The 57,671-nt window shown below is 54.0% G+C and carries 47 protein-coding genes and 1 pseudogene (2 of these 48 cut by a window edge); 19 read left to right on the forward strand and 29 right to left on the reverse strand.

The window, feature by feature from the left end; translation table 11 throughout:
* A protein-coding gene (pckA, locus tag ACLJPE_RS15435; RefSeq protein WP_001265685.1) for a phosphoenolpyruvate carboxykinase (ATP) crosses the window boundary here: on the forward strand, nucleotides 1-1,334 show its 3' portion. Its footprint begins 286 nt before the window's first position; the window shows 1,334 of its 1,620 coding nt (coding positions 287-1,620); its start codon lies off the left edge, out of view; it ends in the stop codon at nucleotides 1,332-1,334.
* Nucleotides 1,335-1,408: 74 nt separating this feature from the next.
* Here pckA and envZ read toward each other — a convergent pair whose 3' ends face one another.
* The gene (gene envZ, locus ACLJPE_RS15440; protein ID WP_001253818.1) at nucleotides 1,409-2,761 is read right to left on the reverse strand and encodes a two-component system sensor histidine kinase EnvZ; all 1,353 of its coding nucleotides are present in this window, start codon (nucleotides 2,759-2,761) and stop codon (nucleotides 1,409-1,411) included.
* A complete protein-coding gene (ompR, locus tag ACLJPE_RS15445) occupies nucleotides 2,758-3,477 on the reverse strand; it encodes a two-component system response regulator OmpR (RefSeq protein ID WP_001157751.1) in 720 nt (239 codons plus the stop codon). Before ompR ends, envZ begins: the two co-directional genes overlap by 4 nt.
* 225 nt (nucleotides 3,478-3,702) lie before the next feature.
* On the opposite strand from ompR, the gene greB reads away from it, so the two are divergent.
* The 6 genes from greB to ACLJPE_RS15475 all read left to right on the forward strand — a co-directional run bounded on the left by greB (nucleotide 3,703) and on the right by ACLJPE_RS15475 (nucleotide 11,016).
* Nucleotides 3,703-4,176 (forward strand): transcription elongation factor GreB, encoded by a 474-nt coding sequence (greB, locus tag ACLJPE_RS15450; protein ID WP_000856695.1) that lies wholly within the window; start codon nucleotides 3,703-3,705, stop codon nucleotides 4,174-4,176.
* A 98-nt stretch (nucleotides 4,177-4,274) separates the two neighbouring features.
* The gene (locus tag ACLJPE_RS15455) at nucleotides 4,275-6,605 is read left to right on the forward strand and encodes a Tex family protein (protein WP_000980654.1); all 2,331 of its coding nucleotides are present in this window, start codon (nucleotides 4,275-4,277) and stop codon (nucleotides 6,603-6,605) included.
* Between the two features lie 436 nt (nucleotides 6,606-7,041).
* Nucleotides 7,042-7,269 carry a ferrous iron transporter A gene (gene feoA, locus ACLJPE_RS15460; protein WP_001160955.1) on the forward strand — a complete coding sequence of 76 codons (228 nt, stop codon included), beginning with the start codon at nucleotides 7,042-7,044 and terminating at the stop codon, nucleotides 7,267-7,269.
* A gap of 18 nt (nucleotides 7,270-7,287) precedes the next feature.
* A complete protein-coding gene (feoB, locus tag ACLJPE_RS15465) occupies nucleotides 7,288-9,606 on the forward strand; it encodes a Fe(2+) transporter permease subunit FeoB (protein WP_052893982.1) in 2,319 nt (772 codons plus the stop codon).
* Between the two features lie 12 nt (nucleotides 9,607-9,618).
* Complete coding sequence (gene feoC, locus ACLJPE_RS15470) at nucleotides 9,619-9,855, forward strand: [Fe-S]-dependent transcriptional repressor FeoC (protein ID WP_000157589.1); 237 nt, start codon at nucleotides 9,619-9,621, stop codon at nucleotides 9,853-9,855.
* A gap of 234 nt (nucleotides 9,856-10,089) precedes the next feature.
* On the forward strand, nucleotides 10,090-11,016 hold the full coding sequence (locus ACLJPE_RS15475; RefSeq protein WP_023212575.1) for an Rpn family recombination-promoting nuclease/putative transposase: 927 nt from the start codon (nucleotides 10,090-10,092) through the stop codon (nucleotides 11,014-11,016).
* Between the two features lie 35 nt (nucleotides 11,017-11,051).
* On the opposite strand, the gene bioH is transcribed toward ACLJPE_RS15475, so the two are convergent.
* On the reverse strand, nucleotides 11,052-11,822 hold the full coding sequence (gene bioH / locus ACLJPE_RS15480; RefSeq protein WP_000998138.1) for a pimeloyl-ACP methyl ester esterase BioH: 771 nt from the start codon (nucleotides 11,820-11,822) through the stop codon (nucleotides 11,052-11,054).
* Between the two features lie 37 nt (nucleotides 11,823-11,859).
* Between bioH and gntX the strand changes: the two genes are divergently transcribed.
* The 3 genes from gntX to gntT all read left to right on the forward strand — a co-directional run bounded on the left by gntX (nucleotide 11,860) and on the right by gntT (nucleotide 14,870).
* Complete coding sequence (gene gntX, locus ACLJPE_RS15485; RefSeq protein WP_000958733.1) at nucleotides 11,860-12,543, forward strand: DNA utilization protein GntX; 684 nt, start codon at nucleotides 11,860-11,862, stop codon at nucleotides 12,541-12,543.
* Between the two features lie 58 nt (nucleotides 12,544-12,601).
* On the forward strand, nucleotides 12,602-13,177 hold the full coding sequence (nfuA, locus tag ACLJPE_RS15490; RefSeq protein WP_000619387.1) for a Fe-S biogenesis protein NfuA: 576 nt from the start codon (nucleotides 12,602-12,604) through the stop codon (nucleotides 13,175-13,177).
* 376 nt (nucleotides 13,178-13,553) lie between these two features.
* A complete protein-coding gene (gene gntT, locus ACLJPE_RS15495; protein ID WP_001131741.1) occupies nucleotides 13,554-14,870 on the forward strand; it encodes a gluconate transporter in 1,317 nt (438 codons plus the stop codon).
* A 118-nt stretch (nucleotides 14,871-14,988) separates the two neighbouring features.
* Here the strand turns inward: gntT and malQ are convergent, their stop codons facing one another.
* Together malQ and malP are read right to left on the reverse strand one after the other, a co-directional pair.
* Complete coding sequence (malQ, locus tag ACLJPE_RS15500; protein WP_000428707.1) at nucleotides 14,989-17,067, reverse strand: 4-alpha-glucanotransferase; 2,079 nt, start codon at nucleotides 17,065-17,067, stop codon at nucleotides 14,989-14,991.
* A gap of 9 nt (nucleotides 17,068-17,076) precedes the next feature.
* Nucleotides 17,077-19,470, reverse strand: a complete 2,394-nt coding sequence (malP, locus tag ACLJPE_RS15505; RefSeq protein ID WP_039513564.1) for a maltodextrin phosphorylase — start codon at nucleotides 19,468-19,470, stop codon at nucleotides 17,077-17,079.
* A 593-nt stretch (nucleotides 19,471-20,063) separates the two neighbouring features.
* Here malP and malT point away from each other — a divergent pair.
* Nucleotides 20,064-22,769 carry an HTH-type transcriptional regulator MalT gene (gene malT, locus ACLJPE_RS15510; protein ID WP_000907030.1) on the forward strand — a complete coding sequence of 902 codons (2,706 nt, stop codon included), beginning with the start codon at nucleotides 20,064-20,066 and terminating at the stop codon, nucleotides 22,767-22,769.
* Nucleotides 22,770-22,835: 66 nt separating this feature from the next.
* On the opposite strand, the gene ACLJPE_RS15515 is transcribed toward malT, so the two are convergent.
* The 3 genes from ACLJPE_RS15515 to glpE form a co-directional block, all read right to left on the reverse strand.
* Nucleotides 22,836-23,594: a DeoR/GlpR family transcriptional regulator gene (locus tag ACLJPE_RS15515; RefSeq protein ID WP_000815084.1), complete on the reverse strand. Its 759-nt coding sequence runs from the start codon at nucleotides 23,592-23,594 to the stop codon at nucleotides 22,836-22,838.
* A gap of 93 nt (nucleotides 23,595-23,687) precedes the next feature.
* On the reverse strand, nucleotides 23,688-24,518 hold the full coding sequence (gene glpG / locus ACLJPE_RS15520; RefSeq protein WP_000928702.1) for a rhomboid family intramembrane serine protease GlpG: 831 nt from the start codon (nucleotides 24,516-24,518) through the stop codon (nucleotides 23,688-23,690).
* 75 nt (nucleotides 24,519-24,593) lie between these two features.
* Nucleotides 24,594-24,920: a thiosulfate sulfurtransferase GlpE gene (gene glpE, locus ACLJPE_RS15525; protein ID WP_000434523.1), complete on the reverse strand. Its 327-nt coding sequence runs from the start codon at nucleotides 24,918-24,920 to the stop codon at nucleotides 24,594-24,596.
* 198 nt (nucleotides 24,921-25,118) lie between these two features.
* Between glpE and glpD the strand changes: the two genes are divergently transcribed.
* On the forward strand, nucleotides 25,119-26,627 hold the full coding sequence (gene glpD / locus ACLJPE_RS15530) for a glycerol-3-phosphate dehydrogenase (protein ID WP_000448178.1): 1,509 nt from the start codon (nucleotides 25,119-25,121) through the stop codon (nucleotides 26,625-26,627).
* A 91-nt stretch (nucleotides 26,628-26,718) separates the two neighbouring features.
* Here glpD and glgP read toward each other — a convergent pair whose 3' ends face one another.
* The 6 genes from glgP to asd form a co-directional block, all read right to left on the reverse strand.
* Nucleotides 26,719-29,166: a glycogen phosphorylase gene (gene glgP, locus ACLJPE_RS15535; protein WP_000993424.1), complete on the reverse strand. Its 2,448-nt coding sequence runs from the start codon at nucleotides 29,164-29,166 to the stop codon at nucleotides 26,719-26,721.
* A 19-nt stretch (nucleotides 29,167-29,185) separates the two neighbouring features.
* Nucleotides 29,186-30,619, reverse strand: a complete 1,434-nt coding sequence (gene glgA, locus ACLJPE_RS15540; RefSeq protein ID WP_080213747.1) for a glycogen synthase GlgA — start codon at nucleotides 30,617-30,619, stop codon at nucleotides 29,186-29,188.
* A complete protein-coding gene (glgC, locus tag ACLJPE_RS15545; RefSeq protein WP_000253995.1) occupies nucleotides 30,619-31,914 on the reverse strand; it encodes a glucose-1-phosphate adenylyltransferase in 1,296 nt (431 codons plus the stop codon). Before glgC ends, glgA begins: the two co-directional genes overlap by 1 nt.
* Before the next feature lie 14 nt (nucleotides 31,915-31,928).
* Complete coding sequence (glgX, locus tag ACLJPE_RS15550) at nucleotides 31,929-33,905, reverse strand: glycogen debranching protein GlgX (RefSeq protein WP_017441607.1); 1,977 nt, start codon at nucleotides 33,903-33,905, stop codon at nucleotides 31,929-31,931.
* Entirely contained in the window at nucleotides 33,902-36,088 is a 2,187-nt protein-coding gene (gene glgB / locus ACLJPE_RS15555; protein WP_000098558.1) for a 1,4-alpha-glucan branching enzyme, read from the reverse strand. Before glgB ends, glgX begins: the two co-directional genes overlap by 4 nt.
* Before the next feature lie 376 nt (nucleotides 36,089-36,464).
* Nucleotides 36,465-37,571: an aspartate-semialdehyde dehydrogenase gene (gene asd, locus ACLJPE_RS15560; RefSeq protein WP_000799940.1), complete on the reverse strand. Its 1,107-nt coding sequence runs from the start codon at nucleotides 37,569-37,571 to the stop codon at nucleotides 36,465-36,467.
* A gap of 126 nt (nucleotides 37,572-37,697) precedes the next feature.
* Here asd and ACLJPE_RS15565 point away from each other — a divergent pair.
* Nucleotides 37,698-38,072: pseudogene (locus ACLJPE_RS15565) on the forward strand (MarC family protein); the annotation flags it as partial.
* Here the strand turns inward: ACLJPE_RS15565 and gntU are convergent.
* From gntU to ACLJPE_RS15590, 5 genes are all read right to left on the reverse strand, one after another.
* Nucleotides 37,995-39,335: a gluconate transporter gene (gntU, locus tag ACLJPE_RS15570; RefSeq protein ID WP_000105950.1), complete on the reverse strand. Its 1,341-nt coding sequence runs from the start codon at nucleotides 39,333-39,335 to the stop codon at nucleotides 37,995-37,997. The pseudogene ACLJPE_RS15565 and the gene gntU overlap by 78 nt on opposite strands.
* Nucleotides 39,332-39,865: a gluconokinase gene (gene gntK / locus ACLJPE_RS15575; RefSeq protein ID WP_000108342.1), complete on the reverse strand. Its 534-nt coding sequence runs from the start codon at nucleotides 39,863-39,865 to the stop codon at nucleotides 39,332-39,334. The genes gntU and gntK overlap by 4 nt, the downstream gene beginning before the upstream one ends.
* Nucleotides 39,866-40,003: 138 nt before the next feature.
* Entirely contained in the window at nucleotides 40,004-40,999 is a 996-nt protein-coding gene (gene gntR, locus ACLJPE_RS15580) for a gluconate operon transcriptional repressor GntR (protein WP_000730239.1), read from the reverse strand.
* Between the two features lie 370 nt (nucleotides 41,000-41,369).
* Complete coding sequence (locus ACLJPE_RS15585) at nucleotides 41,370-42,065, reverse strand: pirin family protein (protein ID WP_000639789.1); 696 nt, start codon at nucleotides 42,063-42,065, stop codon at nucleotides 41,370-41,372.
* Nucleotides 42,066-42,188: 123 nt separating this feature from the next.
* Nucleotides 42,189-43,226, reverse strand: a complete 1,038-nt coding sequence (locus tag ACLJPE_RS15590; protein WP_023233355.1) for an oxidoreductase — start codon at nucleotides 43,224-43,226, stop codon at nucleotides 42,189-42,191.
* 466 nt (nucleotides 43,227-43,692) lie between these two features.
* Here ACLJPE_RS15590 and yhhY point away from each other — a divergent pair, with 466 nt between their 5' ends.
* The 5 genes from yhhY to ACLJPE_RS15615 all read left to right on the forward strand — a co-directional run bounded on the left by yhhY (nucleotide 43,693) and on the right by ACLJPE_RS15615 (nucleotide 48,492).
* Complete coding sequence (gene yhhY, locus ACLJPE_RS15595) at nucleotides 43,693-44,181, forward strand: N-acetyltransferase (protein ID WP_001290279.1); 489 nt, start codon at nucleotides 43,693-43,695, stop codon at nucleotides 44,179-44,181.
* A 263-nt stretch (nucleotides 44,182-44,444) separates the two neighbouring features.
* Nucleotides 44,445-45,659, forward strand: coding sequence for a PfkB family carbohydrate kinase (locus ACLJPE_RS15600; RefSeq protein WP_000667447.1), 1,215 nt, complete (start codon nucleotides 44,445-44,447; stop codon nucleotides 45,657-45,659).
* A 15-nt stretch (nucleotides 45,660-45,674) separates the two neighbouring features.
* Nucleotides 45,675-46,436, forward strand: a complete 762-nt coding sequence (locus ACLJPE_RS15605; RefSeq protein ID WP_039513560.1) for a glutamine amidotransferase — start codon at nucleotides 45,675-45,677, stop codon at nucleotides 46,434-46,436.
* Between the two features lie 53 nt (nucleotides 46,437-46,489).
* Nucleotides 46,490-47,461 carry a DMT family transporter gene (locus ACLJPE_RS15610; RefSeq protein WP_001038948.1) on the forward strand — a complete coding sequence of 324 codons (972 nt, stop codon included), beginning with the start codon at nucleotides 46,490-46,492 and terminating at the stop codon, nucleotides 47,459-47,461.
* Entirely contained in the window at nucleotides 47,458-48,492 is a 1,035-nt protein-coding gene (locus tag ACLJPE_RS15615; protein ID WP_000675710.1) for a phosphotriesterase, read from the forward strand. The genes ACLJPE_RS15610 and ACLJPE_RS15615 overlap by 4 nt, the downstream gene beginning before the upstream one ends.
* Before the next feature lie 44 nt (nucleotides 48,493-48,536).
* Here ACLJPE_RS15615 and ggt read toward each other — a convergent pair whose 3' ends face one another.
* Nucleotides 48,537-50,279 (reverse strand): gamma-glutamyltransferase, encoded by a 1,743-nt coding sequence (ggt, locus tag ACLJPE_RS15620; protein ID WP_023215171.1) that lies wholly within the window; start codon nucleotides 50,277-50,279, stop codon nucleotides 48,537-48,539.
* Nucleotides 50,280-50,404: 125 nt separating this feature from the next.
* Between ggt and ACLJPE_RS15625 the strand changes: the two genes are divergently transcribed.
* Nucleotides 50,405-50,821 (forward strand): DUF2756 family protein, encoded by a 417-nt coding sequence (locus ACLJPE_RS15625; protein ID WP_000826042.1) that lies wholly within the window; start codon nucleotides 50,405-50,407, stop codon nucleotides 50,819-50,821.
* 12 nt (nucleotides 50,822-50,833) lie between these two features.
* On the opposite strand, the gene ugpQ is transcribed toward ACLJPE_RS15625, so the two are convergent.
* The 9 genes from ugpQ to livG all read right to left on the reverse strand — a co-directional run.
* Nucleotides 50,834-51,574, reverse strand: coding sequence for a glycerophosphodiester phosphodiesterase (gene ugpQ / locus ACLJPE_RS15630; RefSeq protein ID WP_000073548.1), 741 nt, complete (start codon nucleotides 51,572-51,574; stop codon nucleotides 50,834-50,836).
* Complete coding sequence (locus tag ACLJPE_RS15635; protein WP_000907842.1) at nucleotides 51,571-52,641, reverse strand: sn-glycerol-3-phosphate import ATP-binding protein UgpC; 1,071 nt, start codon at nucleotides 52,639-52,641, stop codon at nucleotides 51,571-51,573. The genes ugpQ and ACLJPE_RS15635 overlap by 4 nt, the downstream gene beginning before the upstream one ends.
* 2 nt (nucleotides 52,642-52,643) lie before the next feature.
* Nucleotides 52,644-53,489, reverse strand: a complete 846-nt coding sequence (gene ugpE / locus ACLJPE_RS15640) for a sn-glycerol-3-phosphate ABC transporter permease UgpE (RefSeq protein ID WP_000572196.1) — start codon at nucleotides 53,487-53,489, stop codon at nucleotides 52,644-52,646.
* Nucleotides 53,486-54,373, reverse strand: a complete 888-nt coding sequence (gene ugpA / locus ACLJPE_RS15645) for a sn-glycerol-3-phosphate ABC transporter permease UgpA (RefSeq protein ID WP_000099303.1) — start codon at nucleotides 54,371-54,373, stop codon at nucleotides 53,486-53,488. Before ugpA ends, ugpE begins: the two co-directional genes overlap by 4 nt.
* A gap of 104 nt (nucleotides 54,374-54,477) precedes the next feature.
* A complete protein-coding gene (ugpB, locus tag ACLJPE_RS15650; protein ID WP_000624747.1) occupies nucleotides 54,478-55,794 on the reverse strand; it encodes a sn-glycerol-3-phosphate ABC transporter substrate-binding protein UgpB in 1,317 nt (438 codons plus the stop codon).
* A gap of 258 nt (nucleotides 55,795-56,052) precedes the next feature.
* Nucleotides 56,053-56,421: a type II toxin-antitoxin system death-on-curing family toxin gene (locus ACLJPE_RS15655; protein ID WP_000174963.1), complete on the reverse strand. Its 369-nt coding sequence runs from the start codon at nucleotides 56,419-56,421 to the stop codon at nucleotides 56,053-56,055.
* A complete protein-coding gene (locus ACLJPE_RS15660) occupies nucleotides 56,418-56,639 on the reverse strand; it encodes a type II toxin-antitoxin system Phd/YefM family antitoxin (RefSeq protein ID WP_001635839.1) in 222 nt (73 codons plus the stop codon). The genes ACLJPE_RS15655 and ACLJPE_RS15660 overlap by 4 nt, the downstream gene beginning before the upstream one ends.
* A gap of 129 nt (nucleotides 56,640-56,768) precedes the next feature.
* A complete protein-coding gene (gene livF, locus ACLJPE_RS15665) occupies nucleotides 56,769-57,482 on the reverse strand; it encodes a high-affinity branched-chain amino acid ABC transporter ATP-binding protein LivF (RefSeq protein WP_000416114.1) in 714 nt (237 codons plus the stop codon).
* Between the two features lies 1 nt (nucleotide 57,483).
* Nucleotides 57,484-57,671: the 3' end of a high-affinity branched-chain amino acid ABC transporter ATP-binding protein LivG gene (gene livG / locus ACLJPE_RS15670; RefSeq protein WP_000082083.1), read on the reverse strand. Its footprint extends 580 nt past the window's final position; 188 of the gene's 768 nt are visible here — the last part of the coding sequence; its start codon lies beyond the right edge, outside the window — the gene reads right to left on this strand; the stop codon is at nucleotides 57,484-57,486.

The raw sequence follows: 57,671 nt of genomic DNA on the forward strand, positions 1-57,671 counted from the left end.
TTTCCCAAGAAACCTGGCAACACCTGAAAGATCTGGTGACGCATCAGCTTTCCGGTAAACGCTTATTCATTGTTGATGCATTCTGCGGCGCAAATGCCGATACGCGCCTTTCCGTGCGCTTTATTACGGAAGTCGCCTGGCAGGCCCACTTCGTTAAAAATATGTTCATTCGCCCAACGGACGAAGAGCTGGTAGGCTTCAAACCTGACTTTATTGTCATGAACGGCGCGAAGTGCACCAACCCGCAGTGGAAAGAGCAAGGGCTGAACTCGGAAAACTTCGTGGCGTTCAACCTGACTGAGCGTATTCAGCTTATTGGCGGCACCTGGTACGGCGGCGAAATGAAAAAAGGGATGTTCTCGGTAATGAACTACCTGCTGCCGCTCAAAGGTATCGCCTCAATGCACTGTTCCGCCAACGTGGGTGAAAAAGGCGATGTCGCGGTCTTCTTCGGCCTTTCCGGTACCGGAAAAACCACTCTGTCCACCGACCCGAAACGTCGTCTGATTGGCGATGATGAGCACGGTTGGGATGACGACGGCGTGTTCAACTTTGAAGGCGGCTGCTACGCCAAAACCATCAAACTGTCGAAAGAAGCGGAGCCAGAAATTTATCATGCGATTCGCCGTGATGCGCTGCTGGAAAACGTCACCGTGCGCGAAGACGGCACCGTTGATTTCGACGATGGTTCCAAAACCGAAAACACCCGTGTCTCTTACCCGATCTATCATATCGATAACATCGTTAAGCCTGTGTCCAAAGCAGGTCACGCCACGAAGGTTATCTTCCTGACGGCGGATGCTTTCGGCGTGTTGCCGCCGGTTTCCCGTTTAACCGCTAACCAGACGCAGTACCACTTCCTGTCGGGTTTCACCGCTAAACTGGCCGGCACCGAACGCGGCGTCACCGAACCGACCCCCACCTTCTCCGCCTGCTTCGGCGCCGCGTTCCTGACGCTGCACCCGACGCAGTATGCTGAGGTGCTGGTGAAACGTATGCAGGCAGCAGGCGCGCAGGCTTATCTGGTTAACACCGGCTGGAATGGCACCGGCAAACGTATCTCCATCAAAGATACGCGCGCGATTATCGACGCCATTCTGAACGGTTCTCTTGATAACGCGGAAACCTTCCGTCTGCCGCTGTTCGATCTGGCGATCCCGACTGAACTGCCAGGCGTGGATACCCACATTCTCGACCCGCGTAACACCTACGCGTCGCCGGAACAATGGCAGGAAAAAGCCACCGCGCTGGCGAAACTGTTCATTGAGAACTTCGAGAAGTATACGGATACCCCGGCAGGCGAAGCGCTGGTTAGCGCCGGACCGAAGCTGTAAGGAACAGGCCGGATGGCGGCTTTGAACTGCGTCATCCAGCGTTAAGAAGAAAGGGAGGGTAATACCTCCCTTTCTTATGCCTCTTTTGTCGTCCCCTGGACGCGAGCCACAGGAACCGGTAGCCAGGCGCGAATCGACAATCCGCCACGCTCGCTGGTGCCAATCTCCAGCATCCCGTTATGGTTATCGATAATGCGCTGCACAATCGCCAGCCCCAGCCCTGTGCCGCTGGTGCTACGGGCGCTGTCGCCACGCACAAAAGGCTGGAACAGATGTTTACGCTGCTCCGGCTTAATGCCCGGCCCGTCATCTTCTACCTGGAACCAGGCGCGATGCGACTCAGTGCCGCTGCTGACCTTAATCCAACCGTTGCCATAACGGGCAGCATTGACCACCATATTCGCCACCGCGCGCTTAATCGAGAGCGGGTGCATTTTCACCTGGATACTGCCTGCCTGAAGCGCAGTGTTAATCTCACGCTCATAGCCGCTTTCCGCCGCAATCACCTCGCCCAGTACGGAATTGAGATCCGCCATCTCCATTGGCATTTCCTGACCGGTACGCAGATAGTCAATAAACTGTTCGATAATGGCGTTACACTCTTCGATGTCTTTATTGATCGACTCCGCGAGATAACCGTCTTCCTCGCCCATCATCTCCGTCGCCAGACGAATACGAGTCAGCGGCGTGCGCAAGTCGTGGCTGACGCCCGCCATCAATAGCGTACGGTCATCAGCCAATTGTTTCACGCCGGCTGCCATATGGTTAAACGCCCGAGTCACAGAGCGCACCTCAGAGGCGCCATATTCACGCAGCGGCGGCGGAATAATTCCCTTCCCTACCTGCAGGGCGGCATGTTCAAGATCCACTAACGGTCGGTTCTGTATACGAATAAATAGCCACGCGCCGCCTATCGCCAGGAGCATGATCGCCAGCGTGTAACGGAAAAGCGGAGAAAAATCGCCCTGATGAATTTCAGTCAGCGGCACGCGCACCCAGATATTGGGCGACAGCCAGGTTTTGAGCCACACGACAGGCGAGCTTTTGTTGACCTCAACGCGCACTTCCGTCGGGCCGCCTAATTGCTGCGCCATCTGGTGGCTTAAGAATTCGTAGTGTTGCGCCCAACGCAGCCCGGCCTCTTCAGCGGCTTCGTTGGTGTAGAGAGAGATCCCCAGCTCGCGATAGATTTCCCGACGAAACGCAGGCGGCACGACTAACTGCGTGCCGTCCTCCAGTTGCAGCTTATCGGTCATCAGCATACGGACTTCGTAAGCCAGAACCTTATTAAACTGCTGGAGGCTCGGCAAAATCGCGAAGTTCAGCACCACCAGGTAGGTCGTCACCAGGCTGACGAACAGCAAGGTGACGATGAGCAACAGCGTGCGGGCAAATGAACTTCGCGGCGAGAAGCGCATTCGCCTCATGCTTTAGAACCGTCCGGTACAAAGACGTAGCCCAGGCCCCATACGGTTTGAATATAACGCGGATGCGCCGGATCTTCTTCCACCATACGGCGCAGGCGGGAGATCTGGACGTCGATGGAGCGTTCCATCGCGGAATACTCGCGGCCACGGGCCAGATTCATCAGCTTATCGCGAGAGAGCGGCTCGCGCGGGTGGCTTACCAGCGCTTTCAGTACCGCAAACTCCCCGCTGGTCAGCGGCATCGGTTCATCTTCACGGAACATCTCGCGCGTACCGAGGTTCAGTTTAAACTTACCGAACGCGATAACGGCCTCTTCCTGCGACGGCGCGCCGGGCAGTTCGTTTGCCTGACGACGTAGCACGGCGCGGATACGCGCCAACAGCTCGCGCGGGTTAAACGGTTTAGGAATGTAGTCATCGGCGCCGATTTCCAGCCCGACGATACGGTCAACCTCTTCACCCTTCGCCGTGACCATAATGATCGGCATTGGATTACTTTGACTACGCAGGCGACGACAAATCGACAGACCATCTTCACCTGGCAGCATTAAATCCAGTACCATGAGATGGAAAGATTCACGGGTCAGCAGACGATCCATCTGCTCGGCGTTAGCGACGCTTCGAACCTGGAAGCCCTGCTCGGTCAGATAACGTTCCAGTAGCGCCCGCAGACGCATATCGTCATCAACCACCAGAATCTTATAATTCTCTTGCATTGTCTGTACTCCCAAAGGTTCGCAACAAATGTAAGTGTGTATTCTTAAAAAAGCTCACGTGAGTCACCAGCAAATTCTGGTATGAATTTCAGGCTAAATTGTTACAAAGCATATTTAACAGCAGCTTAAATATACAATTAATCGGCAACCCCATTATTTATTCTGTCGGGACGATCACGTTATACCCCGTGTGCGCAATATCGACAGCAAAGGTAAATCAACGAGATGAAAACGCCCCTGATCACCCGCGAAGGGTACGAAACACTCAAACAAGAGCTCAATTATCTCTGGCGTGAAGAGCGCCCGGAGGTCACCAAAAAAGTGACCTGGGCTGCGAGTCTGGGCGACCGCAGCGAGAATGCCGACTATCAGTATAATAAAAAGCGCCTGCGTGAGATCGACAGACGCGTCAGATATCTGACCAAATGCATGGAAAATCTCAAAATCGTGGATTATTCCCCGCAGCAGGAGGGCAAAGTCTTCTTCGGCGCCTGGGTGGAAATTGAAAATGATGACGGCGATACGCTGAAGTTCCGCATTGTCGGCTACGATGAAATTTTCGGACGTAAGGATTACATCTCTATCGACTCGCCGATGGCGCGGGCGCTACTGAAAAAAGAAGTGGGCGATCTGGCGGTGGTCAACACCCCTGTCGGCGAAGCAAACTGGTACGTCAATGCGATCGAATACGTCAAATAAGACAAGAAGAATCCTAAGCCCCCGCTGATGGCTGGCATTTTTGCCAGCCAATCCGTATAACTATCCCCTGATTTTTATCCTGAAGACGAAGCTAACCCATGATGAATGATTCTTTCTGCCGCATTATTGCGGGTGAAATCCAGGCAAATGCCGGGCAGGTTGAAGCTGCCGTTCGCCTGCTTGACGAAGGGAACACCGTGCCGTTTATCGCACGTTATCGTAAAGAAATCACCGGCGGTCTGGATGACACGCAGTTGCGTAACCTGGAAACGCGTCTGGGCTATCTGCGTGAGCTGGAAGACAGGCGTCAGGCCATCCTCAAGTCCATTTCCGAACAAGGCAAACTGACCGATGAGCTGGCTGGCGCCATCAACGCTACGTTAAGTAAGACCGAGCTCGAAGACCTCTACCTGCCCTATAAACCTAAACGCCGCACCCGTGGACAAATCGCCATTGAAGCCGGCCTTGAGCCGCTGGCCGATCTGCTCTGGAACGAACCGTCCCACGATCCTGACGTGGAAGCGGCAAAGTACATTGATGGCGACAAAGGCGTGGCGGACACGAAAGCCGCGCTCGACGGCGCACGCTACATTCTGATGGAGCGCTTTGCCGAAGACGCCGCATTGCTGGCGAAAGTGCGTGATTACCTGTGGAAGAACGCCCATCTGGTCGCCACGGTCGTGAGCGACAAAGAGGAAGAAGGGGCAAAATTCCGCGACTATTTCGACCATCATGAGCCCATTGCTAACGTCCCGTCTCACCGTGCGCTGGCCATGTTCCGTGGTCGTAACGAAGGCATTCTGCAACTTTCGCTCAATGCCGACCCACAGTTTGATGAGCCGCCGAAAGAAAGCTACTGCGAGCAAATCATCATGGACCATCTCGGCCTGCGGCTAAATAACGCCCCGGCGGATAGCTGGCGCAAAGGCGTAGTGAGCTGGACGTGGCGTATCAAAGTCTTAATGCACCTCGAAACCGAACTGATGGGCACCGTGCGCGAACGTGCGGAAGATGAAGCGATTAACGTGTTTGCCCGTAACCTGCACGACCTGCTGATGGCAGCCCCCGCAGGCCTGCGCGCCACGATGGGCCTTGATCCTGGCCTGCGTACCGGCGTAAAAGTCGCTGTCGTTGACGGCACCGGCAAGCTGGTGGCGACGGATACCATTTATCCGCATACCGGTCAGGCGGCCAAAGCGGCTACCGTGATCGCCGCGCTGTGCGAAAAATACCACGTCGAACTGGTCGCGATTGGCAACGGTACGGCCTCGCGTGAAACCGAACGCTTCTATCTCGACGTACAGAAACAGTTCCCGAACGTGACGGCGCAGAAAGTGATCGTCAGCGAAGCGGGGGCGTCCGTGTATTCCGCTTCTGAGCTGGCGGCGCAGGAGTTTCCGGATCTCGACGTCTCCCTGCGCGGCGCGGTCTCTATCGCGCGTCGCCTGCAGGATCCGCTGGCGGAACTGGTGAAAATCGATCCGAAATCGATCGGCGTCGGCCAATATCAACACGATGTCAGCCAGACGCAGCTGGCGCGTAAGCTGGATGCGGTGGTCGAAGACTGCGTAAACGCCGTCGGCGTCGATTTGAATACCGCCTCCGTACCGCTGCTGACCCGCGTCGCGGGCTTAACGCGCATGATGGCGCAAAACATCGTCGCCTGGCGCGATGAGAACGGTCAGTTTCAGAACCGCCAGCAACTGTTGAAGGTGAGCCGTCTGGGGCCGAAAGCGTTTGAGCAGTGCGCGGGCTTCCTGCGTATTAACCACGGCGATAACCCGCTGGATGCCTCCACCGTCCACCCGGAAGCCTATCCGGTTGTCGAACGCATTCTGGCGGCGACGCAGCAAGCGCTAAAAGATCTGATGGGCAACAGCAACGAATTGCGTCACCTCAAGGCCGCTGATTTTACCGACGATAAATTCGGCGTGCCGACCGTGAGCGATATCATCAAAGAGCTGGAAAAACCGGGCCGCGACCCGCGTCCTGAATTTAAAACCGCGCAATTCGCCGATGGCGTCGAAACCATGAACGACCTGCTGCCGGGGATGATTCTGGAAGGGGCGGTCACTAACGTCACTAACTTCGGCGCGTTTGTCGATATCGGCGTTCATCAGGATGGCCTGGTGCATATCTCCTCGCTCTCGAATAAGTTCGTTGAAGATCCGCACACCGTGGTGAAAGCGGGCGACATCGTGAAGGTGAAAGTGCTGGAAGTGGATCTGCAACGTAAGCGTATTGCGCTGACGATGCGTCTGGACGAACAGCCCGGCGAAACCGCCGCTCGCCGCGGCGGCGGCGCCGATCGCGCTCAGGGCAACCGCCCGGCATCTAAAGCGGCGAAACCGCGCGGTCGTGACGCCCAGCCAGCTGGTAACAGCGCCATGATGGACGCGCTGGCAGCCGCAATGGGAAAAAAACGCTAATCGGGTAATACGCAGGCTGGGTTACTTCTTATCCGGCCTGCGATTTTGCAATACGTCCAACCCTTTCTTTTTTAATTAACAATTAAATCTTACCCATTAGAACCTGTTAATTAATTTTCTTCTGCTATCCGCACTATTAATTATCACTTTATTAACAGATGAAACCTTAATTAAACATTAAAAACGGTGAATATTTGCACATTAGGGGTATTTGCAAAAAGACAAATAAATGTTGAGCCATATCAACATCGGCGCAAATTATCGCTTATTTGTACATTCCGTCACATTTTAATCGTTGAAGATAGAAACCATTCTCATTATCATTGTGTTGTTGATTATTTACTCTTTCCTTCGTTGGCTAAACATCGGGTCTCCTGCCGCCCCCCTGAGCGCCGCATGAGGTATACATCCAGTTAGTAAGAAACAAGTAGGTCGTATGCAATTCACTCCTGACACTGCGTGGAAAATCACCGGCTTTGCGCGTGAAATCAGCCCGGCGTATCGTCAAAAACTGCTTTCGCTCGGCATGTTGCCCGGCTCTTCATTTAATGTCGTCCGCGTCGCGCCCTTAGGCGATCCGATCCATATCGAAACACGACGCGTGAGTCTGGTTTTGCGTAAAAAGGATTTGGCGTTAATAGAAGTGGAAGCGGTTTCCTGTTAATACAGTGAGTCTATAAAAATGAAAAAATTAACCATTGGTTTAATTGGTAATCCTAATTCCGGCAAGACCACCTTATTTAACCAACTCACCGGCGCGCGTCAGCGCGTGGGGAACTGGGCGGGCGTCACCGTCGAGCGTAAAGAGGGCCAGTTCGCGACAACTGACCACCAGGTCACGCTGGTAGATTTACCCGGCACCTATTCTCTGACGACCATCTCGTCACAAACCTCTCTCGACGAACAGATCGCCTGCCACTACATCCTGAGCGGCGACGCCGATCTGTTGATAAACGTTGTAGACGCCTCCAATCTGGAGCGCAACCTCTATTTGACGCTGCAGCTGCTGGAGCTGGGTATCCCCTGTATTGTCGCGCTCAATATGCTGGATATCGCTGAAAAACAGCAGGTTCGTATTGATGTCGACGCTCTGTCCACGCGTCTGGGTTGTCCTGTCGTACCGCTGGTATCGACTCGCGGTCGCGGTATCGAGGCGCTGAAACTGGCCATTGACCGTCACAACGCTAACGACAACGTCGAACTGGTGCATTATGCCCAGCCGCTGCTGCGCGAAGCGGATTTCCTGGCCGACGCGATGGCCCAGGAGATGCCTTTACAACAGCGCCGCTGGCTGGGTCTGCAAATGCTGGAGGGCGATATCTACAGCCGGGCTTACGCAGGCGAGGCGGCGCAAAACCTGGACACCTCCCTGGCCCGTCTGAAGGACGAAATGGACGACCCGGCGCTGCATATCGCCGACGCCCGTTATCAGTGTATCGCCGCTATTTGCGACGTGGTCAGCAATACCCTGACAGCCGAACCCAGCCGCTTCACCAGGGCGGTCGATAAAATTATCCTGAACCGCTTCCTCGGCTTACCGATTTTTTTGTTCGTGATGTACCTGATGTTCCTGCTCGCCATTAACATCGGCGGCGCGTTGCAACCCCTGTTTGATGCCGGTTCCGTCGCCATCTTTATTCATGGCATTCAATGGATTGGCTACACGCTGCACTTCCCGGATTGGTTAACCATCTTCCTGGCGCAAGGTCTTGGCGGCGGGATCAATACCGTCCTGCCGCTGGTGCCGCAAATCGGGATGATGTACCTGTTCCTCTCCTTCCTTGAAGACTCCGGTTATATGGCGCGCGCGGCCTTCGTCATGGATCGCCTGATGCAGGCGCTGGGACTACCGGGTAAATCCTTCGTGCCGCTGATTGTCGGCTTCGGCTGTAACGTACCTTCCGTGATGGGTGCCCGCACGCTTGACGCTCCGCGCGAACGCCTGATGACCATCATGATGGCGCCGTTTATGTCCTGTGGCGCGCGCCTGGCGATTTTCGCCGTCTTTGCCGCCGCCTTCTTCGGGCAAAACGGCGCGCTGGCGGTCTTCTCGCTATACGTGCTGGGTATTGTCATGGCGGTATTAACCGGCCTGATTCTGAAGCATACCATTATGCGCGGCGAAGCCTCTCCGTTTGTGATGGAGCTGCCGGTTTACCACGTCCCGCATATCAAGAGCCTGATCATCCAGACCTGGCAACGCCTGAAAGGTTTTGTACTACGCGCCGGTAAAGTCATTATCATCGTGAGTATTTTCCTGAGCGCGTTTAACAGTTTCTCGCTGAGCGGCAAAATCGTCGATAACATTAATGACTCCGCCCTCGCCTCCGTAAGCCGCATCATCACGCCAGTCTTTAAACCGATCGGCGTCCATGAGGATAACTGGCAAGCGACCGTGGGTCTGTTTACGGGCGCCATGGCGAAAGAGGTTGTCGTCGGTACGCTGAACACGCTCTACACCGCCGAAAATATTCAGGACGAAGCGTTTAATCCTGCCGACTTCCACCTCGGCGATGAACTGCTGGGCGCGGTTGACGATACCTGGCAAAGCCTGAAAGACACCTTTAGCCTGAGCGTACTGGCTAACCCGATCGAAGCGAGTAAAGGTGACGGCGAAATGGCGACCGGCGCGATGGGCGTGATGGATCAAAAATTCGGCAGCGCCGCAGCGGCGTACAGTTACCTGATTTTCGTCCTGCTTTACGTACCGTGTATCTCGGTAATGGGCGCTATCGCCCGCGAGTCCAGCCGCGGCTGGATGGGCTTCTCCATCCTGTGGGGGCTGAATATCGCCTATTCGCTCGCCACGCTGTTCTACCAGGTTACCAGCTTCAGTCAACACCCGACATACAGCCTGATCTGTATTCTGGCAGTGATCGTCTTTAACGTTGTGGTGTTAAGCCTGTTGCGCCGCGCCCGCAGCCGTGTAGACATTGAACTGCTGGCAACCCGCAAAAACGTCAGTTCCTGTTGTTCGGGCACTGCGGGCAATTGTCACTAAGGGATGTAAAAAATGGCTTCATTGATACAGGTTCGCGATCTACTGGCGCTACGGGGGCGTATGGAGGCAACGCAAATCAGCCATACGCTGCACGCTCCGCAGCCCATGATCGACGCCATGCTGAATCAACTGGAGATCATGGGTAAAGCGGTACGTATCCCGGAAGAACCGGACGGCTGCCTTTCAGGCAGCTGTAAAAGTTGTCCGGAAGGTAAAGCCTGCCTGCGCGAATGGTGGGCCTTGCGTTAGCCTTCGCCGGGTAGCGACGTAACGCGTCTTATCCGGCCTTTATCCCGCGTTATGTTGCCCGGTACGCGTCACGCTGCCGGGCAATTTTGCGTCATGCCTTCCACAAAGATGAAAGCGTTACCGCCGTGCGCATTTATCTCCCCATGCGTCTCGCAAGCGCACTAATCCTCTACTGCAATCAGCCCGGTCTGCGCGTAGTGTCACGCCATTGTACTTCACCGATGACGGATCGATATGGCGACCTCAACAACATCCACGCCGCATGATGCGGTATTCAAACAGTTTTTATGCCACCCCGATACTGCACGGGATTTTTTGGAAATTCATCTCCCGTCGACATTACGTCAAATCTGTAATCTGAATACGTTACGGCTGGAGTCCGGTAGCTTTATTGAAGAGGATTTACGCCCCCATTATTCCGATATTCTTTGGTCGCTGGAAACAAGTGAAGGTGAAGGTTACATTTACGTGGTTATTGAACATCAGAGTACGCCGGACGCGCATATGGCATTTCGGCTGATGCGTTACGCGATGGCTGCAATGCAACGGCACCTGGAGGCCGGGCATAAGACGTTGCCGTTAGTGGTGCCAATGCTGTTTTACCACGGAAACCGAAGCCCGTATCCGTTCTCATTATGCTGGCTGGATGAATTTGCCGACCCGGTGATGGCGCGTAAGCTATACGCCACCGCCTTTCCTCTGGTCGATATTACGGTCGTGCCGGACGACGAGATTATGCGGCACCGACGGGTCGCGCTGCTGGAACTCATACAAAAACACATCCGCCAGCGTGATCTAATGGGGCTTGTCGAACAGCTGGTCGCCCTGCTGGTTAAGGGATACGCTAATGACACCCAGCTTCAAAGTTTGTTTAATTACATGATGCACACTGGCGACGCCGCGCGCTTCAATACGTTTATCCGCCAGGTGGCTATGCGTATCCCACAGCATAAGGAGAAGATCATGACTATCGCAGAAAGATTACGTCAGGAAGGGCATCGTAACGGGTTACAGAAAGGGCTACAGCAAGGCAAACAGGAAGGCCAACGGCTCGCCGCATTGCGCATTGCCCGCTCCATGCTAAACGATGGTTTCGATCGCGATACCGTGCTTAGGGTTACCGGGCTGGCGCCTGCCGATCTGGCATCTGAAAACCATTAATCTGGCAGAATGGTCCGGGCCCGGCAACGCCCTGGTTACAGCGATGATTTTAGCGTCATCAGCGCCTGACAAAACGCCGCCGGATGCGAGATAAACGGCGCATGGGCCGCCTTCGCCATTATCTGTGATGTACTGTGCGGCCATAACGTATCGAGCAAAGGCACAATTTTACGCGGCACCAGACCGTCCAGATAACCATACAAACGCAAAAACGGCATGTTCACATTTTTAAGCGCTTCTCGTAGATCGACCGTTTTTAAGATTTCCAGTCCGCCATTGAGCACGTCTACATCCGGCATAGGCTGCGCCAGCACCACGCTTTTTAAGGTGCGGGCATCCTGACGCGCCGTCTCCGTCCCTAACGTTTGCAGCGCCAGAAAACGCTCCACCGTGCGCTGAAAATCGTCGCTAAGCTGCTGCTGGAATCCACCGAGGATTTCCGGTTTTATTCCCGGCCACCCCTCACGCGCACTAAAGCATGGCGAAGAGGCGACTGTCACCAGCGCCTGAACGCGTTCAGGGTGTGTGAGCGCCATCTGACTCGCCACCAGGCCACCCAGGCTCCAGCCAAGCCAGATAGCCTGGTCCGGCGCGTTCTTCGCTACCTGCGCCGTCATCTCTTCAAACGTCATAGCGCCAAACCCCGAACTACGGCCATAGCCCGGCAAATCGACCAGATGCAGCGTAAAATGCGAGCCGAGTTCCTCGCGAATGCAATGCCATACCTCCGCGTTCAATCCCCATCCGTGCAGCAGCACAAGATGACAATTTCCCTCGCCGTAGGTCTGCCACCAGATGTCATTCATCAGTTACTGTTCTCTTTTGTCTAACAAGGATGCACCTATGCTAACAGTACCGGGATTATGCTGGCTATGCCGAATGCCGCTGGCGTTAAGCCACTGGGGGATTTGTTCCGTATGCGCGCGCGCCGTTCGTCAGCGCGTCAGCCTGTGTCCGCAATGCGGATTACCTGCCGCGCATCCTTCGCTCCCCTGCGGTCGCTGCCTGCAAAAACCACCGCCCTGGCAGCGTCTGGTGAGCGTCAGTGACTATACGCCGCCCTTGAGTTTACTGGTGCATCAGCTTAAATTTACCCGCCGCAGCGAAATTGCCGCCGCTCTGGCGCGTCTACTGTTGCAGGAAGTCCTCATGGCGCGCCGCAGCACTGGCTTGCAGCTTCCCGACAGAATCGTCAGCGTTCCGCTCTGGTCGCGCCGACACTGGCGGCGGGGATTTAACCAAAGCGATCTGTTATGTCAACCGTTAGCGCGCTGGCTTGGCTGCGCGTGGGACAGCCAAACCATCACGCGGGTACGGGCGACCGCAACACAACATCATCTCAGCGCCAGGTTACGTAAGCGCAATTTGAAAAACGCGTTTCGCCTTGAATTGCCGGTACAGGGTCTCCATATGGTTATTGTGGATGATGTCGTCACTACCGGAAGTACCGTCGCGGAAATCGCGCAACTGCTTTTGCGCAACGGCGCAGCGACTGTCCAGGTATGGTGCCTGTGTCGAACCTTGTAGAGCCTCGATGATGGGCGTATTATAACCAACTAAAATAGTCAACTATTAGGCCATTACTATGATCCGTATTTCCGATGCTGCACAAGCGCACTTTGCCAAACTGCTGGCAAATCAGGAAGAAGGGACGCAAATCCGCGTATTTGTCATTAATCCCGGCACTCCTAACGCAGAGTGCGGTGTTTCTTATTGTCCGCCCGACGCCGTAGAAGCCACCGATACTGCACTGAAATTTGACCTGTTGACCGCTTATGTCGACGAGCTGAGCGCGCCCTATCTGGAAGACGCGGAAATTGATTTCGTGACCGACCAGCTAGGTTCTCAACTTACATTGAAAGCGCCAAACGCGAAGATGCGCAAAGTGGCCGATGACGCGCCGCTGATGGAGCGCGTGGAATATGCTCTGCAATCGCAGATTAACCCGCAGTTGGCGGGCCACGGCGGTCGCGTCTCGCTGATGGAAATTACCGATGAAGGCTATGCAATTCTGCAGTTTGGCGGCGGTTGTAACGGTTGCTCGATGGTTGACGTCACGCTGAAAGAAGGGATCGAGAAACAGTTGCTGAATGAATTCCCGGAACTGAAAGGGGTTCGCGATCTGACCGAACACCAGCGCGGCGAGCACTCATACTACTAAGATTTTCCCCGCATCCATGCCCGATGGCGCTTGCGCCTGTCGGGCCTTGTCTGCCCCACCGTAGGCCGAATAAGGCGTCTACGGTGCCATCCTGTGCCATCAGCCACATCTCAGAGCAATGGTCCTTCTTCTTTCGCCGATAACATGACCTGTGTCTCATAATTTAAATTTTGCCTGCCAGGGTCATTTTCAACACCCATATGTTACCCGTATCATTCTTATGGGCACCTAACATCCATATAACATCTGACTACGCTCATTCGTTTCAACGGTAATCAGTATTGGTGCTATTGCGACTCTGTTCCCGTCGGGAACAACAGGAATTTGTCGTCGAAACAATGACGTTACCCATAACAAAGTAAAGGCCAGGTAAATCATGCCATTAGTCATCGTTGCTATCGGTGTTATCTTGTTACTTCTTCTGATGATCCGCTTCAAAATGAACGGATTTATCGCCCTTGTCCTGGTAGCGCTCGCTGTCGGGTTGATGCAGGGAATGCCGCTGGATAAAGTCATCGGCTCCATCAAAGCCGGTGTCGGCGGTACGCTTGGCAGTCTGGCCCTGATTATGGGGTTCGGCGCCATGCTGGGCAAAATGCTTGCCGACTGCGGCGGCGCTCAACGTATCGCCACTACCCTGATCGCGAAATTTGGTAAAAAGCATATTCAGTGGGCCGTAGTGTTAACCGGCTTTACCGTCGGCTTCGCTCTGTTCTATGAAGTGGGCTTCGTTCTGATGCTGCCGCTGGTATTCACCATTGCCGCAGCGGCGAATATCCCGTTACTGTACGTCGGCGTGCCGATGGCCGCGGCGCTCTCCGTCACACACGGCTTCCTGCCGCCGCACCCGGGTCCAACCGCAATCGCCACGATTTTCCATGCCGATATGGGTAAGACGCTGCTGTTTGGTACGATTCTGGCGATCCCGACCGTGATCCTTGCCGGCCCGGTTTACGCCCGTTTTCTGAAAGGCATCGATAAGCCGATCCCGGAAGGCCTGTACAGCGCGAAAACTTTTACGGAAGAAGAGATGCCGGGCTTTGGCGTCAGCGTCTGGACGTCGCTGGTTCCGGTGATTCTGATGGCGATGCGTGCGGTTGCCGAGATGATTCTGCCAAAAGGCCACGCTTTCCTGCCCGTTGCCGAGTTCCTGGGCGACCCGGTAATGGCTACGTTAATTGCCGTACTGATTGCGATGTTCACCTTTGGCCTGAACCGCGGACGTTCCATGGATCAGATTAACGATACGCTGGTCTCTTCCATCAAAATTATCGCCATGATGCTGCTGATCATCGGCGGCGGCGGCGCGTTCAAGCAGGTGCTGGTCGATAGCGGCGTGGATAAATACATCGCTTCAATGATGCATGAAACCAATGTCTCTCCGCTGTTGATGGCGTGGTCTATCGCGGCGGTGCTGCGTATCGCGCTGGGCTCCGCGACTGTCGCGGCGATTACCGCAGGCGGCATTGCGGCGCCGCTGATCGCCACTACCGGCGTTAGCCCTGAACTGATGGTTATCGCGGTCGGTTCCGGGAGCGTGATTTTCTCTCACGTTAACGATCCAGGCTTCTGGCTGTTCAAAGAGTATTTCAATTTGACTATCGGCGAGACCATTAAATCCTGGTCGATGCTGGAAACGATCATCTCCGTCTGCGGCCTGATCGGCTGTCTGCTACTGGGTATGGTGGTTTAAGCGAGGCGGCTTGTAGGCCGGATAAGGCAGCAATGTGCGCCAGGATTGCCTGATGGCGCTGCGCTTATCAGGCCTAAGTGCTCTCACCATCATAAAGCCGGGGAAATCCCCGGCTTTATTACTTCTTCTTCGCGGCCGCTTTTCGGCGTTTATCCAAATCCTTAATCAGCTTGTTTACGCCCTCATCGGCAAACATCTGCTCCAGCGTGGCGGTGAGCTTCCGCCGCCAGTTTTTATACTGATCGCTGGTGCCCGGTACGTTAACCGGATCGGCCATATCCAGCCAGTCCTCCGGCTGAAGCCCCAACAGACCGCTGTTACTGTCGGCGATATAGCGCTGAAGTCCACGATTTAGCGTTGGCGTCATCGACATTAACGATGCCTTATGCCCGGCGCGTTTTGGCAGACAGCCATATTTATGTAGCGCGTCCAATAGCCCCTGTTTCGCCCGCTCGCGATCCTCATACAGCCCGCGCAGAATCACTTCATCCGGATAAAGCCCCAGAGCTTTGCCCAACGTCAGGTCACCGCATTCCCAATAGCCGCGCAGCGTGGGGAGATCGTGCGTCGAGGCGACAGCCATCGATTGTTGCGGATATGCGCCTGGCGCGCGGAAGTTTTTCTCAAGGTCATTTTCAAACCACAGCACTTTATAAGAATAGACCCCGCTATCGCGCAGCTTGCCGACAATCTCAACTGGCACAGTCCCCAGATCTTCGCCTATCACCATACAGCGGTGACGTTGGCTCTCCAGCGCCAGAATAGCCAACAGATCGTCAACCGGATACTGAACATATGCCCCGCGATCCGCGGTTTCGCCATACGGTATCCACCACAGACGCAGCAACGACATGACATGGTCAATGCGCAACGCGCCGCAGTTTTGCATATTGGCGCGCAGCAGGTCGATAAAGGGCTCATACGCCCGGGCGACAATGATATGCGGGTCCATCGGCGGCAGCCCCCAGTTCTGACCGAGCGGGCCGAGGATATCCGGCGGCGCGCCGACAGATGCTTTCAGGCAGTACAGCTCCCGGTCGCACCAGGTTTCCGCGCCGCCTTCCGCTACGCCAACCGCCAGATCGCGGTACAGACCAATCGGTAGTTTAAAACTCTGGCAGGTATCCCAGCAGGCGGCGAATTGGCGCCAGGCCAGCCACTGAAGCCAGAGGTAAAACTCCACCTCTTCGCGGTGCGCTTCACAGAATTGTTTTACAGCGGGAGACTCTACCGACTGGTACGCCTCCGGCCAGGCTGGCCAGCCCCAGCGCTGCTCATCCTCTTTCACCTGATACGCATGCAGCGCGTCGAATGCCGCCTGCCAGTAAAGGCTCTCGCCTTCACGGGCGATAAAGTGACGAAACTCCGCCATTTGCGCATCGTCGCGAGCGGCAAAGCGCGTCCACGCCATCCGCAGCGCCGTGATTTTCAGCGCGGTAACGGTAGCGTAATCCACCCATTGCGCATCGCGCGCCTGTCGCAGCTTTTGCTGTGTGGCGGGCATTTGCCACCATGCCTGCGCCTCTTCGCTCAGGCGGAAATCTTCGACGGCATTGACGTCGATATATATCACGTTCAGCCAGCGACGAGACGAGGGGCTGTAGGGACTGGCGCTCTCCGGATTCGCCGGATAAAGCGCGTGGATCGGGTTCAGGCCGATAAACGCGCCGCCGCGTGTCGCCACATCGACCAGCATCGACTTTAAATCGCCGAAATCGCCAATACCCCAGTTTTTTTCTGAACGCAGAGTATAAAGCTGGACGCAGGCCCCCCACAGTTTTTTCCCTTCCAGTAGCGCCTGCGGCTCATAGCATCGCGGCGGGGCGACGATAATACGGCAGTGCGTACGCTGTTCATCCTGGGTCAACGTCAGGGTGTGGTAGCCCTCCGGCAATGTAGCCGGAAGGTTAAGTTTTTTACCGCCCGTCACGCGCCCTTTGTAATGCACGCCCTCTTCCGTAGTCAGCAGCCAGGCAAACTCACCGTGCCCCTCTACCGGCAACGCCATTTTTTTACCCGCGGTATAAACCTTCACATTCGGCACGACCGCCTGTGGTCCTGTTGTCGTGCCGTGCATCGCCGCCAGCAAACGTCTCTTGGTTTCAGCGCCAATAGACTGCGGTTTGCCATGAGCATTGATGTAACTGGGGCTGATCCCCGCCGCCAGCGCGGCACTATCGAGACGTTTATTTTCCATCGCGCTCCCTTAGCGTTTTGCCTGCCAGATACGGGCCTGATAATCGCGAATAGAGCGATCGGAACTGAACATACCGCAGCGCGCGGTATTGAGGATCGCGGCGCGCGTCCACGCTTCCTGGTCGCGATACAGTGCATCCACCTGCTTTTGCGCCTCGACATAAGCGGCGAAGTCCGCCATGACCAGGTACGGATCGCCCCCCTGTTTGCCGAGGCTATGCAGCATCTGGTCAAAGGCATGTTTATCGCCATCGCTGTATTGACCGCTTTCCAGCTCTTTTAGCACCGCATCCAGCACTTTGTCTTTTTTACGCCATTTCACCGGATCGTAGCCTTTGGCTTTGAGCGCCTTGACCTCTTCCACAGTATGGCCAAAGATAAAGATATTCTCTTCACCCACCTTCTCAGCGATTTCAACGTTAGCGCCGTCCAGCGTTCCCACTGTCAACGCCCCGTTCAGCGCCAGTTTCATGTTGCCGGTGCCGGACGCCTCTTTCCCGGCAGTGGAAATTTGCTCGGAAATATCCGCCGCCGGAATGAGCATTTCCGCCGCCGAGACGCAGTAATCCGGCAGGAAAACCACCTTCAGCTTATCACCCACCGCCGGGTCGTTATTAATGGCTTCCGCAACCTTATTGATAGCAAAAATGATGTTCTTCGCCAGGTAATAGCCCGGCGCCGCCTTCGCGCCAAACAGGAATACGCGCGGTACGCGGTCGGCCTGCGGGTTTTCGCGGATCTCTTTGTACAGCGCCAGAATATGCAACAGATTCAGATGCTGACGCTTGTACTCATGCAGGCGTTTGATCTGAATATCAAAAATCGCATGGCTCGAAATCTCAATCCCGGTACGGGCCTGGATAAATTTCACCAGCCGTTCTTTGTTCGCCCGTTTGATGTCGCGATACTGCTGACGGAACTTCGCATCGTCAGCGTATTTTTCGAGGTTGCTCAACTGGTCGAGATCGTTAGCCCACTCTTTTTTCAGCGTTTTATCCAGCAACGCTGCAAGCTGCGGATTGCACTGTTTGATCCAGCGACGCGGCGTAATGCCGTTGGTGACATTGTGGAATTTGTTCGGCCAAAGCTGGTGATATTCAGGGAACAGATCTTTCACCACCAGATCGGAGTGCAGCGCCGCCACACCGTTGACCGCAAAGCCGCTGACCACGCACATATTGGCCATGCGCACCTGACGGTCATGCACCACCGCCAGTTTTGCCCATACCTGCTTATCGCCAGGCCAGGTGTTATCGACCAGCGTCTTAAAGCGGTCGTTAATCTGCTTGATAATCTGCATATGACGCGGCAGCAGCGCTTTGATTAACCTCTCGTCCCAGCACTCCAGCGCTTCCGGCATCAGGGTATGGTTGGTGTAGGCGAAGGTTTTGCTGGTGATAGCCCAGGCGTCATCCCAGCTCAGCTGGTGCTCGTCAATCAGCACGCGCAGCAGTTCAGGGATGGCAATAGTCGGGTGGGTATCATTTAGCTGAATGACCTCATAATCCGCCAGCTCATGCAGTTTGCGTCCGGCCAGATGATGGCGACGCAGAATATCCGCTACCGAGCAGGCGCACTGGAAGTATTGCTGCATCAGGCGCAGTTTTTTGCCCGCCGTGTGGTTATCGTTGGGATAAAGCACCTTCGTCAGTTTTTCCGCATCGATACCCTGCTGTTCCGCCCGCAGGAAAGCGCCGTCGTTGAATTTGGTCAGATCAAACGGATGCGCGTGGGTCGCCTGCCACAAACGCAGCGGTTGCGCGACACCGTTACGATAGCCTAACACCGGCAGATCCCAGGCCTGGCCTGTAATCACAAAGCTTGGCTCCCAGCGCCCTTCTTTGGTGACTTTACCGCCGATCCCAACCTGGACGTCCAGCGCCTCGTTGTGGCGGAACCACGGATAGCTGCCGCGATGCCAGTCATCCGGCGCTTCCATCTGCTTGCCTTCAACAAATGACTGACGGAACAGCCCATACTGGTAGTTCAGACCATAGCCCGTAGCGGACTGCCCGACGGTGGCCATCGAATCGAGGAAGCAGGCGGCCAGACGTCCCAAACCACCGTTGCCGAGCGCCGGATCGACTTCCTCTTCCAGCAGATCGGTCAGATTAATATCGTGCGCTTTCAGTACATCGCTAACGTCCTGGTACCATCCCAGATTTAACAGGTTATTTCCCGTCAGGCGACCAATCAAAAATTCCATCGAAATGTAGTTCACATGACGCTGGCCTTTTGTCGGCTGCGCTACCGGTTGCGCGCTCAGTAATTCCGCCAGCGCGCCGCTAACGGCCTGCCACCACTGACGAGGCGTCATGTCGGACGCCGACAGTAAACCGAAACGCTGCCACTGACGCGTCAGGGCGGCCTGGAATTGATCTTTATTGAAGGTTGGCTGTGACATAGGAAATCCGTCCTCGGGTAATAAAACAACGTTATCGCTAGTTTGCCAGGCTCGATGTTGACCTTCCTCCTCCCGGCAATGATTAGGGAGGGAGGAGGAGCGGGGATGAGCATAAAAGTGTGATCGCCGCCACTTACCCCTGTATAAACGCGCCGATTCCTGTCAACGACACTCAGTGTTACGCATAATCAAATGAATAAACAGAAATAACAGTAAATCGCGAAGGGGTATTTTCGAAGATTATATGAACGCCGAAATAGTTTCTTATCTGAAATATTCAGCGGCGGGAGATTCACTAACTAAACATAATTAATTAAACGCCTGGTATCGTCATTGTGTTAAATCCGCATCATGTCCAGGACATTATTTACAATAACGAAAATATGACCTCAGCCCAGCTCTGACGCTCGTTTCAACCGCGCTGAATACTTTTTTAATACCGTTATTTAGAATTGTGACAGAGTGCAAATTCAGACACATAAAAAGTCTGCTTAGCTTGCATTAAAATGCTTTCTGGCCGACCTTATATCTATTAATTACGAAGCGCAAAAAAAATCGCAGTTCCCCCCATTTCCCACAGTGAAGTGATTGCTATGTTGATTCCGTCTAAATTAAGTCGTCCGGTTCGTCTCGACCATACCGTGGTTCGTGAGCGGCTGTTGGCTAAACTTTCCGGCGCGAACAATTTCAGGCTCGCCCTGGTAACCAGTCCTGCTGGCTATGGGAAAACCACGCTTGTCTCACAGTGGGCGGCGGGCAAAAATGAATTAGGCTGGTACTCTCTCGACGAAGGCGATAACCAGCAAGAGCGGTTCGCCAGTTACTTAATTGCCGCAATCCAACAGGCCACCGGCGGACACTGCTCTACCAGCGAAGCGATGGCGCAAAAACGTCAGTACGCCAGCCTGACGTCCCTCTTCGCACAGCTCTTTATTGAACTGGCGCAGTGGCATCGCCCGCTTTATCTGGTGATTGACGACTACCATTTGATTACCAATCCGGTGATTCACGACGCGATGCGCTTTTTCTTACGTCATCAGCCGGAAAATTTCACCCTGGTGGTGTTATCGCGTAATTTACCGCAACTGGGCATCGCTAACCTGCGCGTGCGCGATCAGCTGTTGGAAATCGGTAGCCAGCAGTTGGCTTTTAACCATCAGGAAGCAAAGCAATTTTTTGACCGTCGTCTTTCGTCGCCCATTGAAGCCGCTGAGAGCAGCCGCATGTGCGATGATGTGGCCGGTTGGGCCACTGCGCTACAGTTGATCGCCCTCTCCGCGCGCCAGAACCATACCTCTGCGCATCACTCCGCCCGCCGTCTTGCCGGGATTAATGCCAGCCACCTTTCTGATTATCTGGTGGACGAAGTACTGGATAACGTGGATGTCAGCACCCGACATTTTTTACTTAAAAGCGCGATCTTACGCTCAATGAATGACGCGTTGATCGTGCGCGTGACCGGCGAAGAAAACGGCCAGATGCGGCTGGAGGAGATTGAGCGCCAGGGGTTATTCCTGCAACGCATGGACGACACGGGCGAGTGGTTTAGCTATCACCCGTTGTTTGGTAGCTTTCTGCGCCAGCGTTGCCAGTGGGAACTGGCGGCGGAACTACCGGAGATCCACCGTGCGGCCGCGGAAAGCTGGATGGAACAAGGTTTTCCCAGCGAAGCTATACATCATGCGCTGGCGGCGGGTGACGCGCAAATGCTGCGCGATATCCTGCTTAACCATGCGTGGGGGCTGTTTAATCACAGTGAACTGGCGCTGCTGGAAGAGTCATTAAAAGCGCTGCCGTGGGAAAGCCTGCTGGAAAATCCGCGGCTGGTGTTGTTACAGGCCTGGCTGATGCAAAGCCAACACCGCTACAGCGAAGTGAATACGTTGCTGGCGCGCGCCGAGCAAGAGATCAAAGGGGTTATGGACGGCACGCTGCATGCTGAATTTAACGCGCTGCGCGCCCAGGTCGCCATCAACGACGGCAATCCGGAAGAGGCAGAGCGGCTGGCGAAACTGGCGCTGGATGAGCTTCCTCTCGCCTGGTTTTATAGCCGCATTGTCGCGACCTCCGTTCACGGCGAAGTGCTGCACTGTAAAGGCGATCTCAGCCAGTCTTTATCGCTGATGCAGCAAACCGAACAAATGGCGCGCCATCATGACGTCTGGCATTACGCGCTGTGGAGCTTAATTCAACAAAGCGAAATTCAGTTCGCCCAGGGATTCCTGCAGGCCGCATGGGAAACGCAGGAGAGAGCCTTCCAGTTGATCAAAGAGCAACATCTGGAACAACTGCCGATGCATGAGTTTCTGGTACGTATCCGCGCGCAATTGCTGTGGGCGTGGGCGCGCCTTGACGAAGCGGAGGCCTCGGCGCGCAGCGGTATCGCTGTGCTGTCCACCTTCCAGCCGCAACAACAGTTGCAGTGCCTGACGCTACTGGTGCAGTGCTCGCTGGCGCGCGGCGATCTGGATAATGCCCGTAGTCAGCTTAACCGACTGGAAAATTTATTAGGCAATGGTCGTTATCACTGCGACTGGATCTCTAACGCCGATAAGGTGCGTGTCATTTACTGGCAGTTAACCGGCGACAAAAAATCCGCCGCCAACTGGTTACGTCATACGCCCAAACCGGCGTTTGCCAATAACCATTTTCTGCAAGGGCAATGGCGGAATATCGCCCGCGCGCAGATCCTGCTGGGCGAATTCGAGCCTGCGGAAATCGTGCTGGAAGAGTTAAATGAGAATGCCCGTAGCCTGCGCTTAATGAGCGATTTAAACCGCAATCTGCTGTTACTCAATCAGCTTTACTGGCAATCCGGGCGGAAAAACGACGCCCAGCGCGTATTGCTTGATGCCTTACAGCTCGCCAACCGCACCGGATTTATCAGCCATTTTGTGATTGAAGGCGAAGCCATGGCGCAGCAATTGCGTCAGCTTATCCAGCTAAATACGCTGCCGGAGATGGAGCAGCATCGCGCGCAGCGCATCCTGCGAGAGATTAACCAACATCACCGGCATAAATTCGCCCATTTTGACGAGGGCTTCGTCGAGCGCCTGCTTAACCATCCGGATGTCCCGGAGCTTATTCGCACCAGCCCGCTCACCCAGCGTGAATGGCAGGTGTTAGGGCTTATCTATTCCGGTTACAGCAACGAACAGATTGCCGGAGAACTGGCGGTGGCCGCGACCACCATTAAGACGCATATCCGCAACCTCTACCAGAAACTCGGCGTCGCGCACCGTCAGGACGCGGTACAGCACGCGCAGCAGTTGCTGAAGATGATGGGGTACGGGGTTTGACGTGTGCCTGATGAGCTTATCAGGCCTACGATCACGCGCAGAGTTAGGCCTGATAAGACAGTCTCTTTAGCACAGCTCTAATTGAATATGGTGGTCGGCAATCACCTGCATCACGCCCGGCGGCGGCAGGGTATCGGTGTAGACCGCATCGACCATACTAATGCTGCCCATGTTTACCATCGCGTTACGGCCAAATTTAGAGTGATCCACCACCAGCATCACATGGCGCGAATTTTCGATAATCGCGCGCTTGGTGCGTACCTCATGATAGTCAAATTCCAGCAACGAGCCGTCGCTATCAATACCGCTAATACCGAGAATGCCGAAATCGAGACGGAACTGGGCGATAAAGTCCTGCGTCGCTTCGCCAATAATGCCGCCGTCGCGGCTGCGGAGTTCGCCGCCGGCGAGGATAATACGAAAATCCTCTTTCGCCATTAGCGTGTTCGCTACGTTCAAATTGTTGGTCACGATCCGCAAATTACTGTGCCCTAACAGGGCGTGCGCTACGGCTTCCGGCGTCGTGCCGATATCAATAAACAGCGTTGAACCATTGGGGATCTGGGCCGCGACTTTGCGAGCGATGCGCTCTTTTTCTTCCGTTTGCGTCGCCTTACGATCGTGCCACGGCGTGTTCACCGAGCTGGAGGGCAACGCCGCGCCGCCGTGGTGGCGCAAAATCATATTCTGTTCCGCCAGATCGTTAAGATCCCGACGAATGGTTTGCGGGCTGACAGAAAAATGCTCCACCAGCTCTTCCGTACTGACGTACCCCTGTTTTTTCACCAGTTCAATGATCGCGTCATGCCGTTGTGTTTGTTTCATGAATAATCTCTGAAAGTAACCAACCTTGCGCCGGATAGCGGCATTCGCCCTACCCGGCCTGGAAAAATATCTCGACCACAGGCCGGATACGCCTCACGTTCGTTTTCGCGCATTCAGCGTATCAACAAAGGCCATCGCTAAACCGACGATAAGCCCGGCGATGTGCGCGCCGTTCGCCATAGACATGCCAAACCAGTCAAACCAACCAGCGACTATCCACAATAATGCAAAAATAATTAAGCCGCGCTGGAGGTAAATTCCGCTTTGCGGATCGCGCTCTCCGCGCAGCCACACGTAACCCATCAGCGCATAGACGACGCCAGACAGCCCGCCAAACCACGGGCCGCTAAATTTCTGCTGTACATAGCCGCTTAGTAGCGCGCTTATCACCGTAATGACGATTAATTTACCGCTGCCCAGGCGCTTCTCTACCGCCCCGCCTAGATACCACCACCACAGCAGGTTAAAAAGAATATGCATCAGTGAGAAGTGCATAAAGATATGGGTGAAGTAGCGCCAGACTTCAAATTTTAAAACCGGATCGAACGGCCACGCCAGCCACACCATCACCGTCTGATCGCCGATGAGACTCATCGCGATATAGACCAGCACGCAGGCGAGCATCACGATCCAGGTAACAGGGCCGGCTCGTTCACGCAGCGTGGCGAGAAAGGGAAAACGGCGGTAGCGTAGCCCGCTGTTCGTCTGCCCGGACTGCCAGCTAGCCGCCAGATAACGCGGATCGCCGGGATTTTCTATAAACCGCGCCAGCTCGACCCGCACACGTTCGGCCTGCGATTCATCCGCCAACCAGATATCGCTTTGATTATGTTGCTGAATAGTAAGAATGACGCCCTGGGTGGCCATGTAATCAACAAATGCCTGCGCCACGCGAGGATTCGCAAAGGAAGTAATCATCAACATTATTGCTGTCGCTTAGTCCATACAAAAGAAGACAGTATATATACCCTTCTCGTCGGAGGCTGCATCTTTATGGGATTACGCGCCATTCGCGACATCGGCAGGGAAACGGCGATGCCAGGCCTCAAACCCGCCATCAATGCTGTAAACCGCATCATAGCCTTGCTGGAGCAGATACTGCGCGGCGCCTTTACTACTGTTGCCGTGATAGCACATTACCATCACGGCGGTATCGAAACCATGCTCACGCATAAACGCGCCCAGCGTATCGTTAGTCAAGTGAAACGCCTGCGGCGCATGACCCATGGCATAACTTTGCGGATCGCGAATATCGACCAGCACCGCCGCGCCCTGGTGCAGTTTCTGATACGCCTCTTCTACAGTGATACATTCAAATTGTTCCATGAATCGCTCTTTCATTATTGCCGATGAAGCCAATTAAGGCATTTTATCGCCCAGTGTACGTTGACGGAGTAGCTTAACGCCATAATGTTATACATATCACTCTAAAATGTTTTTTCGATGTTACCAATAGCGCGTTTCTTTGCTATTATGTTCGATAACGAACATTTTTGAACTTTAACGAAAGTGCAAGAGGGCAGCATGGAAACCAAAGATCTGATCGTGATAGGCGGGGGCATTAACGGTGCAGGCATCGCGGCTGATGCCGCCGGACGCGGTTTGTCCGTACTCATGCTGGAAGCGCAGGATTTGGCCTGCGCGACCTCTTCCGCCAGTTCGAAACTTATCCACGGCGGCTTACGCTACCTTGAACACTACGAGTTCCGTCTGGTCAGCGAAGCGCTGGCCGAACGTGAAGTGCTGTTGAAAATGGCGCCGCACATCGCCTTCCCGATGCGTTTTCGTCTGCCGCACCGCCCGCATTTACGTCCGGCCTGGATGATCCGTATCGGTCTGTTTATGTACGATCACCTCGGCAAACGTACCAGTTTACCCGGTTCCACCGGTGTGCGGTTTGGCGCAGATTCGGTACTCAAACCTGAAATCGTGCGCGGATTCGAATACTCCGACTGCTGGGTAGACGATGCGCGTCTGGTGCTTGCTAACGCACAGATGGTGGTGCGTAAAGGCGGCGAAGTCCTTACCCGTACTCGCGCAACCGCCGCTCGTCGGGAAAATGGCCTGTGGATTGTCGAAGCGGAAGATATCGACACCGGTAAAAAATATGTCTGGCAGGCGCGCGGACTGGTTAACGCCACCGGACCGTGGGTCAAACAGTTCTTCGACGAAGGGATGCATCTGCCGTCACCGTATGGCATCCGCCTGATCAAAGGCAGCCATATCGTCGTGCCGCGCGTCCATAATCAGAAGCAGGCGTATATTCTGCAAAACGAAGATAAGCGTATCGTCTTTGTCATTCCGTGGATGGAAGAGTTTTCGATCATTGGCACAACCGATGTCGAATATAAAGGCGATCCGAAAGCGGTAAAAATTGAAGAGAGCGAAATTAATTACCTGTTGAAGGTCTATAACGCGCACTTCCAGAAACAACTGGGGCGCGATGACATCGTCTGGACGTACTCCGGCGTCCGTCCGCTGTGCGATGATGAGTCCGACTCACCGCAGGCGATCACTCGCGATTATACCCTTGATATTCATGATGAAAACGGCAAAGCGCCGCTGCTTTCCGTGTTTGGCGGTAAGCTCACGACCTACCGTAAGCTGGCCGAACATGCGATGGAAAAACTGGCGTCTTATTATCCAGGCATCGGCCCGGCATGGACCAAAACGTGCGTACTGCCCGGCGGCGACATCGACGGCAGCCGCGAAGATTACGCGGCGAAGCTGCGTCGTCGTTATCCGTTCCTGACGGAATCGCTGGCGCGCCACTATTCGCGCACTTACGGCAGCAACACGGAGTGGATTCTCGGCGAAGCCACGTCGCTGCTTGATTTAGGCGAAGATTTCGGTCATGAGTTTTACGAAGCAGAACTCAAGTACCTGGTGGATCACGAATGGGTGCGCCGTACTGAAGATGCTATCTGGCGTCGCACCAAAGAAGGCATGTGGCTGACCGCCGAACAGCAGTCCCGCATCACTCAGTGGCTGGCAGCGTATGTTGAGAAACACCAGCTTTCACTGGCGTCCTGAGAAAAATGCCGGATGGCGGCTAACGCCTGATCCGGCCTACAAGGATACATAAACGTAGGCCGGGCAAGCGAAGCGCCGCCGGCATCGGGATTTACAACCGCACCGGATCAATATGCCAGATATTTTCGGCATACTCTTTGATGGTTCTGTCCGATGAGAAGTAGCCCATATTGGCAATGTTGAGCATCGCTTTCGTCGTCCATTCTTCCGGGCGACGATACAACTCATCCACCTTATCCTGGCAGTCCACGTAGCTGCGGTAGTCCGCCAGCACCTGATAGTGATCGCCAAAGTTAATCAGCGAATCTACCAGATCGCGGTAACGGCCTGGCTCTTCCGGATTAAAGACGCCGCTACCAATCTGCGTCAGTACCTGATGTAGCTCTTCATCTTTTTCATAATAGTCGCGAGGCTTATAACCCTGCCTGCGCAACGCTTCCACCTCTTCGGCAGTATTACCGAAGATAAAGATATTCTCCTCGCCGACATGCTCCTGCATCTCAACGTTCGCGCCATCCAGCGTACCAATGGTGAGCGCGCCGTTCAGGGCAAATTTCATATTACTGGTGCCGGAAGCTTCTGTCCCTGCCAGCGAAATCTGCTCAGACAGGTCGGCAGCGGGAATGATCACCTGCGCCAGGCTGACGCTGTAGTTCGGGATAAACACCACTTTCAGCTTGTCGCCAATCTGCGGATCGTTGTTAATCACTTTCGCCACGTCGTTGATCAGATGAATAATGTGTTTTGCCATGTAATAGGCGGAAGCCGCCTTACCGGCAAAAATATTCACCCGCGGCACCCAGTCGGCCTCCGGATTTTCTTTAATGCGGTTATAGCGGGTAATGACATGCAGTACGTTCATCAACTGCCGCTTGTATTCGTGAATACGCTTAATCTGCACGTCAAATAACGCTTTAGGGTTTACCACCACATTCAGTTGTTGCGCTATCACTACCGCCAGCCGTTTTTTATTTTCCAGCTTCGCCTGACGCACCGCATGATTGACCAGCGGATAATCACAATGCTGTTTCAGCTCGCTGAGCTGACTAAGATCGGTACGCCAGGTACGACCAATATTCTCATCCAGCACGTCAGACAGCGGCGGGTTTGCCAACGCCAGCCAGCGGCGCGGCGTAACGCCGTTAGTGACGTTACAAAAACGGGTCGGGAAAATCTTCGCAAAATCCGCGAACAGCGACTGCACCATCAGGTTGGAATGGAGTTCAGAAACGCCGTTGACTTTATGGCTGACCACCACCGCCAGCCAGGCCATCCGTACCCGGCGGCCGTTCGACTCATCAATAATCGACGCGCGACCAAGCAGGCTGGTATCGTTGGGATATTGCTCCTGCAACGTTTTCAGGAAATAGTCGTTAATCTCGAAGATAATCTGCAGGTGACGGGGCAGAATCTTCCCCAGCATATCGACAGGCCAGGTTTCCAGCGCCTCGCTCATCAGCGTATGGTTGGTATAAGAGAAGACCTGACAGCACACCTCAAACGCGTCGTCCCAGCTAAATTTATGTTCATCAATCAGCAGGCGCATCAGCTCCGGAATTGACAGCACCGGATGCGTATCATTGAGGTGAATGGCGATTTTATCCGCCAGATTCTCATAGGTTTTATGCAGTTGATAATGACGGTGCAGGATATCCTGCACTGTCGCCGAGACCAGAAAATACTCCTGGCGCAGGCGTAGCTCTCGTCCGGAATAGGTGGAATCGTCCGGGTAGAGCACCCGTGAAACGTTCTCAGAGTGGTTTTTATCTTCCACCGCCGCAAAGTAGTCGCCCTGGTTGAATTTACCGAGGTTGATTTCACTACTGGCCTGCGCATTCCACAGCCGCAGTGTGTTAGTGGCGTCGGTGTCGTAACCGGGGATAATCTGATCATACGCGACGGCCAGAATCTCTTCCGTCTCAATCCAGCGCGCTTTTTTACCTTCCTGCTGAATGCGCCCGCCAAAAAGTACCTTATAGCGCGTATTGTGGCGCTTGAACTCCCACGGGTTGCCATATTCCAGCCAGTAATCCGGAGATTCTTTTTGCCGCCCGTCGACAATATTCTGCTTAAACATGCCGTAATCGTAGCGAATGCCATACCCGCGACCCGGTAATCCTAGCGTCGCCAGCGAGTCCAGGAAGCAAGCCGCCAGCCGTCCTAAGCCGCCGTTGCCAAGCCCTGGGTCATTCTCTTCATCGATCAGCTCTTCGAGATCTAAGCCCATGGCCTCCAGCGCGCCTTTAACGTCGTCATAAATGCCCAGCGAAAGCAGCGCGTTAGAGAGGGTACGACCAATCAAAAACTCCATCGACAGGTAATAAACCTGCCGGGTTTCCTGCGATAATTGGGCTCGATTAGAACGCAGCCAGCGCTCCACCAGACGATCGCGCACCGCGAACAATGTGGCGTTCAGCCATTCATGTTTATTGGCAATGACCGGGTCTTTACCAATCGTAAACATCAGCTTATAGGCAATAGAATGCTTAAGCGCCTCAACGCTGAGTGTGGGCGATGCATAAGTAAACGGAGCATTCATATAAATGATTCCTGGATGACTATTTCAAGCGATAGTACAGCTCGCGGTATGATTTCGCGGCAACTTGCCAGCTAAAATCCATCGCCATCGCCTGCCGTTGTACAAACCGCCAAAGCGAAGGCCGTGACCACAACACAAAAGCACGCCGAATCGCGCGTAGCAACGACCAGGCGTTACTGTCTTCGAAGACAAAACCGCTGGCGATACCGTCCGCCAGATTTTCCAGCGAACTGTCGGAGACCGTATCGGCCAACCCCCCGGTACGCCGCACCAGAGGCAGCGTGCCATACTTTAAGCCATATAACTGCGTTAAGCCGCACGGTTCGAAACGACTGGGCACCAGAATGACGTCCGCGCCGCCCATAATGCGATGCGAGAAAGCTTCGTGATAGCCGATCTGTACGCCAACCTGCCCTGGGTGTTCCGCCGCCGCCGCGAGGAACCCCTCCTGAAGCACCGGATCGCCCGCGCCGAGTAGCGCCAACTGCCCGCCCTGCTCCAGCAGCCCCGGTAACGCCTCCAGCACCAGATCCAGACCTTTCTGGTTGGTCAGACGGCTTACCACGGCGAACAGCGGCACTTTGTCGTTAACCTTCAACCCCATCGCAATTTGTAGCTGACGTTTGTTTTCCGCCTTCTCTTCCAGGGTATCGCGCGTGTAGCGCGACGCCAGCAGCAGATCGGATTCCGGGTTCCAGATTTTCTCATCCACGCCGTTCAGTATGCCGGACAAGCGCCCTTCCAGATGACACTGGCGCAGCAGGCCTTCCATACCATAAGCAAACTGCGGTTCGGTAATTTCACGCGCATAGGTCGGGCTCACCGCCGTAATATGGTCGGCATAGTACAAACCGGCCTTCAAAAAGGAGAGTTGTCCGTTGAACTCCAGCCCATGCATATTAAAGAATGACCACGGCAGTTCGATGTCATCCATATGCTTTGCATAAAACATGCCTTGATAGGCCAGGTTGTGTACGGTAAAGACCGATTTCGCCGGCCGCCCGCGCGCTGCCAGATAGGCGGGCGCCAGCCCGGCGTGCCAGTCATGGGCGTGCACCACGTCGGGGCGCCAGAATGGATCAAGTCCGCAGGCCATTTCACAGCCGACCCACCCTAACAGGGCAAAGCGCAGCACGTTATCGGTATAGGCATATAAATTCGTATCGTGATAGGGACTGCCTGGACGCTCGTACAGATGCGGCGCGTCGATCAGATAAATGCCCACGCCGTTATAATGCCCGAACAGCAGCGATATCTTACCTGCGAAAGTATCGCGGCGGCTCACCACATGCGCGTCGGGTATCCCCCGACGGATATCGGGAAACCCTGGAAGCAGAACGCGAACATCAACACCATCCGCAATTTGTGCCGCAGGCAACGCGCCTATCACATCCGCCAGACCCCCAGTCTTCAGCAGGGGGAACATCTCTGAACATACATGTAAAACCTGCATTATCGCTCCTGTTTGACCTGCAGTTTGCGCAGCATTTCACGCGTGACCAGTACAATACCTTCTTCTGAACGGTAGAAACGACGAGCGTCCTCTTCCGCATTTTCACCAATCACCATGCCTTCCGGGATAATACAGGCACGGTCAATAACACAGCGACGTAAACGGCAGGAGCGTCCTACCCAAACCTCAGGTAACAACACTGCCGAATCAATATTACAAAAAGAATTTATTCTCACCCGTGGGAAGAGCACAGATTGCACCACCACCGAACCGGAGATAATGCAGCCGCCGGAGACCAGCGAGTTCAGCGTCATACCGTGGCTACCGGAGCGGTCCTGCACGAATTTCGCAGGCGGTAGCGATTCCATATGCGTACGAATAGGCCAGTTCTGGTCATACATATCCAGCTCCGGCGTCACCGAGGCTAAATCCAGGTTCGCCTTCCAGTAAGCTTCCAGCGTACCTACATCGCGCCAGTACGGTTCGGCTTGCGGATCGGACTGCACGCAGGAGAGCGGGAAAGGATGCGCGTAAGCCATACCTTCTCGGGTGATTTTGGGGATAATGTCTTTACCGAAATCGTGGCTGGAAGCGTCATCTTTATCGTCTGCCGCCAGCAATTCATACAGGTAATCGGCGTCAAAAACGTAAATGCCCATACTGGCCAGCGATTTGCTGGCGTCACCAGGCATTGCGGGGGGATTCGCCGGTTTTTCGACAAAATCAATAATCTTGTCGCTTTCATCGACCGCCATCACGCCGAATGCCGTCGCTTCTTTGATCGGCACCGGCATACAGGCCACCGTGCAACGCGCGCCCTTTTCAACGTGATCGATCAACATACGCGAGTAGTCCTGCTTATAGATATGATCGCCTGCCAGGATGACGACATATTCCGCTTTATAGCGACGAATAATATCCAGGTTCTGGGTCACCGCGTCTGCCGTGCCGCGATACCAGTTTTCGCCCTTCATACGCTGTTGAGCTGGCAGCAGATCGACAAATTCGTTCATCTCTTCGCTAAACAGTGACCAGCCGCGCTGAATATGCTGCACCAGCGTATGGGACTGATACTGAGTGATCACGCCGATACGGCGAATCCCGGAGTTCAGACAATTAGATAAGGCGAAATCGATGATGCGGAACTTCCCACCAAAGTGGACGGCTGGTTTGGCGCGTTTGTTCGTTAAATCTTTTAGACGCGTGCCGCGGCCGCCGGCCAGGATTAGGGCAACAGATTTCAATGGCAGCTGGCGCGCCAACATTACACGATCGTTCTTCTCTAAACTCACCATGATTAACTCCTTTTTTATCCTCTCTGGAACACACACAGTCCATGCGCAGGTCCCTGCCAGACCGCCGTTATCACCGGATTATCCTCTCCAGCGAATGGGGGAACGGCGCGCCATTCCCCTTCGGGTAAAACTATATCTGTCACCTCAAGCGTGGCATTTATCGCAATCAGAAAACGGTCCGACAACAGAATTTGCATCAGCTTAGGCCCGTTTTGCCACTCATCCGCACTCAAGGGTTGCGCGTTTTTATTCAGCCAACGCACGTTGCCATCGCCTTCTTCCCACCAGCTATTGCCGGTTAAAGCCGGTATCTGCTGACGCAAACGAATCAGCGCGGCGGTAAACGTGGTTAACCCACGGTTTGCCTGCTGCCAGTCCAGCCAGGTTAAGGCATTATCCTGACAGTAGGCGTTATTGTTGCCGTGCTGGCTATGGCCATGTTCATCGCCTGCCAGCAGCATCGGCGTTCCCTGAGAGAGCAGTAGCGTCGCCAGCAGGGCATGAATGCTGTCGCGCCGCCGCTCCATTAAATCAAGCGGACCGCCTAATCCTTCTTTACCATGATTGTCGCTGTAATTGCTGTTGGTGCCGTCGCGATTTTCCTCACCGTTCGCCTCATTGTGTTTCTGATTGAAACAGACGCAGTCCCGGAGCGTAAAACCGTCATGCGCCGTGAGCAGATTGACAGAGGCGCCGGGCGCGCGACCATTGCGTTTAAACACATCGCTGGAAGCGGCGAAACGACAGGCAAACTCCCCGGTCGTCAGGTTACGCGGCAACCAGAATCGGCGGGCCGCATCGCGAAAATGATCGTTCCACTCGGCAAACGGTGGCGGAAAATTCCCGACCTGATAGCCGCCCTCGCCAATATCCCACGGTTCAGCAATCAGCTTGACCGTTGATAACACAGGACACGCTTTAATCGCGGCGAACAGCGGCGCATCCTGGCGAAACGTCGGCGTGCGCCCCATGACGGACGCCAAATCAAAACGAAAACCATCGACATGACAGGTTTCCACCCAATAGCGCAAACACTCGCACGCGTATTCCACCACGCCAGGATGGCTTAAATTGAGCGTGTTGCCGCACCCCGTCCAGTTGTGATAATCACCATCGTCCCTTATCCAATAATAGCTACGGTTATCAATTCCGCGCAGGGAGAAGGTTGGACCGTCCAGATCCAGCTCGGCGCTATGGTTTAATACGATGTCCAGAATGACCTCAATCCCCGCGCGATGCAGCGCTTTCACCGCGTCGCGAAACTCGTCCAGCGCCGTCTCGGGCGAACTGGCCCAGGCGGGATGCAGCGCGAACATCGCCATCGGGTTATAACCCCAATAATTGGTCAGTCCCATACGTTGCAGGCGCGGCTCGCTGGCAAACTGCGCCACCGGCAACAGTTCCAGCGCCGTAATGCCAAGCTGTTTGAAATACGCCACCATGACCGGATGACCGAGCGCTTTATAGGTGCCGCGTATCTCCTGGGGGAGTTCCGGATGCAGGTAGGTCAGCCCTTTGACATGCGCTTCATAGATGACCGTTTTTCCCCACGGCGTGCGCGGCGCGGCGTCATCTTCCCAGTCATAATGGTCGCTGATTATCACGCTTTTCGGCGCCACCGCCGCGTTATCGCGGTAGTCCGGTTCATCGTGTCCGCCGTGCAACAGCGGATGATCTTTTAGTTCGCCCTCGACCCGGCGCGCATAAGGATCAAGCAGTAACTTCGCCGGATTAAACCGATGCCCCTGCGCTGGCTGCCACGGGCCATGTACGCGATAGCCATAGCGCAAACCAGGCCTGGCGCCTGCCAGATAACCATGCCAGACATCGCCGCGACGTCCTGGCAGGTCATAGCGGCGCTCATTCCCTCGGGAATCAAAAACGCACAGCTCTACGCGCTCCGCATGGGCGGAAAAGAGCGTGAAATTCACGCCATGACCGTCATACGTTGCGCCATGCGGCGTTGCTTCGCCGATCGCAAGCTGCGTCATTCCCCCTCCCGCATCAGCCAGATCGTCGCCAACGGCGGTAACGTCAGGCTAAGAGAGTGCTGACGGCCATGGCTTTCGATCTCATCGCTGTGCACCACGCCGCCGTTGCCGGTGTTGCTACCGTGATAATGCATCGAATCAGTATTGAGAATTTCACGCCAGCGTCCCGGCTGGTTGATGCCAAAGCGGTAGTCGTGGCGAGGAACGGGCGTAAAGTTGCTGGCGACGATGATCTCGTTACCGGCTTTATCACGGCGTACAAAAATCAGTACCGAGCGTTCATTGTCATCGACCACCAACCACTCAAAGCCGTAAGCATCGAAATCCAGCTCATGCAACGCTTTATGGTGGCGATAGGTGTGGTTGAGATCGCGTACCAGACGCTGAACCCCGTGGTGCCAGTTATCGCCCCCCTCCAGCAGGTGCCAGTCGAGGCTGGCGTCATGGTTCCACTCGCGTCCCTGGGCAAACTCATTCCCCATAAACAGCAGTTTCTTGCCGGGAAAGGCCCACATCCAGCCATAGTAGGCGCGCAGGTTGGCGAATTTTTGCCACGCATCGCCCGGCATACGATCGAGAATGGATTTCTTGCCGTGAACCACCTCATCGTGCGACAGCGGCAGAACAAAGTTTTCGGTATGGTTGTACAACATACCAAAGGTCAGCTTGTCGTGATGATACTGGCGGTACACTGGGTCCAGCTTCATATAGTCCAGCGTGTCGTGCATCCAGCCCAGGTTCCACTTGTACCAGAACCCCAGGCCGCCCGTTTCCGGTGGACGCGTCACGCCAGAGAAGTCTGTCGACTCTTCCGCCATGCTGACCGCGCCGGGCACCTGCTCGCCAATAATGCGGTTGGTATTACGCAGAAACTCAATGGCTTCCAGGTTTTCACGACCGCCGAACTCGTTCGGTATCCACTCGCCCTCTTTGCGGCTGTAGTCGCGGTAGATCATAGAGGCCACCGCATCGACACGCAGCGCATCAATCCCAAAACGCTCCATCCAGTACAGGGCGTTGCCCACCAGATAATTACTGACTTCACGACGACCATAGTTGTAGATCAGCGTATTCCAGTCCTGGTGATAGCCCTCGCGCGGATCGCTGTGCTCATAGAGGTGGGTGCCGTCAAACTCCGCGAGGCTAAATTCATCGGACGGGAAATGGCCCGGCACCCAGTCGAGAATGACGTTAAGGCCCGCCGCATGGGCCGCATTGATGAAATAGCGGAAGTCGTCCCGCGTACCAAAGCGGCGGGTCGGCGCGTAGAGGCCGGTCGGCTGGTAGCCCCAACTGCCGTCAAACGGATGTTCGTTGACCGGCAAGAGTTCAAGGTGCGTAAAGCCCATCCATTTGGCGTAAGGCACAAGCTGATCCGCCAGCTCACGATAGCTCAGCCAGAAATTGTTATCCGTATGGCGGCGCCATGAACCTAAATGCACCTCATAAATCGAGATCGGCGCATCAAACTGATTGGCTTTTTGTCGTTCTTCGCTTGGCGTCACTTTCTCCGGCAGTCCGCAAATCATCGACGCCGTTTCCGGACGCATCTGCGCCTCAAAAGCATAGGGATCGGCTTTAATGCGCAGATTACCATTCGCATCAAGCAGCTCGAATTTATACAGTTGTCCATTATGCGCGCCGGGGATAAACAGCTCCCAAATACCGCTCTCTTTGCGCAGACGCATCGGGTGGCGACGCCCATCCCAATAGTTGAATTGCCCGACAACCGAAACGCGACGAGCATTAGGCGCCCAGACGGAGAAACGGGTGCCGGTGACGCCATCCATCGTATCGGCGTGCGCGCCCAGCGTTTCATAAGGACGCAGGTGGGTGCCTTCCGACAATAGCCAGACATCCATTTCCTGTATTAATGGACCAAAACGGTAAGGATCGTCGATGAGGTTCTGCTGTCCGTGCCAGGTCACGGCGAGCTGATAGCGAAAGAAATTTTTACGTCGGGGTAAAACGCCGCAGAAAAAACCGCGAGCGTCGAGACATTCCAGTTTGCCGACTTTACGTCCGGTTTTGGGTTCAATCACCCATACGTCGGTGGCGTCAGGTAATAGGGCGCGGACTTCTAGTCCGGCTTGGGTCTGGTGCATTCCGAGTACGGAAAAAGGGTCCGCAAAATGTCCTGCAATTAGCGCATTAATCACGTCTCTATCGATACGACTGGACATGGTTTGTCATCCTGTTTTGTGGCGTCACTCCATCTCACTGAATTCAACATCAGGTAGTGACACTTCTTTGACCTGAACGGCGCAGCACACTGTGCATCCTATCTGCGTCGTCCTACCTTCAGGTTAGGCTTAATACCCGTGGGATTAAGCTACCCTTAAAGAATAGCCAATGCTCTGCTTAACTCCTGATAAAAATGAAACATCTGCGTTTACTCCTGTATTACGCAAAAAAAGGGTGACGATGCACCCTACATATCAATCTGACGTCTGCTTGCCGACTACACCTTATCTGGCGGATATTGCTGGATGGCGGCGCTGACACGCCTTATCCGGCCTACAGAACCACACGCAGGCCCGATAAGCGCTGCAATAGCTACTACGCCAACTGGCGCAGCATTCGACGCAGCGGCTCGGCGGCGCCCCATAACAACTGGTCGCCTACGGTAAACGCCGACAAGAACTCTGGCCCCATGTTCAGCTTACGCAGACGACCAACCGGCGTAGTCAACGTGCCGGTCACCGCCGCCGGGGTTAATTCGCGCATAGTGATATCACGATCGTTCGGCACCACTTTCGCCCACGGATTATGTGCCGCCAGCAGTTCTTCCACCGTCGGAATGGATACCTCTTTTTTCAGCTTAATGGTGAACGCCTGGCTGTGACAGCGCAGTGCGCCGACGCGCACACACAAACCATCAACCGGGATCACAGAGGCAGTATTGAGGATCTTGTTGGTTTCCGCCTGGCCTTTCCACTCTTCGCGGCTTTGGCCGTTATCGAGCTGTTTGTCGATCCAGGGGATCAGGCTTCCCGCCAGCGGTACGCCAAAGTTATCAACCGGCAGCTCGCCGCTGCGGGTCAATGCCGTAACTTTGCGTTCAATATCAAGAATTGCGGAAGACGGCGTCGCCAGTTCATCGGCGACATGGCCATACAACTGACCCATTTGGGTTAACAGCTCGCGCATATGGCGCGCGCCGCCGCCGGAGGCGGCCTGATAGGTCGCGACGGATACCCAGTCAACGAGATTATGGGCAAAGAGACCGCCCAGCGACATCAACATCAGGCTAACGGTACAGTTACCGCCCACAAAGGTCTTCACGCCATTGTTCAGGCCGTCGGTAATCACGTCCTGGTTGACCGGGTCGAGAATAATAATGGCATCATCTTTCATGCGCAGCGTAGAAGCCGCGTCAATCCAGTAACCTTGCCATCCGCTTTCGCGCAGCTTTGGATAAATTTCGTTGGTATAATCGCCGCCCTGGCAGGTCACGATGATATCGAGCGCTTTTAGCGCATCCAGATCAAAAGCGTCCTGTAGCGTACCGGTGGAGGTGTCGCCGAAGGTGGGCGCCGCCTGTCCAAACTGGGAGGTAGAAAAGAAAACAGGGCGAATAGCGTCGAAATCGCGCTCCTCTACCATGCGTTGCATGAGAACAGAGCCGACCATTCCGCGCCAGCCGATAAAACCAACATTTTTCATAGCGTTTTTTTCCTGCAAAGAGATGTGCTGTGTATGCGCGCCAGTATCCTGTGGCGCATCCTTCACCATACAAAAAGCAGCCAAAGTCGCAAGTGAAATTAATCAATGATAGCGAAGCCATCAGTAATGCGACTTATCCTGCCTTACCGCGCAAGCAGAAAGTCCAGTGGCGATTATCAGGGAATTTGCGTTAGGAAGGGAATCATTTCCGTCGCTGTTTTATTGATCCTAATTATGGATCAGCGTAGAAATTTGCCTGCTTTTATGCGCGTACTGAAACATGGCGAGGCAAAATGTCGTTGGGCGATTGCCATGCACACCTCAATAAAAAAACCGGGTAGCGATTACGCCTTACCCGGCTTACGGTGTCGATATGTGCCCGTTTCCAGGCCCGGTAAGCACAGCGCCACCGGGCAACAAGACTCAGCTCAGCAGTTGGAAAGCAATCATTCCGACAATCGCGCCGACCGTGCCGAGGATAGTTTCCATCATCGTCCAGGTCTTCAGCGTCTGCGCTTCGGTCGCGCCGGTAAATTTACCGAACAGCCAGAAGCCGGCGTCGTTAACATGGGAAACCACAATTGAACCGCCGGCGATACAGATAGAGAGCGCCGCCATCTGCGCGCCGGAGAAATTCAGTTGCTCAATGACCGGCATCACCAGACCGACCGCGGTTAAACACGCCACGGTCGCGGAACCCTGAATGATGCGCACCGCCGCCGCCAGCACAAAGCAGGTAATGGCAATCGGCAGCCCCATGCCGGTTAACGCTTCGCCCAGCGCCGGGCCGACGCCGGAGTCAACCAGTACCTGTTTGAACACCCCGCCTGCGCCAATCACCAGCAGAATAATGCCCGCCGGTTGCAGCGCGTGGCCGCAGATTTCCATCACTTTGTCTTTCGGCATCCCCTGACGCATCGCCAGGCCGTAAATCGCTACCAGACAAGCGACCAGAATCGCAGTGAAGGGGTGGCCGATAAACTCAAACCATTCGTAAGCGGTGGAACCTTCCGGCACAAAACGCGCGGCGATCGTTTTCAGCCCTACCAGCACCAACGGCAGCAGAATCAGCGACAGGCTGAAGCCGAAAGAAGGCATTTTACCTTCACCCAGATGCGGCTCGGTAATGTCGTCAGGAATACGCAGCTCAACGTAACGGCTGATAAAATTCCCCCACAGCGGCCCGGCGATAATCATGCCAGGAATGGCGGCGCACAGCCCAATCAGGATCATCCAGCCGAAATCAGCATGCATCTGGGAAGCCAGCAGCATCGGCGCAGGCCCAGGCAACAAAAACGCCGCGGCTGCCGCCACGCCCGCAAACAGCGGAATGACCAGCTTCACCAGGTTTGTGCCGGTATGACGCGCCATTGAGAACGCCACACTTATCAGCAGCACAATCGCCACTTCAAAGAACAGCGGGAGCGCGCAAATCAAGCCGGCCAGGCCAATCGCATAGTGCGCGCGGTTATGGCCAAAGGATTTAAGCATTTTCACGGCTATCTGATCGACCGCGCCGGTTTCATGCAGAATTTTACCGAACATCGCCCCCAGCGCGACCACAATCGCCAGGAAGCCCAGCGTGCCGCCCATCCCTTTTTCCATGGTCGCGGCGATTTTATCAAGCGGCATCCCTGAAAAAAGCCCCGCGCCCATTGAGACGACCATTAACGCGACGAAGGCGTGCATACGCGCCTTCATCACGAGAAACAGCAGCAGTAAGACGGAACCGACGGCGGTTAAAACCAGTGTTAATGTACTCACAGCGTACTGCCTTTATTGATGACCTCAATGGTGCTCGCCACGACGCCTTCCAGCGGCTGGTCGATATCCACCACCAGAACATCGCGTTCGTCGGCACCCGGCTCTTGCAGCGTTTCAAACTGCGTCACCAGCATCTGGGTTTTGAAGAAATGACCTTTGCGCGCTTTCAGACGGCTTTCAATGACGTCGAAATCACCTTTCAGATAGATAAAGGAGAGGTTCGGGTTTCCCTCGCGCAGCAGGTCGCGATAATGTTTTTTCAGTGCGGAACAGACGATCAGCGAGATTTTATTGGTACGCTGCATCGCGAAAGCGGCGTCGTTCAGCGCCTGTAACCACGGTTTGCGGTCATCATCATTCAACGGCTCGCCGGAAGCCATTTTTTCAATATTGCAGCGCGGATGCAGAAAATCGCCGTCCAGAAACGCGGCATGAAGCTGATGCGCCACGGCGCTTGCGACAGCGGATTTACCGCTGCCTGATACGCCCATCAGAACGTAAACGTGGTGATCATGATTAGTCGTGCTCAAAGCGGGCCCCCACTCTACAAGTTGCAAAATTTGTTACGGGTAACTGTTATCGGTAACATTGTCCAGCCGCACCATTCACGACGCAATGACCATTCGTGCCAAAAGTGAATAAGTGTGAGCTACTTCAAAGTTGTCAGACTAAATAGATCCGCCCGGTGACAAGGTGAAACCTAAATCTAACATTTTCGGCGTGACCGTTTCGCCGCGAATGCGGGCCAACAGACGTTCCGCGCCAATGCTGCCCATTCGCTCGCGCGGCGTCAGGACGCTTGCCAGACGCGGTTCCATCACCTGGCCGATGTCATGACCGTGGAACCCGGCGATCGCCATGTCGTCCGGGATTTTTAGCCCCAGGCGCTGGCATTCGAAGGCCGCCCCCACCGCCAGGTCATCGTTGGTGCAAAAAATACCGTCAAGCTGTGGGTATTCGCGTCGCGCCTGGCGCATGAGTTCGATACCGGAAGAGTAGGATGAAGATTGCTCCATCATCACACTGTAAGGAACCAGGCCTGCGTCCCGCATCGCCTGTTCATAGCCCTTCTGCTTGATGATAGTACGTTCGTCGAGGCGCGCCCCCAGATAGGCGATATGACGATGACCGCGCGCGATAATCGCGGCGGTCATCTGACGGGCGGCCTCGAAGTTGTCAAAACCAACGGCAATATCGAGACACGGCGACTGGCTGTCCATCAGTTCCACCACCGGAATCCCGGCGACTTCGATCATTTTTAAGGTGCGCGGCGTATGGGTACGCTCAGTGAGGATCAGGCCGTCGATATTCCAGGAGAGCATCGATTCCAGGCGCTCCTGCTCCATCTCCGGTTTATAGCCGTAGTGCGCCAGCATGGTTTGATAACCATGCGCGTCGGTGACAGCCTCAATGCCGCGTAACACTTCCGCAAAGACCTGGTTGGTTAAAGACGGCAGCAGAACGCCAATGGCGCGGCTGGTGGCGTTGGAAAGAATGTCAGGCGCGCGATTAGGAATGTACCCGAGCTCATCAAGCGCAGCCGCAATTTTACCCCGCAGCGCGACGGAGACCTGCTCCGGATTACGCAAAAAACGGCTGACCGTCATTTTGGTCACGCCCACACGGTCGGCCACATCCTGAAGTACGGGTCTTTTCTTTTTCATCGTCCTGAAAGGTATAAAAGGGATAGATTTGCCCAGTTTACCACGGACGTGCGTGAACCTTCGCAGAGAAAAAAAGCCGTTTTTTTATTGTGAGAAATACACAGAATCATTCGAGTTGCATCAAGGCGGCGACGCAGTGACAAATTCGTCAGGAACGAATTTGAACAACCGAAGGTTGCCTCTGGTGAGGGACAAGGATGTCCCTCAGTAAATCCCCGGGAGCGTACATTAAGTACGCGACCGGGGTGAGCGACAAATCTGCCGGGAGCAGATTTGAACGCTGCTCGCAGCGGCCCCGAAGGGGCGAGGCCTATGGATGGGCCGAGTAATAAAGCCAACACAGATGCGGCTTGAAGGATGACGTGTATTTTTAGACTGGCGGCAAGTCAAACAGCAACACTTCACTGTCGCTGTCGGCATGAATCGAGATTGCCTGCTCATCCCAAATCGCCAGACCATCGCTGGTGGTGGCTTTAGTACCGTTAATGGTCACGTTACCTTTTACCACCTGGATCCAGACGCGGCGCTCAGCGGCAATCTGATGCACCGACTGCTCATCTTTGAGCAGCGCCCAGCGGTACAGCTCCATATCCTGGTGGACCTTCAGCGAACCATCGCGAGCATCTGGCGAAAGCACCAGTTGCTTGCCCTGCGCGGCGTCGAAGCGACGCTGTTCGTAGCGCGGCGTGATGCCGGTTTCTTGCGGAATGATCCAGATCTGGTACAGCCGCAGACGATCCGTTTTGCTCGGGTTGTACTCGGAGTGGCGAACGCCGGTCCCGGCGCTCATAATCTGGAATTCACCTGCCGGAACCTGTTCTTTATTGCCCATACTGTCCTGGTGTTCTACGGCGCCTTCCAGCACATAGGTCAAAATTTCCATGTCTTTATGCGGATGCGTGCCGAACCCCTGGCCTGCGTCGATCACGTCGTCGTTAATCACACGCAGCGCCGAGAACCCCATAAAGTTCGGATCGTAATAATCGGCAAAAGAAAAGGTATGCCAGGAGTCAAGCCAGCCATGATTCGCATGACCGCGGTCGTTTGCTTTGCGTAAGTAGATCATTGTGTTCACCCCCAGATGTTTTCGATGGAATAAGTGTGGACTCATTCCGTCCGGGATCATAGAGGGTGAAAATTGACTCCTCTGTTCAAAAAATATGAATAAGCGCAGAGGAGTCTGCAAGGGCTATTTAGCGAGGGTTATCGTCGCAGGCGTTGCCTGTTCGAAAGCACGTTCGAGGATTTCCAGGTTGGTAAGAACTTCAGATTCCTTGACGTAATTAGGCGTACCGACGGTCAACGTCTGGTACAGCGCATCATAAACACGACCATAGTCACCCGTTTCCGGTTTCACCTCTTCTTTCACCGTAACACCGTCATCGTTAACATATTCCAGCACGCCGACGGATTCGTCAGCGGCGAAACCGGGTTCACCGGGCATAATGTTCGCTTTCAGGCTGGTTTCTTGTTGATCGATACCGTACTTCACAAACGAACCTTTAGTCCCATGCACGATAAATTTCGGGTAATCAATTTTCACCAGGTGGCTGGTTTTAACGATAGCCTTCAAATCGCCATAAAATAGTTGCGCTTCAAAGGTGTCATCCGGATTCGCTTTATTACGCAGGCTACGAATGTCATACGCGACATGATCCGGGCGGCCAAATAGCGAAATAATTTGATCCATGGTGTGGACGCCAAGTCCGTAGAAAGCACCATCTTGCGGCAGGCCCGGTTTGGTTTCCGCCACGGGTCGGTAGTAGTCAAAATGGCTTTCAACTTCGACAATCTTGCCCAGTTTCCCGCTCTCAATCGCTTTTTTAGCCGTGAGAAAACAGGAATCAAAACGCCGATTCTGATACGGCGTAACGGTCAGTCCTTTGCTTCGCGCCAGGTCGAACAACACTTTTGCCTGCGCCAGCGTCGGCGTGAAAGGTTTCTCAACCAGCACATTTTTACCCGCTTCCAGCGCGCGTTTGGCGTATTCGAAATGGCTGTCAGCATGCGTACAGACGATCACCAGTTTTACCTGCGGATCGCCCAACACCTCATCCAGATCGCTGGTGAAGTGAATATGTGAATACTGCGGCACCTGCTCTTCCGGTTTAGCGTGACGACGGAAAATATGCGCGACATGCCAGGTATCTTTCCGATTCAGAACATAGGGGAGATGGTAACGGGTGGTACTTTTGCCGAATCCAATAAATGCGCAGTGTAAGGTCATGAGACGATCCTTTTGAAGATGATTGTTTACACCATAGCGCAAAGCGTGAGGAGACTGAATGTTGGATTCTTTGACGGTGGCGGAGAAGACTTTTCGGGCCTACAAAAGCAGATGCCTCAAGATCGGCCGTCGGCGTCGCGGTCAGTTTGTTCACGGCAAGCGCGCAGGGCCCGGAGCGTACTAAATGTACGTGAGGAGCACGAGCACTTCCCGGGGACAAAATGACAAGTAAGCCAGGCTGAAACAAAACCCAAAAAAAAGCCAGCAAAAGCTGGCTAAAGTAATACTGGAAGCAATGTGAGCAATGTCGTGCTTTCAGGTTCTCCGTAGGGGTTCCCCTGAACGCAAGGCAATAATAATCATTCTCATTCGCACTTGTCTACTTCTTTTTGCAAAAAAATGCGGTTGACGGAATTTTCTTTCTCAGCGAGTGTAAATACACAATTACCCCTGCAGGAGATAAGGAATGAGTGAAATAGTGATACGCCACGCTGAACCGAAAGATTACGACGCCATTCGTCAGATCCACGCCCAGCCGGAGGTGTATCACAACACGCTACAGGTTCCTCATCCTTCCCTCGAAATGTGGCAGGCGCGGCTAACCGAGCAAGCCGGGGTTAAACAACTGGTTGCCTGCATTGACGATATTGTCGTTGGCCATCTTTCTATTCAGGTCACCCAACGTCCTCGCCGCAGCCACGTGGCCGATTTTGGTATCTGCGTGGATGCCCGGTGGCACAATCGCGGTATTGCCAGCGCGCTGATCCGCACGATGATCGACATGTGCGACAACTGGCTGCGCGTCGAGCGTATTGAGTTAACGGTGTTTGTTGATAACGAGCCCGCGGTGGCGGTGTATAAGAAGTACGGCTTTGAAATCGAAGGCACCGGTAAGAAATACGGCCTGCGCAACGGTGAGTACGTTGATGCGTACTTTATGGCGCGCGTGAAATAGCGCTTCCCCGCCCCACCCTGTGGGGCGAAACGTCACAAACCTCACAACATTCCAGTTATTGCAACCTACTTCCCCTATATCAAAACAATAACCACCTGAATTTCATGGTTATTACCACTTTAAGCTTTATCACCGTTTTTTCCGTAATTTTAGCAATATTAATATTACATTTTTGTTTTTTTTTGGTTTCTGCCATCACTTTATGGTGACAATCACAACAATATACTCCTCCCGGGACTAATTTAACCACGGTGAGGTAAAAAATGAAATTTGAACGCCATCATAGAATATTGAAGGAACTCAGTATTTCGGGAGTTGTAAAAGTTTCAAATCTGGCGAAAAGTCTCAAGGTAACAAAGGAAACTATTCGTTCAGATCTCAATGAACTTGCCGGACAGGGATATCTTACTCGCTGTCATGGTGGTGCATTTATTACCCTTGATTCTCTTGATAACGTCGCAAAAAATGAAATTGCTTATGTGCTGGAAAAATATGAATCAGCGCAGAAAAATAAAAAAGGTCTCTCTGCCATGAAAAATAATGTATGTGTTATTGGCTCGTTCAATGTTGATATTATCAGTTATCTACCGAGATTACCCTCAACGGGAGAATCATTGCTTGCCGATAAATTTATTTTTTCACCCGGCGGTAAGGGATGTAATCAGGCATTAGCAGCAAGCTATGCCGACTCTGATGTGCATTTTATTACTAAAGTCGGCTCAGATCATTTTAGTGATTACGCCATTAATTTTATAAACTCATCAAAAATCCATAAAAGTGTTATCTACCAGACCAAAGAAACACAAACAGGTACAGCAACCATCATGGTGAATGGAGATACCGGAGATAACGTCATCGCTATCTACCCTGGCGCCAACATGACAATTTCCCCTGATGAAATCACCATTCAGAAAGAAGCCATTATTCATTCAGATATTGTTCTTGTCCAACTGGAGACGAATTACGAAGCGCTGCAGCAAACAATTCGTCTCGCACAAAAAAATGACATACCGGTCATCATCAATCCAGCGCCATACAATGACATGGTTAACACCATCATTGATAACATTGACTATATTACGCCAAATGAAACGGAAGCAGGCCTGCTGGCCAATATGGCGGTTAATGATATCGAATCAGCCAAATGCGCGGCCAAAATTATTCATCAGAAAGGCGTCAAAAATACCATTATTACATTAGGTAGCAAAGGTTCGCTTGCTTATGATGGCACACAATTCATCTATTCCCCGGCATTTCCGGCAGTTGTAAAAAATACGGCGGGAGCGGGTGACGCTTTCAATGGCGCCCTCGCATCTGGTCTTGCAAAAGGAAAGTCACTGGCATCCGCATTGTGCTACGCCAGCGCATTTGCCTCACTTGCGGTTGAAACGCCTAATGCCTCTGATATGCCGGAAAACGACTCCGTTCTTCATCGTATTCAGGGTTCACATTACAAACAAACTATCTCTACTCACTAAATCAAGGAGCAGACTATGAACAATACGCAGAAAAAACTAAAGGTGCTCTTTATTGGAGAATCCTGGCATATTCATATGATTCATTCAAAAGGTTATGACAGTTTCACCTCCAGTAAATATGAAGAAGGCGCTACATGGTTACTGGAATGCTTGAGGAAAGGCGGCGTTGATATTGATTACATGCCTGCCCACACGGTACAAATTGCCTTTCCAGAGAGTATTGACGAATTAAATCGTTACGATGTGATTGTTATTAGCGACATTGGTAGTAATACCTTCCTGTTGCAAAACGAGACATTTTATCAGCTAAAAATAAAACCAAACGCTCTGGAGTCCATTAAAGAGTACGTCAAAAATGGCGGTGGACTACTCATGATTGGCGGCTATCTGTCGTTCATGGGTATTGAGGCAAAAGCCAATTATAAGAACACCGTTCTTGCTGAGGTTCTGCCAGTTATTATGCTTGATGGCGATGACCGGGTAGAAAAGCCAGAGGGTATTTGTGCTGAGGCTGTCTCACCTGAACATCCTGTTGTTAACGGGTTCTCAGATTATCCGGTATTTCTTGGATATAACCAGGCCGTCGCCAGAGACGATGCCAATGTCGTATTAACAATAAATAATGACCCATTGTTAGTGTTCGGTGAATACCAACAGGGTAAAACCGCCTGCTTTATGAGCGACTGCTCCCCACACTGGGGAACCCAGCAGTTTATGTCATGGCCATTTTATACCGACCTGTGGGTCAACACGCTTCAATTCATCGCCAGAAAATAAAAAACAATGGAGTAACGAAAGTTACTCCTTTTATAAAATATAAGGATTGATGTATGAACAAGAATAAGTACTCAACCCCCTTACTGATGCTTGCCACCATCTTAGCCGGTATGCTTTCCCCGATGCAGTCTGCCGTTAATGGGCAGTTAGGACATTGGTTACAAGACGGTAATGCTTGCGCAGTAATCTCGTTTGCCAGCGGTCTGGTCGTCATGTTTTTTATTATTATTGCGCGCAAAGAAACACGCCAGCAATTCGCCTCAATCCCTACTCTGATTAAAAAGAGAAAAATCCCGCTATGGAATTGGTTTGCAGGATTATGCGGGGCGATGGTTGTATTTTCTGAAGGCGCATCTGCCAGCGCGCTGGGCGTTGCCACCTTTCAAACGGCATTAATTTCCGCTCTGCTCCTTTCCGGCCTGCTGTGCGACCGTTTTGGCATCGGTGTGGAGGAGAAGAAATATTTTACGCCATGGCGCATTACTGGCGCATTGTTCGCCGTTATCGCCACCATTTTTGTCGTGTCGCCACAGTGGCACTCAACCTCGTTTATCCTGCTCGCTATCCTCCCCTTTTTGGCAGGGTTACTCGCTGGCTGGCAGCCTGCAGGGAATGCGAAAGTCGCCGAGGCAACGGGCTCCATGCTGGTGTCCATTACATGGAACTTCATCGTCGGCTTTTGTGTCCTGGGCGCGGCGCTGGCGATACGTATCGCATTAGGCCATGTCACCATCCAGTTACCCGATACATGGTGGATGTATCTCGGTGGTCCGCTGGGTCTGCTGTCCATCGGGCTAATGGCGATTCTGGTGAGAGGCTTAGGGCTATTGATGCTGGGCGTAGCGTCAACAGCAGGCCAACTGCTTGGCTCAGTGCTAATTGATGAATTGATCCCTTCATTAGGCAATACGGTCTACCTGGTCACCATCATCGGTACGCTGTTCGCGTTAGTCGGTGCGATTGTGACCACCATCCCTGAATACAGAGCATCCAAAATGGCGCAAAGAATAGAGGTGTCAGAATGAAAGGTTTCCTGCAAACCGTAACAGGCCCGGTGGCGCATACGGATATGGGGCTGACGCTACCGCATGAACATCTGTTTAACGATCTGTCTTCGGTCGTAGACGAGCCACATTATGCTTTTTCACAGCAACTGGTGGGAAAGAAAGTCAGTGCTGACCTGCAGTGGGGGTTGAAACACGACCCATACTGCTGCGCCGATAACATGGACCGCAAAGAGATTGATGATGTTATCTTCGAAATCAATAACTTTATGTCTTTGGGCGGCAGGACGATTGTCGACGCCACCGGTTCAGAATCCATTGGGCGGGATGCCTCAGCGCTGCGAGAAGTTGCCTTAAAAACGGGTTTGAATATCGTTGCGTCATCCGGACCTTATCTGGAGAAATTTGAAAGTACCCGGATCCATAAACCTGTTGAGCTGTTAGCCTCACTCATTGATAAAGAACTGAATCAGGGTATTGGCGAGACGGATATTCGCGCTGGCATGATCGGTGAAATCGGCGTATCTCCCGCGTTTACCCAAGCGGAGCGTAACAGCCTGCGGGCAGCGTCTCTGGCACAATGTAACAACCCCCACACGGCGATGAATATCCATATGCCAGGGTGGCTGCGACTGGGTGATGAGGTGCTGGATATCGTGCTGGAAGAAATGAACGTTTCTCCGGCAAAAGTCTCGCTGGCGCATTCGGACCCTTCAGGAAAAGATGTCGTCTATCAACGTAAAATGCTCGACCGTGGCGTATGGCTTGAATTTGACATGATTGGTCTGGACATCACCTTCCCAAAAGAAGGTGTCGCGCCGGGCGTTCAGGAGACCGCAGATGCAGTAGCGAATCTGATTGCACTGGGTTACGCCGACCAAATCGTTTTAAGCCATGATGTTTTTCTCAAACAGATGTGGGCGAAAAATGGCGGAAATGGCTGGGGGTTTGTCCCGAATGTCTTCCTCGCCTATCTGGCTGCTCGCGGAGTAGACAACGATACTCTGCGCAAGCTTTGTATTGATAATCCAGCCCGATTACTCACGGCATAATCTGCAAATAGCCCGGTGTCTGACACCGGGCCTGGAATTAAAAATCAGTATCCCGCCGTTAAATCATCCACCGAACGCGGGTCAGACGCGCCGTACAGTTCGCCATCCGGTCCAACCATAATACTTTGGGTGCTGCCCATCGCTTCTTTCAGCGCGACTTTCTGCCCTTTCTGTTCCAGCAACTTCAGCGTATCGGGGCTGAAGCCCTTTTCTACCCGCAGTTCGTCCGGCAACCATTGATGATGGAAACGCGGCGCGTTGGTCGCTTCGGCGACGTTCATGCCAAAATCAATAGTATTGACCACCATTTGCAGTACGGTAGTAATAATACGGCTACCGCCAGGACTGCCGGTCACCAGCCAGGTTTTCCCGTCTTTAACGACGATAGTCGGCGACATCGACGACAGCGGACGCTTCTTCGGACCGACCGCGTTAGCATCGCCGCCCACCAGGCCATAAACATTAGGTACACCGGGTTTAGCAGAAAAATCATCCATTTGATTATTCAGCAGAATACCGGTATTTCCCGCCACAATTCCTGTGCCGAAGGTGGTGTTCAGGGTATAGGTCACCGCCACAGCATTGCCGCCTTTATCCACCACCGAGAAGTGGGTGGTCTGGTTGCTTTCATACGGGGCGAGCTTGCCAGGTTTGATCTGGCTGGAAGGTTTGGCCTTGTTGATATCAATTTGATCGGCCAGCGTTTTCGCATAGGCTTTGTTGGTCAGCGCCTGCCACGGCACTTTCACAAAGTCCGGGTCACCCAGATACTCTGAGCGGTCGGCATAGGCGTATTTTTCCGCTTCCGCCATGATTTGCATGGCATCGGCGCTGCCAAAGCCGTACTTCTTCATGTCGAAATTTTCAAGGATATTGAGAATTTGCACGATGTGAATACCGCCCGAGGATGGCGGCGGCATGGAGAAGACCTGATACCCGCGATAGTCACCGCTGATTGGCGAACGCTCAACGGCTTTATAGCTGGCTAAATCCTCTTTGGTCATCAGACCGCCGTTCTTCTGCATTTCTCCGGCAATCTGGTCAGCAATCGCCCCTTTATAAAACGCATCCGGGCCATTTTCAGCAATCATTTCCAGGCTTTTCGCCAGATTCTTCTGGACCAGCTTATCGCCTTTTTTCAGCGGCTCGCCGTCTTTCCAGAAAATGACTTTGCTGTTCTCATGATTAGGGATCACTTCGCTGCCGTAAGTTTTTAAGTCGTCGGCCAGCGCATCGTTAACCACAAAACCCTCTTCCGCCAGCGTCATCGCCGGACGCACCACTTTATTCAGCGGCATCGTGCCGTATTTCTCCAGCGCCAGCGAGAACCCCGCCACGGTACCCGGCGTACCGGATGCCAGATGCGACGTCAGCGACTTTTTCGCATCGGCGTTACCCTGCTCGTCGAGGAACATATCACGGGTCGCGCCAGCAGGCGCCATTTCACGAAAATCGATCACCGTGGTAGCGCCATCTTTAGTGCGCAGCAGCATAAATCCTCCGCCGCCCAGATTCCCGGCTTGCGGATGCGTGACAGCCAGCGCATAGCCCACGGCGACGGCGGCATCCACGGCATTACCGCCCTGCTTTAAGATATCCACGCCAACCTGCGTCGCCATTGCATCCACGGACGCCACCATCCCTTGCGTCGCCCGCACAGGATGAAAGACATCTTCTTCAACACCATAGGAGACTGGCGGCGCGACGGGAGGATTGGCCACCGCGCTAAACGTCCCCCCGGCCAGCAGAGCGGCGATCGCCACCCAGCGCATAAACGTTGGTTTCATCGTTGTTTTTCTCCAGATAAATGGGTGTATGTCCCGTTTAATCCTGGTCCACAACGCTTAAAAAATCATCATCATGGCGAAATAGAGGTACACTTAAAAAGAGGCCTCATCGGGAGGAGACGACAATGAAACGCTTACTACTTATTACGGCTTTGTTACCCTTTGCTGTATTGGCCCAGCCAATTAACACTATGAATAATCCTAATCAGCCAGGTTATCAGATCCCCAGCCAGCAGCGTATGCAGACGCAGATGCAAACGCAGCAGATTCAGCAGCAGGGTATGTTGAAACAACAGATGCAAACGCAGGCGCGCAGCCAGCAGCAAAATCTACAGTCGCAGTTGAATGCCAATACGCAGCGGGTTCAGCAGGGACAGCCGGGCAACGGTATGCTCGGTCAGCAAACGCTGCCCAATACGCAGGGCGGAATGCTCAGCGGCAGCGGAAATCCGGACCGGATGCTAAACCATTCCCAGCCAATGTTGCAGCAGGGCAGCGGGACGCCGCAGCCTGACATCCCGCTGAAAACCATCAGCCCTTAAAACTGACGGCCCTTAAAACTGAAAGTGAGGGCCGATGTCATCAATGCGATCGGTGCAGATACAATCCACGCCCCAGCGCAGCAGCTCTGCCGCCCGCTGGGGCTGATTGACGGTATACACCAGAATCCGCAGACCCGCGGCCTTAATCTCTTGCACTCGCGTCTCATCGAGTAATTTATGGTTGAGATGGAGGGAAACACAGCCCAGACGGGTCGTCAGTTCACGCCAGTCTTCACGCCATTTATCCAGCAGTAACCCACGCGGCAGTTCAGGTGCTGCTGCCTGCGCCGCTTCCAGCGCCTCTATCTCAAAGGAAGAAAGCAGCGGCGGCGTCATCCCGGCCCACAGTTCACGGGCGGCCAACGCCACGACGCGTCCTGTCAGCCTGCCGCTCCCCGTTGTCGGTTTTATCTCAATATTCGCCATCATGCCGTGTTTACGGCAGCGCTCCGCCACCTGCGAGAGCAACGGCAGCGGCTCGCCTTTAAATTCGCCGCTAAACCAACCGCCAGCGTCCACACGCAATAAATCCTGCCAGTTCAACTCGCCCGCCACGCCCCAACCGTTGCTGGTGCGCTCCAGGTTATCGTCATGCAGCAGGAAAATTTCGCCGTCTTTCGACAGCTTGGCATCAAACTCAATCATGGTGTGCCCGTATCGCGCGCCCACGTCAATCGCCGCCAGAGTGTTTTCCGGCGCCAGTTTACCGCCACCGCGATGGGCGACAATGTGGGGATAAGGCCAGTTACTCATACACGTTGTCCTGTTTCGCCATCAAAAAGATGCCGCTGATGTTCCGGCAGATGCAGCCATAGCGTACTGCCCGCCGCCGGGCGCTGCTGATGCGCCAACCGCACCACCAGTTTCTGATCGCCCCAGCGCCCATGCGCCAGATTATCCGCGCCCAGAATCTCCAGCGTGTCTACCGTTAGCGGCACGCCGCCTTCCGCCTGCGAGCTTAACGCAATATGTTCCGGGCGGATACCCAGCGTCATTTTACGTCCGGCATGACCTCGATAGCCCGCACCAATCGGCAACGCCAGACCGCCAGGCAATTCGAAACGGTCGCCGGAAGCGCTGATAACGCCATCCAACAGGTTCATCGCCGGGCTGCCAATAAAGCTTGCCACAAAGCGACTGGCCGGTTTTTCATACACCTCTACCGGCGTGCCAATCTGTTCTGCGACGCCTTTATTCATCACCATCACCCGCTGGGCCAGCGTCATCGCCTCTACCTGATCGTGAGTAACATAGAGCGAGGTGGTACGAAGACGACGATGCAGATGTTGTAACTCCAGACGCATCTGCACGCGCAGCTTGGCGTCGAGGTTAGAAAGCGGTTCGTCGAATAAAAAGACTGCCGGCTCGCGGACGATCGCGCGCCCCATTGCCACGCGCTGCCGTTGACCGCCGGAAAGCTCGCGTGGACGGCGTTTAAGCAGGCCGTCCAGCTCCAGAATGCGCGCCGCCTCCCGCACGCGTTCTTCAATATGCGCTTTGCTCATACCGCGAATTTTTAGTCCCCACGCCATGTTCTCCTCTACGCTCATATGGGGATAGAGAGCATAGTTCTGAAATACCATCGCGATGCCGCGATCTTTGGGCTCCATCTCGGTGACACGTTTGCGATCAATCCAGATATCGCCGCTGGTCACGCGTTCCAGACCGGCCACCATCCGCAACAACGTTGATTTGCCGCAGCCGGACGGCCCGACCATCACGATAAATTCGCCATCCGCCACGTCCAGCGTTAACGGTTGAATGACCTGGGTTTTGCCGTCCCAGCTTTTGGTTACTGCCTGTAGTTTTAAACCAGCCATTTTTATTTCTCACTATCGACCAGGCCACGCACAAACGCGCGCTGCATGGCTAAAACGATGACAACCGGGGGAATAAGGGTCAGCAGCATTGCCGCCATCACCTGGTTCCATTGCGTGGTACCTTCGCCGGTGGCGATCATCCCTTTGATACCCGCTACGGCAGTGCCAAGATTCACGTCGGTGATAATCAACAGCGGCCACAGATACTGGTTCCAGCCGTAGATAAAGGTGATGACGAATAACGCCGCCAGGTTGGTTTTTGACAGCGGCAACACGATGTCGCGGAAAAAGCGCATCGGCGACGCGCCGTCAATACGGGCCGCCTCCACCAGTTCATCCGGAAGCGTCATGAAGAACTGACGAAACAGGAAAGTGGCGGTAGCGGACGCCATCAGCGGTAGCGTCAGACCAGCATAGCTGTCGAGCATTTTCAGATTGGCGATCACTTCCACCGTCGGGAAGATACGCACTTCAACCGGCAGCATCAGGGTGATAAAAATCATCCAGAAGAACAGGTTACGCAGGGGAAAACGAAACCAGACGATGGCGAATGCGGAAAGCATAGATACCGTGATTTTGCCTACCGTAATGCTGAACGCCATAATGAAACTGTTAAGCATCATCAGCCAGAATGGCGCGCTATTAACACCGACGCCGTTGACCCAAATAGTTTTGATATTCTCCAGTAACTGCGTGCCGGGAAGCAGCGTCATCGGCGTCTCAAACACCGCGCGGTCGTCCAGCGTCGCCGCGACAAACGCGACATACAGAGGAAACAAAATGACCGCGATCCCCAGAATCAGCATGGTATGGCTGAATATTGTCAGCCCGCGACGATTCTCTATCATTGGTAACGCACCTTACTTTCCACATAGCGGAACTGCACCACCGTCAGAATGATGACGAGGAACATCAACACCACCGACTGCGCGGCGGACGCCGAGAGATCCAGGCCGGTAAACCCTTCGCGATAGATCTTATAAATCAGCGTCGTGGTGGCTTGTACCGGCCCGCCGGCGGTCGCGGCGTCGATCACCGGGAAGGTGTCGAAAAAGGCATACACCAGGTTGACCACCAGCAGGAAGAAACTGACCGGCGCAATAAGCGGCAAAGAAAGCCGGAAGAAACGACGAATCGGCCCGGCGCCGTCAATGGCCGCCGCTTCCACCAGCGAGCGGGGAATGGATTGCAGCGCGGCAAAGAAAAATAAAAAGTTGTAACTAATCTGCTTCCAGACTGACGCAAATACCACCAGGAACATCGCCTGACCGCTGTTTTGCGCATGGTTCCAGTCATAGCCGAATTCGCCGAGGAAATGAGTGATTAATCCCCGCCCCGGGTTAAACAGGAAAATCCACAATACGGCGGCGACGGCGGGCGCGACGGCATAAGGCAGCAGCATCAGCGTCTGATAAAAACGGCTGCCGCGCACCACGTAATCCACCAGGGCGGCGAAAAACAACGAGACCAGCAGGCCGCTAAACGTGACCAGCGCGCTGAATTTAATCGTCGTCCAGAAGGCGTCGAGATAATAACTGTCGTGAAAAAGCGCGACGAAATTCTCCAGCCCGACAAATTGGCTGGAAAAACCAAACGGATCGACGCTTTGCAGCGAATACCACAGCGCTTCGCCCGCAGGCCAGATAAAGAAAATAACGGTGATAACCAACTGCGGGGCAACCAGTAAATACGGCAGCCAACGCGAGCGGAACACCGGACGGGATGATGACATGAAGGTTCTTTTCCTGGAAGGTGCCGGATGGCGGTGCAAGCACCTTATCCGGCCTACAAACGCTGTAGGCCTGATAAGCGCAGCACCATCAGGCACTTATACACTTAAGATTTGCTCGCTTTCTCAAAACGACGCAGTAACTGATTCCCGCGATCCACCGCGGTATCCAACGCCTGTTGTGGGGTTTTCTTCCCGGTCCAGACGCTTTCCAGCTCTTCGTCCACGATGGTACGAATCTGCGGCATATTGCCCAGACGCAAGCCTTTGGTGAAGGGTAACGGCGGCTTATTCAACATCTGGCGAGTGGCGATATCCGCACCGGGGTTTTTATCGTAATAACCCTGCTCGCGGGTCAGCTCGTAGGCGGCGGTGGTAATCGGCAGGTAGCCGGTTTTTTGATGCCATTCAGCAGCGTTTTCCGGTTTTGCCAGGAAGTCGAGGAATTTGGCGACGCCGGTATAGGTTTCTTTATCTTTACCCTGCATGACCCATAGGCTGGCTCCGCCGATAATGGCGTTTTGCGGCGCGCCCTTGATATCAGCGTCGTACGGCATCATACCCACGCCATAGTTAAATTTGGCATACTGGCGGATATTGGCAAGCGAACCGGAGGACGCGGTTGTCATCGCGCAGTCACCGTTATAAAACTTCTCGGTAGACTCGTCCTTACGCCCAACATAGCTAAAATCGCCTTTCTTATTCATCTCTTCCAGCAGCGCGATATGTTTCACCTGCTCTGGCTTATTAAATTCCAGCACCGCATCTGTACCGTCAAAGCCATTGTTTTTACTGGCGAAGGGGAGACCGTTCCAGGCGCTGAAGTTTTCCAGTTGGATCCAGCCTTGCCAGCCGCTGGCGTAACCGCATTTCATGCCAGCCGCTCTCAGTTTCGCGGTATAGTCAGCCAGCTCCTGCCAGGTTTTCGGCGGCTGTTCCGGATCTAAACCGGCTTTCTTAAAGGCGTCTTTGTTGTAGTACAGTACCGGCGTGGAGCTGTTAAAGGGCTGGGAGAGCAGATGCCCGCTTTTAGCATCGGTGTAGTAGCCTGCAACGGTTGGTACAAACTGGGACTCGTCAAAGTTAATACCGGCGTCTTTAAACACTTCATAAACCGGCTTAATGGCTTTCGAGGCCATCATGGTCGCCGTCCCAACCTCATAAACCTGCAATATTGCCGGCGCGTTGCCGGTACGGAATGCCGCGATCCCGGCGCTCAGGTTCTGTTCATAGTTCCCCTTATAGACCGGAACGATTTTGTAATCCGGATTGGCCTGGTTGAAACGTTGCGCCAGTGAATCAACTTCTTTGCCTAACTCCCCTTCCATTGAATGCCAGAATGGAATAGTGGTGACGGCCAACGCCTGACCCGTAAATGCCAGACTCAGCGCCAGTCCTAAAGCTGTATGTCGTAACGATATCATCGGTTATCTCTCTTTTTGTGCCGGGATGCGCGATATCACGCGTTTTATGTTCGCGGGGGTAACATGACATGCTCGAATGACAGAAAAATAACTTTTTTATTACAAAAAAAAGATAGTAAGGCGACAGAGAGATGGCAAGGCAGTGAAAGCGCCGGAAAAGAAAAGTGGGAGCTACGGCACGGATAGGTACGACATTATTCCCGGGGACGGCGCACATGCCGTAACTCAACCAGGCGGAGCGTCGCCGGGATTAACGTCTCAGGCGCGTAAGCGAACGGCAATTTGCTCCAGCGTAAGCCGCCCTGCCGCCGCATCGACTGTCATATCGACAAAATCCGGATTCGCAGCGAGTGAGATCCCGTTACGCTTTAAAAACAGCAGCGTAATAAATAAGGCGGTGCGTTTGTTACCATCATTGAAGATATGCCCACGGGATATAGCGAGCAAATGCATTGCCGCCAGCAGCCACACGTCGGTCACCCCTTCATATTCGATTTGATTGAGTACCCGGTACATTAGCGCTTCCGCGCGGCCAGGATCAGGCATACCTGTTACACCAGGCGTAACGCGGAGAAGCCTGTCGTGAAACTGAATTATCTCTTCCGCTGAGATAAGTTGTAGGGTCATTTATCCGCCAGCTCCCTGAGCTCATTGCCATGAACCGCCATAATGGCAGCAAACTCATCATCCATTCGCGCCGTCTGATAACGCTCAAACTCCTCGGCGCTGATGATCACTGCGGGCTTATGCCCACGACGCGTGATGGTGACAGGGCCCGCCGTCACCGCACTTTCCAGGACTTCGGCCAGATTTTGCCGCGCTTCGCTATAGTTAACCGTACGCATAAACACCTCCCCAGTTGTACATGTTTATTGTACAACAAACACGTACAAAAAAGAGCCATCAGGCTCTTTTGAAAAATTTTACCGCTTGCCGTTACCGGGGACGGCGCACGCGCTTCCCCCTGGCACAGTCTAACCGCCCAGATAGGCGCTGCGCACCGCTTCGTTCGCCAGCAGCGCATCACCGGTATCGGATAGCACCACGTGGCCGTTTTCCAGCACATAACCGCGGTCGGCGAGCTTCAGCGCCTGGTTAGCGTTTTGCTCGACAAGGAAGATGGTCATACCCTGCTCGCGCAACTGCTCAATGGTGTCGAAGATCTGCTGGATGATGATCGGCGCCAGCCCCAGCGACGGTTCATCCAGCAGCAATAGCCTCGGCTGGCTCATCAGCGCGCGGCCAATCGCCAGCATCTGCTGTTCGCCGCCGGACATGGTGCCCGCTCGCTGGATACGGCGCTCATGCAGGCGCGGAAACAGCTCGTACACCCACTTGATACGCTCCTGAAACCGATCGCGCTCGGCAAAAAAACCGCCCATCGCCAGGTTCTCTTCTACCGTCATCCGCGAGAAGACGCGCCGCCCTTCCGGCACTATCGCCACCGCTTCACGCATGATTTTCGCCGTCTGCCAGTCGGTGATGTCTTTACCGTCAAACACCACCCGTCCGCTGGAGGCGCGCGGATCGCCGCACAAGGTGCCAAGCAGCGTCGTTTTCCCCGCGCCGTTAGCGCCAATCAGGGTAACGATTTCCCCCTGGTTGATGTGCAGACTGACGTCGTGCAGCGCCTGAATTTTGCCGTAGTGGGCGCTGACTTTTTCAAACGTTAACATCGTTTTTTCCATCTTATGCCTCACCCAGATAAGCGCGGATGACGTCCGGGTTGTTGCGGATCTCTTCTGGCGTGCCGTTCGCCAGCGGCGTGCCCTGGTTCACCACGTAAATGCGATCGGAAATGCCCATCACCAGCTTCATATCGTGTTCAATCAGTAATATGGTGGTGTTGTGATGGTTACGTAGTTCGGCAATCAGCT

The organism is Salmonella sp. SAL04196 (genome assembly GCF_046550835.1).
Taxonomy (GTDB): domain Bacteria; phylum Pseudomonadota; class Gammaproteobacteria; order Enterobacterales; family Enterobacteriaceae; genus Salmonella; species Salmonella enterica.

Bases quoted from the DNA above. Each gene is read 5' to 3' on its own strand.
- envZ (WP_001253818.1), bottom strand. From the start codon at position 2,761: ATGAGGCGAATGCGCTTCTCGCCGCGAAGTTCATTTGCCCGCACGCTG.
- ompR (WP_001157751.1), bottom strand. From the start codon at position 3,477: ATGCAAGAGAATTATAAGATTCTGGTGGTTGATGACGATATGCGTCTG.
- greB (WP_000856695.1), top strand. From the start codon at position 3,703: ATGAAAACGCCCCTGATCACCCGCGAAGGGTACGAAACACTCAAACAA.
- ACLJPE_RS15455 (WP_000980654.1), top strand. From the start codon at position 4,275: ATGATGAATGATTCTTTCTGCCGCATTATTGCGGGTGAAATCCAGGCA.
- feoA (WP_001160955.1), top strand. From the start codon at position 7,042: ATGCAATTCACTCCTGACACTGCGTGGAAAATCACCGGCTTTGCGCGT.
- feoB (WP_052893982.1), top strand. From the start codon at position 7,288: ATGAAAAAATTAACCATTGGTTTAATTGGTAATCCTAATTCCGGCAAG.
- feoC (WP_000157589.1), top strand. From the start codon at position 9,619: ATGGCTTCATTGATACAGGTTCGCGATCTACTGGCGCTACGGGGGCGT.
- ACLJPE_RS15475 (WP_023212575.1), top strand. From the start codon at position 10,090: ATGGCGACCTCAACAACATCCACGCCGCATGATGCGGTATTCAAACAG.
- bioH (WP_000998138.1), bottom strand. From the start codon at position 11,822: ATGAATGACATCTGGTGGCAGACCTACGGCGAGGGAAATTGTCATCTT.
- gntX (WP_000958733.1), top strand. From the start codon at position 11,860: ATGCTAACAGTACCGGGATTATGCTGGCTATGCCGAATGCCGCTGGCG.
- nfuA (WP_000619387.1), top strand. From the start codon at position 12,602: ATGATCCGTATTTCCGATGCTGCACAAGCGCACTTTGCCAAACTGCTG.
- gntT (WP_001131741.1), top strand. From the start codon at position 13,554: ATGCCATTAGTCATCGTTGCTATCGGTGTTATCTTGTTACTTCTTCTG.
- malQ (WP_000428707.1), bottom strand. From the start codon at position 17,067: ATGGAAAATAAACGTCTCGATAGTGCCGCGCTGGCGGCGGGGATCAGC.
- malP (WP_039513564.1), bottom strand. From the start codon at position 19,470: ATGTCACAGCCAACCTTCAATAAAGATCAATTCCAGGCCGCCCTGACG.
- malT (WP_000907030.1), top strand. From the start codon at position 20,064: ATGTTGATTCCGTCTAAATTAAGTCGTCCGGTTCGTCTCGACCATACC.
- ACLJPE_RS15515 (WP_000815084.1), bottom strand. From the start codon at position 23,594: ATGAAACAAACACAACGGCATGACGCGATCATTGAACTGGTGAAAAAA.
- glpG (WP_000928702.1), bottom strand. From the start codon at position 24,518: ATGTTGATGATTACTTCCTTTGCGAATCCTCGCGTGGCGCAGGCATTT.
- glpE (WP_000434523.1), bottom strand. From the start codon at position 24,920: ATGGAACAATTTGAATGTATCACTGTAGAAGAGGCGTATCAGAAACTG.
- glpD (WP_000448178.1), top strand. From the start codon at position 25,119: ATGGAAACCAAAGATCTGATCGTGATAGGCGGGGGCATTAACGGTGCA.
- glgP (WP_000993424.1), bottom strand. From the start codon at position 29,166: ATGAATGCTCCGTTTACTTATGCATCGCCCACACTCAGCGTTGAGGCG.
- glgA (WP_080213747.1), bottom strand. From the start codon at position 30,619: ATGCAGGTTTTACATGTATGTTCAGAGATGTTCCCCCTGCTGAAGACT.
- glgC (WP_000253995.1), bottom strand. From the start codon at position 31,914: ATGGTGAGTTTAGAGAAGAACGATCGTGTAATGTTGGCGCGCCAGCTG.
- glgX (WP_017441607.1), bottom strand. From the start codon at position 33,905: ATGACGCAGCTTGCGATCGGCGAAGCAACGCCGCATGGCGCAACGTAT.
- glgB (WP_000098558.1), bottom strand. From the start codon at position 36,088: ATGTCCAGTCGTATCGATAGAGACGTGATTAATGCGCTAATTGCAGGA.
- asd (WP_000799940.1), bottom strand. From the start codon at position 37,571: ATGAAAAATGTTGGTTTTATCGGCTGGCGCGGAATGGTCGGCTCTGTT.
- gntR (WP_000730239.1), bottom strand. From the start codon at position 40,999: ATGAAAAAGAAAAGACCCGTACTTCAGGATGTGGCCGACCGTGTGGGC.
- ACLJPE_RS15585 (WP_000639789.1), bottom strand. From the start codon at position 42,065: ATGATCTACTTACGCAAAGCAAACGACCGCGGTCATGCGAATCATGGC.
- ACLJPE_RS15590 (WP_023233355.1), bottom strand. From the start codon at position 43,226: ATGACCTTACACTGCGCATTTATTGGATTCGGCAAAAGTACCACCCGT.
- yhhY (WP_001290279.1), top strand. From the start codon at position 43,693: ATGAGTGAAATAGTGATACGCCACGCTGAACCGAAAGATTACGACGCC.
- ACLJPE_RS15600 (WP_000667447.1), top strand. From the start codon at position 44,445: ATGAAATTTGAACGCCATCATAGAATATTGAAGGAACTCAGTATTTCG.
- ACLJPE_RS15605 (WP_039513560.1), top strand. From the start codon at position 45,675: ATGAACAATACGCAGAAAAAACTAAAGGTGCTCTTTATTGGAGAATCC.
- ACLJPE_RS15610 (WP_001038948.1), top strand. From the start codon at position 46,490: ATGAACAAGAATAAGTACTCAACCCCCTTACTGATGCTTGCCACCATC.
- ACLJPE_RS15615 (WP_000675710.1), top strand. From the start codon at position 47,458: ATGAAAGGTTTCCTGCAAACCGTAACAGGCCCGGTGGCGCATACGGAT.
- ggt (WP_023215171.1), bottom strand. From the start codon at position 50,279: ATGAAACCAACGTTTATGCGCTGGGTGGCGATCGCCGCTCTGCTGGCC.
- ACLJPE_RS15625 (WP_000826042.1), top strand. From the start codon at position 50,405: ATGAAACGCTTACTACTTATTACGGCTTTGTTACCCTTTGCTGTATTG.
- ugpQ (WP_000073548.1), bottom strand. From the start codon at position 51,574: ATGAGTAACTGGCCTTATCCCCACATTGTCGCCCATCGCGGTGGCGGT.
- ACLJPE_RS15635 (WP_000907842.1), bottom strand. From the start codon at position 52,641: ATGGCTGGTTTAAAACTACAGGCAGTAACCAAAAGCTGGGACGGCAAA.
- ugpE (WP_000572196.1), bottom strand. From the start codon at position 53,489: ATGATAGAGAATCGTCGCGGGCTGACAATATTCAGCCATACCATGCTG.
- ugpA (WP_000099303.1), bottom strand. From the start codon at position 54,373: ATGTCATCATCCCGTCCGGTGTTCCGCTCGCGTTGGCTGCCGTATTTA.
- ugpB (WP_000624747.1), bottom strand. From the start codon at position 55,794: ATGATATCGTTACGACATACAGCTTTAGGACTGGCGCTGAGTCTGGCA.
- ACLJPE_RS15655 (WP_000174963.1), bottom strand. From the start codon at position 56,421: ATGACCCTACAACTTATCTCAGCGGAAGAGATAATTCAGTTTCACGAC.
- ACLJPE_RS15660 (WP_001635839.1), bottom strand. From the start codon at position 56,639: ATGCGTACGGTTAACTATAGCGAAGCGCGGCAAAATCTGGCCGAAGTC.
- livF (WP_000416114.1), bottom strand. From the start codon at position 57,482: ATGGAAAAAACGATGTTAACGTTTGAAAAAGTCAGCGCCCACTACGGC.